The 57,671-nt window shown below is 63.1% G+C and carries 48 protein-coding genes and 2 tRNA genes (1 of these 50 running past the window's edge); 22 read left to right on the top strand and 28 right to left on the bottom strand.

Translation table 11 applies throughout. The annotated features are described in order from the left end of the window. The 14 genes from DFS21_RS25660 to DFS21_RS25595 all read left to right on the top strand — a co-directional run. Window positions 1-75: the end of a hypothetical protein gene (locus tag DFS21_RS25660; protein ID WP_003250005.1), read on the top strand. Its footprint begins 102 nt before the window's first position; only the last 75 of its 177 coding nucleotides appear in the window; its start codon lies beyond the left edge, outside the window; its stop codon occupies window positions 73-75. Next, window positions 59-3,034, top strand: coding sequence for a sensor histidine kinase (locus DFS21_RS25655; RefSeq protein WP_178082059.1), 2,976 nt, complete (start codon window positions 59-61; stop codon window positions 3,032-3,034). Before DFS21_RS25660 ends, DFS21_RS25655 begins: the two co-directional genes overlap by 17 nt. Window positions 3,035-3,038: 4 nt before the next feature. Then, the gene (locus tag DFS21_RS25650) at window positions 3,039-4,481 is read left to right on the top strand and encodes a sigma-54 dependent transcriptional regulator (protein WP_110701728.1); all 1,443 of its coding nucleotides are present in this window, start codon (window positions 3,039-3,041) and stop codon (window positions 4,479-4,481) included. A gap of 746 nt (window positions 4,482-5,227) precedes the next feature. Next, window positions 5,228-6,622, top strand: a complete 1,395-nt coding sequence (locus DFS21_RS25645) for a polynucleotide adenylyltransferase PcnB (protein ID WP_046854081.1) — start codon at window positions 5,228-5,230, stop codon at window positions 6,620-6,622. A gap of 2 nt (window positions 6,623-6,624) precedes the next feature. Next, window positions 6,625-7,104: a 2-amino-4-hydroxy-6-hydroxymethyldihydropteridine diphosphokinase gene (gene folK, locus DFS21_RS25640; protein WP_111533410.1), complete on the top strand. Its 480-nt coding sequence runs from the start codon at window positions 6,625-6,627 to the stop codon at window positions 7,102-7,104. A 250-nt stretch (window positions 7,105-7,354) separates the two neighbouring features. Beyond that, window positions 7,355-8,155: a 3-methyl-2-oxobutanoate hydroxymethyltransferase gene (gene panB / locus DFS21_RS25635; protein ID WP_102683204.1), complete on the top strand. Its 801-nt coding sequence runs from the start codon at window positions 7,355-7,357 to the stop codon at window positions 8,153-8,155. Further along, on the top strand, window positions 8,152-9,015 hold the full coding sequence (gene panC / locus DFS21_RS25630) for a pantoate--beta-alanine ligase (RefSeq protein ID WP_111533408.1): 864 nt from the start codon (window positions 8,152-8,154) through the stop codon (window positions 9,013-9,015). Before panB ends, panC begins: the two co-directional genes overlap by 4 nt. Window positions 9,016-9,205: 190 nt before the next feature. Next, the gene (gene pgi / locus DFS21_RS25625) at window positions 9,206-10,870 is read left to right on the top strand and encodes a glucose-6-phosphate isomerase (protein WP_038706862.1); all 1,665 of its coding nucleotides are present in this window, start codon (window positions 9,206-9,208) and stop codon (window positions 10,868-10,870) included. A 156-nt stretch (window positions 10,871-11,026) separates the two neighbouring features. Next, the gene (acs, locus tag DFS21_RS25620; protein WP_111533407.1) at window positions 11,027-12,961 is read left to right on the top strand and encodes an acetate--CoA ligase; all 1,935 of its coding nucleotides are present in this window, start codon (window positions 11,027-11,029) and stop codon (window positions 12,959-12,961) included. 79 nt (window positions 12,962-13,040) lie between these two features. Then, complete coding sequence (locus DFS21_RS25615) at window positions 13,041-13,343, top strand: helix-turn-helix transcriptional regulator (RefSeq protein ID WP_023631021.1); 303 nt, start codon at window positions 13,041-13,043, stop codon at window positions 13,341-13,343. A 171-nt stretch (window positions 13,344-13,514) separates the two neighbouring features. Continuing rightward, window positions 13,515-14,498 (top strand): zinc-dependent alcohol dehydrogenase family protein, encoded by a 984-nt coding sequence (locus DFS21_RS25610; RefSeq protein ID WP_110701738.1) that lies wholly within the window; start codon window positions 13,515-13,517, stop codon window positions 14,496-14,498. A gap of 35 nt (window positions 14,499-14,533) precedes the next feature. Further along, window positions 14,534-14,887, top strand: coding sequence for an antibiotic biosynthesis monooxygenase (locus tag DFS21_RS25605; protein WP_102683200.1), 354 nt, complete (start codon window positions 14,534-14,536; stop codon window positions 14,885-14,887). 31 nt (window positions 14,888-14,918) lie between these two features. Beyond that, the gene (locus DFS21_RS25600) at window positions 14,919-15,788 is read left to right on the top strand and encodes an oxygenase MpaB family protein (RefSeq protein ID WP_110701740.1); all 870 of its coding nucleotides are present in this window, start codon (window positions 14,919-14,921) and stop codon (window positions 15,786-15,788) included. 79 nt (window positions 15,789-15,867) lie between these two features. Next, entirely contained in the window at window positions 15,868-18,804 is a 2,937-nt protein-coding gene (locus tag DFS21_RS25595; RefSeq protein WP_110701742.1) for a DUF748 domain-containing protein, read from the top strand. Window positions 18,805-18,870: 66 nt separating this feature from the next. On the opposite strand, the gene DFS21_RS25590 is transcribed toward DFS21_RS25595, so the two are convergent. Then, entirely contained in the window at window positions 18,871-19,284 is a 414-nt protein-coding gene (locus tag DFS21_RS25590) for a VOC family protein (protein WP_046854071.1), read from the bottom strand. A gap of 60 nt (window positions 19,285-19,344) precedes the next feature. Between DFS21_RS25590 and DFS21_RS25585 the strand changes: the two genes are divergently transcribed. Then, window positions 19,345-19,647 (top strand): putative quinol monooxygenase, encoded by a 303-nt coding sequence (locus tag DFS21_RS25585; protein ID WP_111533405.1) that lies wholly within the window; start codon window positions 19,345-19,347, stop codon window positions 19,645-19,647. Window positions 19,648-19,742: 95 nt separating this feature from the next. Here the strand turns inward: DFS21_RS25585 and DFS21_RS25580 are convergent, their stop codons facing one another. The 16 genes from DFS21_RS25580 to rlmE all read right to left on the bottom strand — a co-directional run bounded on the left by DFS21_RS25580 (window position 19,743) and on the right by rlmE (window position 35,706). Further along, window positions 19,743-20,093: a BON domain-containing protein gene (locus tag DFS21_RS25580; RefSeq protein WP_102683196.1), complete on the bottom strand. Its 351-nt coding sequence runs from the start codon at window positions 20,091-20,093 to the stop codon at window positions 19,743-19,745. A gap of 260 nt (window positions 20,094-20,353) precedes the next feature. Next, on the bottom strand, window positions 20,354-22,459 hold the full coding sequence (gene pnp / locus DFS21_RS25575; protein WP_023629334.1) for a polyribonucleotide nucleotidyltransferase: 2,106 nt from the start codon (window positions 22,457-22,459) through the stop codon (window positions 20,354-20,356). Between the two features lie 248 nt (window positions 22,460-22,707). Further along, window positions 22,708-22,977, bottom strand: a complete 270-nt coding sequence (gene rpsO, locus DFS21_RS25570; RefSeq protein ID WP_023629335.1) for a 30S ribosomal protein S15 — start codon at window positions 22,975-22,977, stop codon at window positions 22,708-22,710. 150 nt (window positions 22,978-23,127) lie between these two features. Further along, window positions 23,128-24,045, bottom strand: a complete 918-nt coding sequence (gene truB, locus DFS21_RS25565) for a tRNA pseudouridine(55) synthase TruB (protein ID WP_110701746.1) — start codon at window positions 24,043-24,045, stop codon at window positions 23,128-23,130. A gap of 3 nt (window positions 24,046-24,048) precedes the next feature. Continuing rightward, window positions 24,049-24,447: a 30S ribosome-binding factor RbfA gene (rbfA, locus tag DFS21_RS25560; protein WP_023629337.1), complete on the bottom strand. Its 399-nt coding sequence runs from the start codon at window positions 24,445-24,447 to the stop codon at window positions 24,049-24,051. A gap of 117 nt (window positions 24,448-24,564) precedes the next feature. Beyond that, window positions 24,565-27,096: a translation initiation factor IF-2 gene (gene infB, locus DFS21_RS25555; RefSeq protein WP_102683195.1), complete on the bottom strand. Its 2,532-nt coding sequence runs from the start codon at window positions 27,094-27,096 to the stop codon at window positions 24,565-24,567. Between the two features lie 27 nt (window positions 27,097-27,123). After that, entirely contained in the window at window positions 27,124-28,605 is a 1,482-nt protein-coding gene (gene nusA, locus DFS21_RS25550) for a transcription termination factor NusA (RefSeq protein WP_038706865.1), read from the bottom strand. 59 nt (window positions 28,606-28,664) lie between these two features. After that, window positions 28,665-29,123 carry a ribosome maturation factor RimP gene (rimP, locus tag DFS21_RS25545; RefSeq protein WP_158539583.1) on the bottom strand — a complete coding sequence of 153 codons (459 nt, stop codon included), beginning with the start codon at window positions 29,121-29,123 and terminating at the stop codon, window positions 28,665-28,667. A gap of 129 nt (window positions 29,124-29,252) precedes the next feature. Then, window positions 29,253-29,329 (bottom strand) — tRNA-Met (locus tag DFS21_RS25540). A gap of 98 nt (window positions 29,330-29,427) precedes the next feature. Then, window positions 29,428-29,513 (bottom strand) — tRNA-Leu (locus tag DFS21_RS25535). A gap of 20 nt (window positions 29,514-29,533) precedes the next feature. Continuing rightward, window positions 29,534-29,926: a preprotein translocase subunit SecG gene (gene secG, locus DFS21_RS25530; RefSeq protein WP_046854066.1), complete on the bottom strand. Its 393-nt coding sequence runs from the start codon at window positions 29,924-29,926 to the stop codon at window positions 29,534-29,536. A gap of 3 nt (window positions 29,927-29,929) precedes the next feature. Then, entirely contained in the window at window positions 29,930-30,685 is a 756-nt protein-coding gene (gene tpiA, locus DFS21_RS25525; protein WP_110701748.1) for a triose-phosphate isomerase, read from the bottom strand. A 66-nt stretch (window positions 30,686-30,751) separates the two neighbouring features. Beyond that, window positions 30,752-32,092, bottom strand: coding sequence for a phosphoglucosamine mutase (gene glmM, locus DFS21_RS25520; protein ID WP_110701750.1), 1,341 nt, complete (start codon window positions 32,090-32,092; stop codon window positions 30,752-30,754). Window positions 32,093-32,108: 16 nt separating this feature from the next. After that, window positions 32,109-32,960, bottom strand: a complete 852-nt coding sequence (folP, locus tag DFS21_RS25515) for a dihydropteroate synthase (protein WP_110701752.1) — start codon at window positions 32,958-32,960, stop codon at window positions 32,109-32,111. Window positions 32,961-32,968: 8 nt separating this feature from the next. Beyond that, entirely contained in the window at window positions 32,969-34,876 is a 1,908-nt protein-coding gene (gene ftsH, locus DFS21_RS25510; protein WP_038706866.1) for an ATP-dependent zinc metalloprotease FtsH, read from the bottom strand. Window positions 34,877-35,079: 203 nt separating this feature from the next. Continuing rightward, window positions 35,080-35,706 carry a 23S rRNA (uridine(2552)-2'-O)-methyltransferase RlmE gene (gene rlmE, locus DFS21_RS25505; protein WP_011532133.1) on the bottom strand — a complete coding sequence of 209 codons (627 nt, stop codon included), beginning with the start codon at window positions 35,704-35,706 and terminating at the stop codon, window positions 35,080-35,082. A 102-nt stretch (window positions 35,707-35,808) separates the two neighbouring features. On the opposite strand from rlmE, the gene DFS21_RS25500 reads away from it, so the two are divergent. Continuing rightward, entirely contained in the window at window positions 35,809-36,117 is a 309-nt protein-coding gene (locus DFS21_RS25500; RefSeq protein WP_102683191.1) for a YhbY family RNA-binding protein, read from the top strand. A 24-nt stretch (window positions 36,118-36,141) separates the two neighbouring features. Here the strand turns inward: DFS21_RS25500 and DFS21_RS25495 are convergent, their stop codons facing one another. The 8 genes from DFS21_RS25495 to grpE form a co-directional block, all read right to left on the bottom strand. Continuing rightward, window positions 36,142-36,579: an MFS transporter gene (locus DFS21_RS25495; RefSeq protein WP_102683190.1), complete on the bottom strand. Its 438-nt coding sequence runs from the start codon at window positions 36,577-36,579 to the stop codon at window positions 36,142-36,144. Continuing rightward, window positions 36,557-37,039: a transcription elongation factor GreA gene (greA, locus tag DFS21_RS25490; protein WP_011532131.1), complete on the bottom strand. Its 483-nt coding sequence runs from the start codon at window positions 37,037-37,039 to the stop codon at window positions 36,557-36,559. Before greA ends, DFS21_RS25495 begins: the two co-directional genes overlap by 23 nt. Further along, window positions 37,036-40,257, bottom strand: coding sequence for a carbamoyl-phosphate synthase large subunit (gene carB / locus DFS21_RS25485; protein WP_031314636.1), 3,222 nt, complete (start codon window positions 40,255-40,257; stop codon window positions 37,036-37,038). Before carB ends, greA begins: the two co-directional genes overlap by 4 nt. Before the next feature lie 105 nt (window positions 40,258-40,362). Beyond that, window positions 40,363-41,499 carry a glutamine-hydrolyzing carbamoyl-phosphate synthase small subunit gene (gene carA, locus DFS21_RS25480; RefSeq protein WP_102683188.1) on the bottom strand — a complete coding sequence of 379 codons (1,137 nt, stop codon included), beginning with the start codon at window positions 41,497-41,499 and terminating at the stop codon, window positions 40,363-40,365. Between the two features lie 226 nt (window positions 41,500-41,725). Next, entirely contained in the window at window positions 41,726-42,532 is an 807-nt protein-coding gene (gene dapB, locus DFS21_RS25475; RefSeq protein WP_102683187.1) for a 4-hydroxy-tetrahydrodipicolinate reductase, read from the bottom strand. Between the two features lie 13 nt (window positions 42,533-42,545). Then, window positions 42,546-43,670, bottom strand: coding sequence for a molecular chaperone DnaJ (dnaJ, locus tag DFS21_RS25470; RefSeq protein ID WP_102683186.1), 1,125 nt, complete (start codon window positions 43,668-43,670; stop codon window positions 42,546-42,548). Between the two features lie 212 nt (window positions 43,671-43,882). Continuing rightward, window positions 43,883-45,808 (bottom strand): molecular chaperone DnaK, encoded by a 1,926-nt coding sequence (dnaK, locus tag DFS21_RS25465; RefSeq protein WP_102683185.1) that lies wholly within the window; start codon window positions 45,806-45,808, stop codon window positions 43,883-43,885. Between the two features lie 101 nt (window positions 45,809-45,909). Further along, complete coding sequence (grpE, locus tag DFS21_RS25460; RefSeq protein WP_050706997.1) at window positions 45,910-46,464, bottom strand: nucleotide exchange factor GrpE; 555 nt, start codon at window positions 46,462-46,464, stop codon at window positions 45,910-45,912. Window positions 46,465-46,646: 182 nt separating this feature from the next. Between grpE and recN the strand changes: the two genes are divergently transcribed. Further along, window positions 46,647-48,320 carry a DNA repair protein RecN gene (gene recN / locus DFS21_RS25455; protein WP_110701755.1) on the top strand — a complete coding sequence of 558 codons (1,674 nt, stop codon included), beginning with the start codon at window positions 46,647-46,649 and terminating at the stop codon, window positions 48,318-48,320. Between the two features lie 82 nt (window positions 48,321-48,402). On the opposite strand, the gene fur is transcribed toward recN, so the two are convergent. Further along, a complete protein-coding gene (gene fur, locus DFS21_RS25450) occupies window positions 48,403-48,807 on the bottom strand; it encodes a ferric iron uptake transcriptional regulator (RefSeq protein WP_110701757.1) in 405 nt (134 codons plus the stop codon). Window positions 48,808-48,904: 97 nt separating this feature from the next. Between fur and DFS21_RS25445 the strand changes: the two genes are divergently transcribed. After that, window positions 48,905-49,423 (top strand): outer membrane protein assembly factor BamE, encoded by a 519-nt coding sequence (locus DFS21_RS25445; RefSeq protein ID WP_110701759.1) that lies wholly within the window; start codon window positions 48,905-48,907, stop codon window positions 49,421-49,423. An 88-nt stretch (window positions 49,424-49,511) separates the two neighbouring features. On the opposite strand, the gene DFS21_RS25440 is transcribed toward DFS21_RS25445, so the two are convergent. Continuing rightward, entirely contained in the window at window positions 49,512-49,946 is a 435-nt protein-coding gene (locus DFS21_RS25440; RefSeq protein ID WP_046854056.1) for a type II toxin-antitoxin system RatA family toxin, read from the bottom strand. A 161-nt stretch (window positions 49,947-50,107) separates the two neighbouring features. Between DFS21_RS25440 and smpB the strand changes: the two genes are divergently transcribed. Next, window positions 50,108-50,590 carry an SsrA-binding protein SmpB gene (gene smpB / locus DFS21_RS25435; RefSeq protein ID WP_023629355.1) on the top strand — a complete coding sequence of 161 codons (483 nt, stop codon included), beginning with the start codon at window positions 50,108-50,110 and terminating at the stop codon, window positions 50,588-50,590. 118 nt (window positions 50,591-50,708) lie between these two features. Here the strand turns inward: smpB and DFS21_RS25430 are convergent, their stop codons facing one another. Next, complete coding sequence (locus DFS21_RS25430) at window positions 50,709-51,476, bottom strand: FCD domain-containing protein (protein ID WP_102683182.1); 768 nt, start codon at window positions 51,474-51,476, stop codon at window positions 50,709-50,711. 260 nt (window positions 51,477-51,736) lie between these two features. Here DFS21_RS25430 and DFS21_RS25425 point away from each other — a divergent pair, with 260 nt between their 5' ends. The 3 genes from DFS21_RS25425 (at window position 51,737) to DFS21_RS25415 (ending at window position 57,498) form a co-directional block, all read left to right on the top strand. Further along, window positions 51,737-53,407 carry a lactate permease LctP family transporter gene (locus DFS21_RS25425; protein ID WP_102683181.1) on the top strand — a complete coding sequence of 557 codons (1,671 nt, stop codon included), beginning with the start codon at window positions 51,737-51,739 and terminating at the stop codon, window positions 53,405-53,407. Window positions 53,408-53,470: 63 nt separating this feature from the next. After that, window positions 53,471-54,616: an FMN-dependent L-lactate dehydrogenase LldD gene (gene lldD / locus DFS21_RS25420; RefSeq protein WP_102683180.1), complete on the top strand. Its 1,146-nt coding sequence runs from the start codon at window positions 53,471-53,473 to the stop codon at window positions 54,614-54,616. 71 nt (window positions 54,617-54,687) lie between these two features. Then, a complete protein-coding gene (locus DFS21_RS25415) occupies window positions 54,688-57,498 on the top strand; it encodes an FAD-binding and (Fe-S)-binding domain-containing protein (protein WP_111533403.1) in 2,811 nt (936 codons plus the stop codon). Window positions 57,499-57,671 lie beyond the last annotated feature (173 nt).

The raw sequence follows: 57,671 nt of genomic DNA, 5'->3' as shown, positions 1-57,671 counted from the left end.
CCCTACCTGCTCTGGCTGATCCTCATCGTCGTCACCTTCATCCTGCAGAGCCAACGAGATGCCGATGAGCTTTAGCCTGACCCAGATGATCCTGATTAGCGCCGCCTACCTGCTGGTGCTGTTCAGCGTGGCCTGGATCAGCGAGCGCGGGCTGATCCCGCGGGCGATCATTCGCCACCCCCTGACCTACACCTTGTCGCTCGGCGTCTACGCCAGTGCCTGGGCCTTCTATGGCTCGGTCGGCCTGGCCTATCAATATGGCTATGGCTTTCTTGCCTGTTACCTGGGGGTGTCCGGGGCCTTCCTGCTGGCCCCGGTGCTGCTCTATCCGATCCTCAAGATCACCCGCACCTACCAGCTCTCCTCGCTGGCCGACCTGCTGGCGTTTCGCTTCCGCAGCACCTGGGCCGGTGCGCTGACCACCATCTTCATGCTGATCGGCGTGCTGCCCTTGCTGGCCCTGCAGATCCAGGCCGTGGCCGACTCGATCAGCATCCTCACCGGCGAGCCGGTCAAGGCGCGGGTGGCGTTTGCCTTCTGCGTGCTGATCATCCTGTTCACCATCTTCTTCGGCTCACGCCATATCGCCACCCGCGAAAAGCACGAAGGCCTGGTGTTCGCCATCGCCTTCGAATCGGTGATCAAGCTGCTGGCGCTGGGCGGTATCGGCCTTTATGCGCTGTACGGCGTGTTCGGTGGCCCGCATGGGCTGGAGGTCTGGCTGCTGCAGAACCAGACCGCCCTCGCCGCCCTGCACACCCCGCTGCAGGAAGGCCCCTGGCGCACCCTGCTGCTGGTGTTCTTCGCCTCGGCCATCGTCATGCCGCACATGTACCACATGGCCTTCACCGAGAACTTGAGCCCGCGCTCGCTGGTCAGCGCCAGCTGGGGCCTGCCGCTGTTCCTGCTGCTGATGAGCCTGGCCGTGCCGCTGGTGCTGTGGGCCGGCCTGCGCCTGGGCGCCAGCACCAACCCCGAGTACTTCACCCTGGGCCTGGGCATCGCCGCCAACAACGAAGCGCTGGCGCTACTGGCCTATGTCGGTGGGTTGTCGGCCGCCAGCGGGCTGATCATCGTCACCACCCTGGCGCTGTCAGGCATGGCCCTGAACCACCTGGTGCTGCCGCTGTACCAGCCGCCGGCCGAAGGCAATATCTACCGCTGGTTGAAATGGACGCGCCGAGCGCTGATCGTCGCCATCATCACCGCCGGCTTCGTCTTCTACCTGACCCAGAACACCCACCAGAGCCTGGCAAACCTGGGCATCGTTGCCTTCGTCGCCACCCTGCAGTTCCTGCCCGGCGTGCTCTCGGTGCTGTACTGGCCGACCGCCAACCGCCGCGGTTTCATCGCCGGGCTGCTGGCCGGCATGCTGGTGTGGATGGTGACCATGCTGCTGCCACTGCTGGGCAACCTGCAGGGCTTCTACATCCCGCTGCTGGACATGATCTACGTGCTGGACGACACCAGCTGGCACATGGCGGCCATCGCTTCACTTGCGGCCAACGTCCTGCTGTTCACCCTGATCTCGCTGTTCACCAACGCCAGCAGCGAGGAGGTCAGCGCCGCCGAGGCCTGCGCGGTGGACAACGTGCGTCGCCCGCAACGCCGCGAGCTGCACGCCGCCTCGCCCCAGGAGTTTGCCACCCAGCTGGCCAAGCCGCTAGGCGCCAAGGCTGCGCAAAAAGAGGTGGAACAGGCCCTGCGCGACCTCTACCTGCCCTTCGACGAGCGCCGCCCCTATGCCCTGCGGCGCCTGCGCGATCGTATCGAGGCCAACCTGTCCGGCCTGATGGGGCCGAGCGTGGCACAGGACATGGTCGAGACCTTCCTGCCTTACAAGTCCGGCAACGAGAACTACGTCACCGAGGACATCCACTTCATCGAGAGCCGCCTCGAGGACTATCACTCGCGCCTGACCGGCCTTGCCGCCGAGCTCGACGCCCTGCGCCGCTATCACCGCCAGACCCTGCAGGAACTGCCCATGGGCGTGTGCTCGCTGGCCAAGGACCAGGAGATCCTGATGTGGAACAAGGCGATGGAGGAGCTCACCGGCATCGCCGCCAAGCATGTGGTCGGCTCGCGCCTGGTGACCATCGCCGAACCCTGGCGCGGCCTGCTGCAAGGCTTCATCAACGTGCCCGACGAACACCTGCACAAGCAGCGCCTGGTCCTCGATGGCCAGCCGCGCTGGCTGAACCTGCACAAGGCGGCCATCGACGAGCCGCTGGCCCCGGGCAACAGCGGCCTGGTGTTACTGGTCGAGGACCTCACCGAGACCCAGGCGCTGGAGGACAAGCTGGTGCACTCCGAGCGCCTGGCCAGCATCGGCCGCCTCGCCGCGGGCGTGGCCCACGAGATCGGCAACCCGATCACCGGCATCGCCTGCCTGGCGCAGAACCTGCGCGAGGAGCGCGAGGGCGACGGCGAGATCATCGAGCTGTCCAGCCAGATCCTCGAGCAGACCAAGCGCGTGTCGCGCATCGTCCAGTCGCTGATGAGCTTCGCCCACGCCGGCGGCAGCCAGCAGAACAGCGAGGAGCCGGTGTGCCTGGCCGAGGTGGCGCAGGATGCCATTGGTCTGCTGGCGTTGAACCGGCGCAATTTCGAAGTACAGTTCTTCAACCTCTGCGACCCGCAACACTGGGTCGAGGGCGACCCGCAACGCCTGGCCCAGGTGCTGATCAACCTGCTCTCCAACGCCCGCGACGCCTCGCCGCCCGGCAGCGCCGTGCGCGTGCGCAGTGAAATCAACGAGCACACCGTCGACCTGGTGGTCGAGGACGAAGGCAGCGGTATTCCGAAAAGCATCATGGACCGCCTGTTCGAACCTTTCTTCACCACCAAGGACCCGGGCGAAGGAACCGGACTGGGGCTCGCTCTGGTCTATTCCATCGTGGAAGAGCATTATGGGCAAATCACCATCGACAGCCCGGCCGACATCGAGCGCCAACGTGGTACCCGGATCCGCGTGACCCTGCCCCGGCATGTCGTAGCGACGTCCCCTGAAATTCGAGACCGTCGAGAGAATTGAATCAATGCCGCATATTCTGATCGTCGAAGACGAAACCATCATCCGCTCGGCCCTGCGTCGCCTGCTCGAGCGGAACCAGTACCAGGTCAGCGAAGCCGGCTCGGTGCAGGAAGCCCAGGAACGCTTCAGCATTGCCACCTTCGACCTGATCGTCAGTGACCTACGCCTGCCGGGTGCCCCGGGTACCGAGCTGATCAAGCTCGGCCAGGGCACGCCGGTACTGATCATGACCAGCTACGCCAGCCTGCGCTCGGCGGTGGACTCGATGAAAATGGGCGCGGTGGACTACATCGCCAAGCCCTTCGACCACGACGAGATGCTCCAGGCCGTGGCGCGTATCCTGCGCGACCGGGTGAACGCCCCAGCCTCGGCGCCGGCCGGCGAGCCCCGGGCCGCCAACGGCAAGGCCAGCACGGACAAGGCCAGTCCCGCCGCCGCCAACGGCGAGATCGGCATCATCGGCTCCTGCCCGCCGATGCAGGACATGTTCGTGAAGATTCGCAAGGTCGCGCCAACCGACTCCAATGTGCTGATCCAGGGCGAATCCGGTACCGGCAAAGAGCTGGTCGCCCGCGCCCTGCACAACCTCTCGCGCCGGGCAAAGGCACCGATGATCTCGGTGAACTGCGCGGCGATCCCGGAAACCCTCATCGAGTCGGAACTGTTCGGCCACGAGAAGGGTGCCTTCACCGGCGCCAGCGCGGGTCGGGCGGGGCTGGTCGAAGCCGCCGATGGTGGCACCTTGTTCCTCGACGAAATCGGCGAGCTGCCACTGGAAGCCCAGGCCCGCCTGCTGCGAGTGCTGCAGGAAGGCGAGATCCGCCGGGTGGGCTCGGTGCAATCACAGAAGGTCGACGTGCGCCTGATCGCGGCCACCCACCGCGACCTGAAGAACCTGGCCAAGGCCGGGCAGTTCCGGGAAGACCTTTACTACCGCCTGCATGTGATCGCCCTGAAATTGCCGGCCCTGCGCGAGCGCGGCAGCGACGTCAACGAGATCGCCAATGCCTTCCTTGCCCGCCAGAGCGCACGGATCGGCCGCGACGACCTGCATTTTTCCCACGATGCCGAGCAAGCCATCCGCCATTACAGCTGGCCGGGCAACGTGCGCGAGCTGGAAAACGCGGTGGAGCGCGCAGTGATTCTCAGCGAAAGCGCGGAAATTTCCGCCGACCTGCTGGGCATCGACATCGAGCTGAGCGACCTGGAAGACGACGACATGCTGGACAACCTGCCGGCGCTGGCCAGCAGCAACAGCGCCAGCCATGAGCCGACCGAGGACCTGTCGCTGGAGGATTACTTCCAGCACTTCGTGCTCGAGCACCAGGACCACATGACCGAAACCGAACTGGCCCGCAAGCTGGGCGTCAGCCGCAAATGCCTGTGGGAACGGCGCCAGCGCCTGGGCATCCCGCGGCGCAAGAGCAACGCCACCAGCGACAACTGATTCTGTGTAATCTGATCGCGGGGCAAGCCCGCTCCCACAGCGCGTGGGGGCAGGCTTGCCCCGCGGTCGTTTGGGGGTAACACATCAGTTACCGCAAAAATCTGTTACCTACCCTGGCGGGCGTAACATCCCCCGAGGCGTAAGGTAACGAAATTTCTACATTTGCCCCGCGGCAAAACCTGCCTGAAACGCTGAAACCCCCGATTTTATTGGGTTTTCAAAAGTTGGCACGGCACCTGCTATATGTCTGGTACAAGAACAATAACAAGCACTGCAACTCAGAATAAGAACAAGACGAAACGGCTCACGCACAATAAAAACAAGACGGCGGAGGCGCAGCTAACTGATTCTTTTGGAGAGGCGTTGTGTTTGGGGCTTGCCCCACGATCAGGCAGAGAACAACAAAAACTGCACTCAAAAGCAGCACCTGAACTGATTGGATCGACAGATCAGCATCAACTCGGCGACCAAAGCAATCCGTTTGCTCTTCACCCCCGGTTTGGGGGTCGTCCACAAGCTTCGAGATTTGTGGACAGGGCATTCAACAAAAACAAGAAGCCCGGCAGAAGAACAATAAGAGCACGCAACGACTTGATGGGGAGCTTCGGCTCCCCATGTCGTTTCTCACTTCTGCATCACGCTTGGCACACCGCCTACACCATTCCCCCAGTAAATGCTAGAATCCCCGCCCATCATGCGGCCATTCTCCTATCCTTGGCCGATCATTCCTTCAAACAGTGCATCCCATGCTGAAGAAGCTGTTCCAGTCGTTCCGCCCGCCCGTTCGTGGCCAGCACCACAGGCGCACCACGCCTGAAGTGATCAACAAGAGCCAGCACTCGCTGCAGCGCAGCCAGTTCAGCCGCCATGCCGTGGGCATTGTCGAGCGCCTGCAGGCGGCCGGTTACCAGGCCTACTTGGTCGGTGGCTGCGTGCGCGACCTGCTGCTGGGCATCACGCCCAAGGACTTCGACGTGGCCACCAGCGCCACCCCCGAGCAGATCCGCGCGGAGTTCCGCAACGCCCGTATCATCGGCCGGCGCTTCAAGCTGGTTCACGTGCATTTCGGCCGTGACATCATCGAGGTCGCCACCTTCCGTGCGCCCCACTCCGATGACGACCAGTCCGATAGCCACCGTTCGTCGCACAATGCCAGCGGTCGCATCCTGCGCGACAACGTGTACGGCACTTTGGAAGAAGACGCGCAACGCCGCGACTTCACCATCAACGCCCTGTACTACGACCCGGTCAGCGAGCGCATCCTCGACTACGCCAACGGTGTCCACGACATCCGTAACCGGCTGCTGCGCCTGATCGGCGATCCGACCCACCGTTACCAGGAAGATCCGGTACGCATGCTGCGCGCCGTGCGCTTCGCCGCCAAGCTGGACTTCGGCATCGAGAAGCACACCGTGCAGCCGATCCGCGAGCTGGCGCCGATGCTGCGCGACATTCCGCCGGCGCGCCTGTTCGAGGAAAGCCTCAAGCTGTTCCTCAACGGCCAGGGGGCGATCACCTTCGAGATGCTGGTCGACCTGCAACTGTTCGAGCCATTGTTCCCGGCCAGCAGCCATGCCCTGGAAGAACGCCCTAGCTACACCCACAGCTTGATCAGCCAGGCATTGGCCAACACCGACCTGCGCGTCAAGCAGGGCAAGCCGGTGACACCCGCCTTCCTGTTCGCCGCGCTGCTCTGGCCAGCCCTGCCAAGCCGCGTACTGTACCTGCAGAGCCAAGGCGTGCCGCCGATCCCGGCCATGAACGGCGCGGCCCACGACCTGATCGCCGAACAGTGCGCACGCATCGCCATCCCCAAGCGCTTCACCCTGCCGATCCGCGAGATCTGGGACATGCAGGAGCGCCTGCCACGGCGCAGCGGCAAGCGCGCCGACATGCTGCTCGACAACCCGCGGTTCCGCGCCGGCTACGACTTCCTGCTGCTGCGTGAAAGCGCCGGCGAGGAAACCGATGGGCTGGGCCAATGGTGGACCGACTACCAGGACGCCAACGACAGCCAGCGCCGCGACATGATCCGCGAACTGGGCAACCGTGACGACGCCGCGGGCGCCGGTGCCGGCCCACGCAAGCGCAAACGCAGTGGCGGCAAGCGCAAGCGTGACGACGAGCAGGCGTGGGACTGAGCATGACCACCCGTGCGTACATCGGCCTGGGCAGCAACCTGGATGAGCCCGCCGAGCAGCTGCGCAGCGCCCTGCAGGCGCTGGACCTGATCGCCGAGACGCGCCTGACGGCGGCCTCGGCGCTCTACACCAGCGATTCGCTGCTGCCGGGCCAGCCACGCTACACCAACGCCGTGGCGGCCATCGACACGGCACTGACACCGCTGGACCTGCTGGACGCCCTGCAGGCCATCGAAAACGGCCAGGGCCGCGTACGCAAGGAGCGCTGGGGCCCACGCACCCTCGACCTGGACATGCTGCTGTTCGGCGACCAGGTCATCGATGCGCCGCGCCTGAAAGTGCCGCACTACCACATGCACGCCCGCCCCTTCGTGCTGTACCCACTCGCCGAGCTGGTGCCCGCCAGCTTCCGCCTTGCCGACGGCCGCCCCCTCGCGCAACTGCTCGAGGACTGCCCGTTCGTCGGCCTGGAACGCCTGTAAATCGGGCGTTTCAGACGACGGTAACGCCAGTAACACCCACGCCGTAACAATGCGGTAACACGGCTGGTTGACTTCCCCCACCTCGCTCACGACTATAGGCGTCCCGCGGCGCTACTGTGCCGCAATCACCCATTTAGGCTCGGACGGATCTGTGCCCGAACATCACGACCGATGATGTGCCGCTCCGGAAGATGAATACACGCGTTGTACGCAGTTGTTGTTCACAGCGCCTGAACGAGGACTCCCCTACATGCCTGAAGTAACCCTGACCACCCTGCACGGCCTGAAGGCCAAGGGTGAAAAAATCACCATGCTGACCTGCTACGACGCGACCTTCGCCAAGGCAGCCAGCCAGGCCGGCGTGGAAGTGCTGCTGGTGGGCGACTCCCTGGGCATGGTCCTGCAGGGCCATGACAGCACCCTGCCCGTCACCAACCGCGACATGGCCTACCACACCGCCTGCGTCAAACGCGGCAACGATGGGGCGTTGATCCTCGCCGACCTGCCGTTCATGGCCCACGCCACCCCCGAGCAGGCTTTCGCCAACGCCGCCGAACTGATGCGCGCCGGCGCCCACATGCTCAAGATCGAAGGCGCCGCCTGGCTGGGCGAGACCATCCGCCTGCTGGCCGAACGCGGCGTGCCGGTTTGCGCGCACATGGGCCTGACCCCGCAGACGGTCAACGTGCTGGGCGGCTACAAGGTCCAGGGGCGCCAGGAAGCCCAGGCACGGCAGATGCGCGCCGACGCCATCGCCCTGGAACAGTCCGGCGCGGCCATGCTGTTGCTCGAGTGCGTGCCCAGCGAGCTGGCCGCGGAGATCTCCCAGGCCGTAAGCATTCCGGTGATCGGCATCGGTGCCGGCAGTGCCACTGATGGCCAGGTGCTGGTGCTGCACGACATGCTCGGGCTGTCGCTGAGCGGCCGCGTGCCGAAGTTCGTGAAGAACTTCATGGCCGGCCAGCCGGACATCCAGAGTGCCCTGGCCGCCTATGTCCGCGCGGTCAAGGAAGTCAGCTTCCCCGGCAGCGAACATGGGTTCAGCGCATGAATACCGTCAAGACCGTCCGTGAGCTGCGCGCCGCCGTGGCCCGCGCCCGTGGCGAGGGCAAGCGCATCGCCTTCGTGCCGACCATGGGCAACCTGCACAGCGGCCACGCCGCCCTGGTGACCAAGGCCGCACAGCGCGCCGACTTCGTGGTCGCCAGCATCTTCGTCAACCCGTTGCAGTTCGGCGCCGGCGAAGACCTGGACAAGTACCCGCGCACCCTCGCCGCCGACCAGGAGAAACTGCTCCAGGCCGGCTGCCACCTGCTGTTCGCCCCGACCGTCGAGGAGATGTACCCCGATGGCATGACCGTGCAGACCCGCGTCAGCGTGCCGCAACTGTCCGAAGGGCTGTGCGGCGCCAGCCGTCCTGGCCACTTCGAAGGCGTGGCGACCGTGGTCAGCAAGCTGTTCAACATGGTCCAGCCGGACCTGGCCGTGTTCGGCGAGAAGGATTTCCAGCAACTGGCGGTGATCCGCGCCATGGTCCGCGACTTGAACATGCCGATCCAGATCATCGGCGAGCCGACCGTACGCGCCGAGGATGGCCTGGCGCTGTCGTCGCGCAATGGCTACCTGACGCCGGAACAGCGTGCCGCCGCGCCGGCGCTATACCGAGTGCTGAGCAGCATGGCCGAGGCCCTGCGCCGTGGCCAGCGCGACTACGCGGCGCTGATCGCCGAGGGCCAGGCGCAACTCGAAGCCGCTGGATTGCGTAAGGACTACCTGGAGGTACGCCACGCCGTCACCCTGCGCCCGGCGCAGGTCGATGACCGTGACCTGGTGGTGATCGCCGCAGCTTACCTGGGCAACACCCGGCTGATCGACAATCTCTATCTGCACCTGGAAGAGCAGACCGCCTGAGCTCGACGCGTGGGAGCGGCTCAACGTCGCCCCACGCGTGCCCTGGGTATCAGGCCGGTGACAATTTTTAATCCGCGCCGCCCGCCTCCCCCCATTCCCGCCTTGGCGCCAATGCCTATAATGTCCAGCTTGCAACCGGCAATGACTGCCGCTGTCCAAGCCTGACCATGCAACAAGGAAACCACCCGCAATGGCGTATTACCGTACCCCCCACGATGTGACGGCGCTGCCCGCCTGGCAGGCGCTCCAGCAACACCGCGACGCCATGCAGGGCTTCAGCATGCGCGAAGCCTTCGCCGCCGACGGCAAGCGCTTCGACCAGTTCTCCTTGAGCAGCTGCGGCCTGTTTCTCGACTACTCGAAGAACCTGATCACCGAGCAGACCCGAGACCTGCTGGTCAACCTGGCCAAGGAAGTCGACCTGGAAGCAGCCATCAAGTCGATGTTCAGCGGCGAGATCATCAACGCCTCCGAAGGCCGCCCGGTGCTGCACACCGCCCTGCGCCGCCCGGTCGGCGACAAGCTCAGCGTGAACGGCGTCAACGTGATGCCTGAAGTGCACAAGGTGCTCAACCAGATCACCGAACTGGTCGGGCGCATCCACGACGGCCTGTGGCGCGGCTACAGCGAGAAGCCGATCACCGACGTGGTCAACATCGGCATCGGCGGCTCGTTCCTTGGCCCCGAGCTGGTCTCCGAGGCTCTGCTGCCCTACGCCCAGCGCGGCGTGCGCTGCCACTACCTGGCGAACATCGACGGCAGCGAGTTCCATGAACTGTCGGCCAACCTGCGCGCCGAAACCACCCTGTTCATCGTGTCGTCGAAGTCGTTCAACACCCTCGAAACCCTGAAGAACGCCATGGCCGCGCGTACCTGGTACCTGGCCCAGGGCGGCTCGGAAGCCGAGCTGTACCGCCACTTCATCGCCGTGTCGAGCAACAAGGCCGCGGCCGTGGCCTTCGGCATCCGCGAAGAGAACATCTTCCCGATGTGGGACTGGGTCGGCGGGCGTTACTCGCTGTGGTCGGCCATCGGCCTGCCGATCGCCCTGGCCATCGGCACCGCCAACTTCAAGGAGCTGCTGTCCGGCGCCTACACCATGGACCAGCACTTCCAGACCGCGCCGTTCGAGAAGAACATGCCGGTGCTGCTGGCCTTGCTGGGCGTGTGGTACGGCAACTTCTGGGGCGCCCGCAGCCACGCGATCCTGCCGTACGACCACTACCTGCGCAACATCACCAAGCACCTGCAGCAGCTGGACATGGAGTCCAACGGCAAGAGCGTGCTGACCGATGGCACGCCGGTACAGACCGAAACCGGCCCGGTGATCTGGGGCGGCGTCGGCTGCAACGGCCAGCACGCCTACCACCAGCTGCTGCACCAGGGCACCCAGCTGATCCCGGCCGACTTCATCGTGCCGGTGGTGAGCTTCAACCCGGTGGCCGACCATCACCAGTGGCTGTACGCCAACTGCCTGTCGCAGAGCCAGGCGCTGATGCTCGGCAAGACCCGCGAGGAAGCCGAGGCCGAACTGCGCGCCAAGGGCCTGAACCAGGACGACATCGCCAAGCTGGCGCCGCACAAGGTGATCCCGGGCAACCGCCCGAGCAACACCTTGGTGGTCGAGCGCATCAGCCCGCGCCGCCTTGGCGCGCTGGTGGCAATGTACGAACACAAGGTGTTCGTGCAGAGCGTGGTCTGGGGCATCAACGCCTTCGACCAGTGGGGCGTGGAGCTGGGCAAGGAACTGGGCAAGGGCGTGTACCAGCGCCTGGTCGGCGCCCAGGAAGACAGCGCCGAGGATGGCTCGACCCAGGGCCTGATCAACTACTTCCGCGGCCGTCATCGCGGCTGATCGACCTGTAGCCGTCAATTGCGGGGCAAATCGCATCGGTGCGCCGATGCGGCTTGCCCCGCGATGCTTTCCGCCCGGGAACACCCCCACCTTCTACACTGTCCATCGAATAGCCGTTGCAGTCCCTCGCCCCTAACAAGAGCAGGACCACCCGCCATGTTCGATATCCGCGACTATCCCGAGGCCTTGGCCGTCAGCCAGGCCGCCACACTCTCCGTCGACGACTACCGCCGCCTCTATCGCCAGTCGGTGGACGACCCCGACACCTTCTGGGCCGAGCAGGCCAAGCGCCTGGACTGGATCAAGCCCTGGTCGAGCGTGCAGCAATGCGACCTGAAGACCGGCGCGGCGCGCTGGTTCGACGGCGCCCAGCTGAATGTCAGCCATAACTGCATCGATCGCCACCTGGCCAAGCGCGGCGAACAGACCGCCCTGCTCTGGGAGGGCGACGATCCCAAGGACAGCAAGGCCATCAGCTACCGCGAGCTGCACCGCCAGGTGTGCCGGCTGGCCAATGCCCTGAAAGCCCGGGGTGTGAACAAAGGCGACCGGGTGTGCATCTACATGCCGATGATCCCCGAGGCCGCCTACGCGATGCTCGCCTGTACACGTATCGGCGCCATTCACTCGGTGGTGTTTGGCGGCTTCTCCCCCGATGCCCTGCGCGACCGCATCCTCGACGCCGATTGCCGTACCGTGATCACTGCCGACGAAGGGGTGCGCGGCGGCAAGCGCATACCGCTCAAGCAGAATGTCGACAAGGCGCTGGCCAGCTGCCCGGCCGTCAGCAGCGTGCTCGTGGTCAAGCGCACCGGCGGTGACGTCGGCTGGAGCGAAGGCCGTGACCTCTGGTACCACGAGGCAACGGCAAAGGCCGACGACGACTGTCCGCCCGAACCGATGAGCGCCGAGGACCCGCTGTTCATCCTCTACACCTCCGGCAGCACCGGCAAACCCAAGGGCGTGCTGCACAGCACCGCCGGCTACTTGCTGCAGGCCACGATGACCTTCAAGCTGGTGTTCGATTACCGCGACGGCGAAGTGTTCTGGTGCACCGCCGACGTCGGCTGGGTCACCGGCCACAGCTATATCGTCTATGGCCCGCTGGCCAACGGCGCGATCTCGCTGATGTTCGAAGGCGTGCCCAACTACCCCGACACCTCGCGTTTCTGGCGAGTGGTGGACAAGCACCAGGTGAACATCTTCTACACCGCGCCCACCGCGTTGCGGGCCCTGATGCGTGAAGGCCCCGGCCCGCTGCAGGGCACATCGCGCCAGAGCCTGCGCCTGCTCGGCAGCGTCGGCGAGCCGATAAACCCGGAGGCCTGGGAATGGTACTTCGAGTCGGTCGGGCAGAAGCGCTGCCCCATCGTCGACACCTGGTGGCAGACCGAGACCGGCGGCATCATGCTCACGCCCCTTCCCGGCACACAGAGGCTCAAGCCCGGTTGCGCCACCCAACCGATGTTCGGCGTGCAGCCGGTGCTGCTGGATGAAAAAGGCAAGCTCATCGAGGGGCCAGGCGCCGGCCTGCTGGCGATCAAGGCCAGCTGGCCCGGGCAGATCCGCAGCGTCTACGGCGATCACCAGCGCATGGTCGACACCTACTTCAAGCCCATGCCCGGCTATTACTTCACCGGCGACGGCGCCCGCCGCGACGCCGATGGCGACTACTGGATCACCGGGCGCATCGACGATGTGATCAATGTCTCCGGCCACCGTATCGGTACCGCCGAGGTGGAGAGCGCGCTGGTGCTGCACGACAGCGTCGCCGAAGCGGCGGTGGTCGGTTATCCCCATGACCTCAAGGGCCAGGGCGTCTATGCCTTCGTCACCCCCATGAACGGTATCGAACCGGATGATGCGCTCAAGGCCGACCTGCTGGCCCTGGTCAGCAAGGAAATCGGCAGCTTCGCCAAGCCCGAGTTGATCCAGTGGGCGCCCGCCCTGCCCAAGACCCGCTCGGGCAAGATCATGCGGCGCATCCTGCGCAAGATCGCCTGCAACGAACTGGACAACCTGGGGGATACATCCACCCTCGCCGACCCCAGCGTGGTCCAGGGGCTGATAGACAAACGTCTCAACCAGTAGAACCCTCGGGGGCGGCCACCGCCGCCCCGATCATCGTTTACCGCATTGACATATCGGTAAATCTCGATATTATCGCGCCATGGAACTGCTCGACATATTCAAGGCACTCTCGAACCGTACCCGTCTCGAGATCCTCAAAGGCCTGAAAGACCCGGTGAAACACTTTCCTCCCCAGGACGAAGGTGACGTTCATACGGTGGGCGTCTGTGTGAGCAGCATCCAGGAAGGCGTGGGGTTATCGCAGTCGACGGTATCCGACTACCTGGCCACCCTGCAGCGCGCAGGCCTGGTCGAAGTCCGGCGCATTGGCCAGTGGACCTATTACAAGCGTAACGAAGCCGCCATCAGCGCGCTCGCCGAGCTGATCGGGAGTGAGTTGTAGGTTTTTACTTTTACCTCTATATATCGACTTTTCCCGATATCCCGTTTTACCGAACTCAAGGAGGCAACAACTGCGGCATCTGGCAGGTGCCGAGGCATAGAACAGCATCTTCATTCCACTTTATACATCGATATTTCCCGATATCCCTTTTTAACGAAGCGAGGAAACACCATGAAAGCGTTGATACTGGATTCCTTTGGCGGCACGGACGCATTCGCCTATCGCGATGTCGTCAAACCGGTGCCGCAGGCCGGACAGGTACTGGTCCGGGTGCATGCCACCTCCATCAACCCGCTGGATTACCAGGTCCGGCGTGGCGACTACCCCGACCTGGTGCCTCTCCCGGCCATTACCGGGCACGACGTGTCCGGCGTCGTCGAAGCCGTCGGGCCGGGTGTGACCGCGTTCAGGCCGGGCGACGAGGTTTGGTACACACCGCAGATCTTCGACGGGGCGGGCAGCTATGCCGAGTACCACGTCGCCGCCGAAGGCATTGTCGGCCTGAAGCCGCCTTCGCTAAGCCATCTGGAGGCGGCCAGCCTGAGCCTGGTCGGTGGTACGGCCTGGGAGGCCCTCGTGGTGCGCGCGGCACTCAGGGTGGGCGAGCGCATCCTGGTTCACGGCGGTGCCGGCGGTGTCGGCCACGTGGCGATCCAACTGGCCAAGGCCATGGGCGCCAGGGTGTTCACCACCGTGCGCGAGGCCAACGCCGAATTCGTGCGGCAAATGGGCGCGGACGTGGTCATCGATTATGAGCATCAGGATTATGTCGAGGTGGTCCTGCGGGAAACCGGGGGCCAAGGTGTCGACGTGGTCTTCGACACCATTGGTGGCGATACCCTGGCACGCAGCCCAGACGTCCTGGCGCAACTGGGGCGCGTGGTGTCGATCGTGGACATCGCGCAACCGCAGAACCTGATCCAGGCCTGGGGCCGCAACGCGAGTTACCACTTCGTCTTCACCCGGCAACACCGCGGCAAGCTCGACGAGTTGAGCGCGCTGGTCGAGCGCGGGCAACTGAAGCCACACGTGGGCGCCGTCTACACCCTCGCTGAGGTTCCCCTCGCCCATGCCCGGCTGCAAAGCGCCAACAATGGCCTGCAAGGGAAGATCGCCATTGCGGTCGCGCCCATGGCCGATCTCGCCAGCGTTTGAGGCGCCTGCCACCCTTCTCGACTTCAAGGACCGCCATGATCTACGAAATCGCCCTGCTTCCCGTACGCCCAACCCACGTCGACGACTTCCGGCACGCGTTCGCCGAGGTCGCCCCTTTGCTCAGCCGAGCCAAGGGTCACGTCAGCCATATGCTCGCGCAAGGGGTCGAGAGCCCCCATCAATTCAACCTGATCGTGCAATGGCAAACACTCGAGGACCACGCGCCGGGTTTCGAGGCCAGTGAAGACCATCAGGTCTTCATGGCCCGGCTGACACCATATTTTTCCGAGGAGCCTACGGTTTATCATGTGCAGGGCGGCGCGTTCGAAACGAATGCGCCCACCAGCCCGGGCAGTGCCCGACTGGACGACAATTGCCCAACCTCATAGACGGCCGCCATGGCGGCCAGCACAGGTCGCCATGGAAGCCTTGCGTCGCCGCATCGAAACCCAAGTCATGAGCCTCACCGGGCTGGCCCTAGGCCAGCTCGACCTGGAGTCGCCCAAGGGCGATCCCGGCCTGTTTGGCCCACAGAGCATCAGCTGGCAGGTGCATGGCGACTTTCCCAGCATGCTGGTGGGCGGCATCAGCGCGCTGATGCTGCAACTGCTGCATCCGCTGGCCCTGGCCGGGGTCTGGGACCATTCGAACTTTCGTCAGGACCTGCTCGGCCGCCTGCGGCGCACCAGCCAGTTCATCTCCGGCACCACCTTCGGTTCGACCCGTGATGCCGAGTGGCTGATCGACAAGGTCCGCACCATCCACCTCAAGGTGGTCGGCACCGCCGCCGATGGCCGCCCCTACGCCGCCAGCGACCCCGACCTGCTGACCTGGGTGCATGTGGCTGAAGTCAGCAGCTTCCTCGCCGCCCACCTGCGCTACCGCAATCCTGGCCTGGCGCGTAGCGCGCAGGACGCCTACTACAACGAGATAGCCCTGATCGCCGAACGCCTGGGCGCGCGCGACGTGCCCCGCTCCTGTGCCGAAGTGGATGCCTACCTGCAGCGCATGCGCCCGCAGTTGCGGTGCGATGCGCGCAGCCTCGAGGTAGTCGATATCCTGCTCAAGGCCCCGGCCCCCAGCCGTCTGGCCGAACCAGTAGGCAAGCTGATGCTCAAGGCCGGCATCGACCTGTTGCCGGACTGGGCCAGCGCAATGCTCGGCCTGCACCAGGGCGCGGTAGAGCGGCACATGATCCGCCTGGGCCTGAGCAACACCGCGCCAGTGCTGCGCTGGGCCATGCGCAATGGCTCGGCCCAGCGCGCCAGGCGGCGCATGGGCGTCGATTGAGGTATTTTGGTCCGTTCATCGGAACCGATTTAACGTGCCATACTCCAAGCACTCCAGCCTGATACAGACGAAGCGACACATGCCCAAAGGATTGACCCGCGCCCTCGGCGCACTCGTGGCCCTCGTGGCCCTGTACAGCCTGCTCGGCTTTTTCATTCTCCCCGGCATCGCCCTGCGCATCGCCAACCAGCAATTGGCGCAGTACGCCACGGTGCCAGCACACCTGCAGCGCATCGAGCTCAATCCGTTCAGCCTCGAGCTGACCCTGTGGGGCCTGCAGATCGGCGAGCCCGGCAAGGAGCAGGTCGGCTTCGAGCGCCTCTACGCCAACCTGTCCCTCGACAGCTTATGGACCAAGGCCGTGCGCCTTGACGCGGTGGAGCTGGACAAGCCGCGCACCGAGCTGCTGTTCGCCAAGGACGGCAGCCTCAACCTGGCCCAGCTGTTCAAGCTCCCGCCCAGCGAGCCCAAGGCCGAGGAACCGCCAAGCGACCCGTTCCCGCTGCGCATCGCCAGCATCAAGCTGAGCGAGGGCTACCTGCACTTCCAGGACCTGCGCCCGAGCGAGCCGATCGAGTTTCTCTACGACTCGATGAACCTGGAACTGAAGAACCTCAGCACCCTCCCCGACGACAACGCCGACATGACCCTGGTGGCCAACGGCCCGGCGGGTGGGCGCATCGACTGGAGCGGCACGCTCAGCCTGACGCCGATCGCTTCCGAGGGCACGCTGAAAGTCACCGACGGCAAGATGAAGCTGTTCTGGCCATATGTGCGCGACGCCGTGCCGCTGGTGCTGGAAGACGGCATGGTCAGTCTCGACACCCACTACAAGCTCAACCTTTCCAAGGAAACCGAACTGCTGCTGGACAACACTTCGGTGCGGGTCGCGCCCTTCGCCATCAAGGCCCCGGATGGTCGCCCACTGGCGCGCCTGGCCAGCCTGGAGGTGAGTGAAACCTCCATCGACCTGGCCAAGCAACTGGTCACCGTCGGTAAGATCCGCAGCGACAAGCTGGAAACCTGGGCGGCCCTGGAGAAGGACGGCCAGCTCGACTGGCAGAAGCTGTTCGCCAGCCAGCCGGCCAAGGCCACGCCAAAGGAGAAGGCCGAGCCCGCCGCCGCCGAGCCAACCCCGGAAGAACAGGCTGCCAAAGAGCCGAGCAAGCCCTGGCAGGTCCTGCTCAAGGACGTGCAGGCGCGCAACTACATGGTCCACCTGGCAGACCGTAGCCAGAAAGAGCCCGTGGCCCTGGATGTCGGCCCGCTCAACCTCGACCTGCAGAATTTCGACAGCCTCAACCAGTCGCCCTTCACCCTCAAGCTCGACACCGGCGTGGGCAAGCAGGGCAAGCTGCAGGCCGCAGGCCAGGTCAACCTGGCACCGGTCTCGGCCAAGCTCGACGTCGCCACCCGCGATATCGACCTGCGGGTGGCGCAGGCCTACATCAGCCCGTTCATCCGCCTGGAGCTGCGCAGCGGCATGCTTTCCAGCGACCTCAAGGTCGATCTGAAGAGTACCGAGCCCCTGGCCTTCAGCATTACCGGCAAGGCCCAGGCCAACCAGTTGCATACACTGGACACCATCAAGAACCGCGACTTCGTCAAATGGCAGCAGGTCAACGTCGATGGCCTGTCGTATGTGCACGGCGACGCCCTGTCCATCGACAAGGTGACACTGCTGCAGCCCTACGCACGCTTTATCATCAACGAAGACCGCACCACCAACGTCGACGACCTGCTGATCCCGCAACCCGCTGACAAGCCTGCCACGGCCCCGAGCAAGCCCGCCGCTGCCGGTAGCGGCAAGGAACTGGGCATCCGCATCGGCCAGATCAGCATCAACGACGGCTCGGCCAACTTCGCCGACCTGACCCTGACGCCTAACTTCGCCACCGCGGTACAGCAGCTCAACGGCCAGATCGGCACCATCGACAACCGCAAGCCACTCCCGGCCAAGGTCGACATCAAGGGCAAGGTGGACCGTTACGCGCCTGTGACCATCAAGGGCGCGCTCAACCCGTTCAACCCACTGGCCAGCCTCGACATCGCCACCAGCTTCAAGCGTGTCGAGCTGACAACCCTGACGCCCTACTCCGGCAAGTTCGCCGGTATGCGCATCCGCAAGGGCCGGTTGAACCTCGACCTGCATTACCTGATCACCAACGGCCAGCTCAAGGCCGAGAACAAGGTGGTGATCGAGCAACTGCAGCTGGGCGAGAAGGTCGACAGCCCGGATGCCGTGGACCTGCCGATCCGCCTGGCGGTGGCCTTGCTCAAGGATACCGAAGGCAGGATTTCCATCGAGCTGCCGGTGTCGGGCGACCTCAACAACCCACAGTTCAGCGTGATGCCGATCGTCTGGCAGACCCTGCGCAACCTGGTGCTGCGCGCGGCGCAGGCGCCGTTCAAGCTGCTTGGCGGGCTGGTCGCCGGTGGCGGCGCGGAAGATCTGGGCAATGTCTCGTTCGCGCCGGGCTCCAGCGACCTCACCCCCGACGTGCAAACATCCCTGGACAAGCTCGCCTCGGCCCTCAAGGAGCGCCCCGAGCTGCGCCTGGAAATCGAAGGCACGGCGGCCCAGAGCAGTGACGGCCCGCTGATTGCCCAGCAGCGCCTGGAGCGCGAGTACCAGGCGACCTGGTACAAGATCCTCCAGCGTCGGGGCGACAAGGTGCCGGCCAATGCTTCGTTGCTGGTGGTGGACGACAGCGACAAGCCGGCGATGCTCGAGGGCATCTACCGTACCCGCCTGAAACAGCAGCCCCCGGCTGAATGGCAGGACCTGGGCCGTGACGAGCGCAGCGCCAAGCTGCGCGAGGCGGTGATCAAGTCCTGGGCGGAAAGCGCCGTGTTGCTGCGCAACCTGGGCCAGGAGCGGGCCAGCAGCATCAAGGACTATCTGGTGGACAAGGGCCAGCTGGAAGATGACCGCGTGTACTTCATCGACACCAACCTCGGCCAGGCCGAGAGCGATGGCCGCGTGGTGACGCCGATGCACCTGGATGCCGAGTAACCCTCGACCGAGTCGCCCTCATCGCCGACAAGTCGGTGATGAGGGCAGCGCAGGCGATCAATACCATCAGGCCAGCCGTTGCCCCGATACCGCCGGGTGATACAGCGGCTGCACCTTGTTCCCCGCCGGGTCCAGCAAATGGAAGCTGCGCGCGCCATCGCCGTGATTGAACGGGCGATCCAGCAGCGTCACGCCATGGGCCTTGAAGTACTGATACCAGGCCTCCAACTCCTCCACGCTGTCGACGATGAACCCATAATGATCCAAGGTCTGCAGCCCGTTGGCCGCACCTGCGCCACGCCCGAGCGACAGGTTGTCGTTGCCGCAGGTGAGATAGACCAGGTCTTCATTGGCACGGTTGAGCACCTCCATGCCCAGCACATCCACGTAGAAACGCTCGCACTCCTCCAGGTTGGGGACCAGCAGGGCGATGTGCCGCAAGCCATTGAGACGGCCTGGGCGGGCAGGTAGATCGGACATGAGCGCGGCTCCTTTTTTGTATACAATTCATAATAGAATTTAAAACAAAAGGAACGTCATGTGTACTGCCTATTTATCAAGACGCGCGTGAAACCCGGCACCGCCGATGCCTTCCTGGCAGCCATCAATGCCAACGCCGCAGCGTCGGTCGCCACCGAGCCGGGTTGCCTGGTATTCGATGTCTCGCAGGATCGGGAGAATGCCGATGTCATCTACCTGTACGAGATCTACCAGGACGATGAGGCGTACGAGGCGCATACCCGGACCGCGCATTTTCGCGACAGCCGCCCCTTGGTGGAGCCGCTGATCGAAGAGCAGGTGTGTTTCGAGAGCGATGTGATCGCCCGGAACCCGGTGAACTGAAGCCGCTTTCCTGAATGCCAATAGAAAAGCCCCGGCGAATGCCGGGGCTTTTGCTTGAAGGGGTGGCCAAATCCTTTTGGCCGACGGGACAATCCTTATTCGGCTTTCAGGCCATCAGCCGAGACGGCCTGTACGCCCTTGATCTTCTTGGCGATGGCAACCGCCATTTCCTTCTGCGCATCGGTAATGGCCACGTCCGAGGACAGGGACACTACGCCTTTGTTGGTTTCAACCTTGATGTCACTGCCCGGCACGCCTTTCTCGGTCATCAGGTCAGCCTTCACCTTGGTGGTGATCCAGGTGTCGGAAGTGGCTTCCTTGGCTTTGGTCACCTCACCGGCCGCAAGCGTCATCGGGGCCTGGGTGGACTGGGCAGCAAAAGCCGCGTTAGCCATGGTCAGGGTCAGAGCGGTAGCAGTAGCGGCAGCAATGGCGAACTTCTTCATGTGAGTCACTCCTGTTTTTTCGAAAGGTCTGCGCCTTGGTTCCTGGCGTCAGGTAGTAAGGTAGTTGCAGGGGCTGTGCCAGTTTTTGCACGCCCTATAAAACCTTTAAAATCAATGAGTTAAACAAATCAACCAGAAGCCCGCACCGTGCATTTTGCAATCCCGGGGAAAAAGCCACGTGCAAGATGCATGCTCTCAACTATTTTGCGGCAGGCATAAAAAAAGGACCCCGAAGGGTCCTCCTTTCAGCCTCGAAAGGCTTAGACGCCCGATGCCTTGGCAGCGGCAACGTCCTTGATCGACAGCTTGATACGGCCGCGGTTGTCCACGTCCAGTACCAGTACTTCGACTTCCTGGCCTTCTTTCAGCACGTCGGTGACCTTCTCGACGCGAGCATCGCTCAGCATGGAGATGTGCACCAGGCCGTCCTTGCCCGGCAGGATGTTGACGAAGGCACCGAAGTCGACGATGCGCTCGACCTTGCCGACGTAGATCTTGCCGATCTCGGCTTCGGCGGTGATGCCCAGGATGCGCTGCTTGGCAGCGTCCGCGGCTTCCTTGGTTTCGCCGAAGATCTTGATCGAGCCGTCGTCTTCGATGTCGATCGAAGCCTTGGTCTCTTCGCAGATGGCGCGAATGGTGGCGCCGCCTTTGCCGATGACGTCACGGATCTTGTCGGTGTCGATCTTCATCGCGATCATGGTCGGCGCGTTGGCCGACAGCTCGGTACGCGACTCGCCGATGATCTGGTTCATCTGGCCGAGGATGTTCAGGCGCGCTTCCAGGGCCTGGCCCAGGGCGATTTCCATGATCTCTTCGGTGATGCCGTTGATCTTGATGTCCATCTGCAGCGCGGTGACGCCTTTGGCGGTACCGGCTACCTTGAAGTCCATGTCGCCGAGGTGGTCTTCGTCACCCAGGATGTCGGTCAGTACGGCGAACTTCTCGCCTTCCTTGACCAGGCCCATGGCGATACCGGCAACCGGCGCCTTCATCGGTACGCCCGCGTCCATCAGCGCCAGGGAGGCACCGCAGACCGAAGCCATGGAGCTGGAGCCGTTCGACTCGGTGATTTCCGATACCACGCGGATGGTGTACGGGAACACGTCGGCGGCCGGCAGCATGGCCTGCACCGAACGACGGGCCAGACGGCCGTGGCCGATTTCACGACGGCCAGCACCGCCCATGCGACCACACTCACCTACCGAGAACGGCGGGAAGTTGTAGTGCAGCATGAAGGGGTCTTTCTTCTCGCCTTCGAGGGTGTCCAGCAGCTGGGCGTCACGGGCGGTACCCAGGGTCGCGACGACCAGGGCCTGGGTTTCGCCACGGGTGAACAGGGCCGAACCGTGGGTCTTCGGCAGAACGCCGACTTCGATGTTCAGCGGGCGCACGGTCTTGGTGTCGCGACCGTCGATACGTGGCTTGCCGTTGACGATGTTTTCGCGAACGGTGCGGTATTCGATCTCGCCGAAGATGTCTTTCACTTCGCCAGCCGACGGCTGGCCTTCTTCACCGGAGAACTTGGCGATCGCCTGATCGCGCAGCTCGCCCAGGCGCGCGTAGCGGTCGGCCTTGACGGTGATGGTGTAGCCCTGCGACACCGCTTCGCCGAACTCGGCGCGGATGGCGTTGAACAGTTCGGTGTTGGCAACGGCAGGTTTCCAGTCCCAGGTCGGCTTGGCGGCTTCGGCGGCCAGCTCTTTGACAGCCTTGATCACAGCCTGGAATTCGTCGTGGGCGAACAGTACGGCGCCCAGCATCTGGTCTTCGGTCAGCTCTTTGGCTTCCGATTCAACCATCAGTACGGCCGACTCGGTACCGGCAACGACCATGTCCAGGCTCGAGGCGGCCTGCTGCTCGTAGGTCGGGTTCAGCAGGTAGCCGGTGCTTTCGTGGAAGGCAACGCGGGCGGCGCCGATCGGGCCTTCGAACGGAATGCCCGAGATGGCCAGGGCAGCCGAGGTACCGATCATCGCAGCGATGTCCGGATCGGTCTTCTTGCTGGTGGAAACCACGGTGCAGACAACCTGCACTTCGTTCATGAAACCTTCAGGGAACAGCGGGCGGATCGGGCGGTCGATCAGGCGCGAAGTCAGGGTTTCTTTTTCGGATGGGCGGCCTTCACGCTTGAAGAAACCACCTGGGATCTTGCCAGCGGCGTAGGTCTTTTCCTGGTAGTGCACGGACAGCGGGAAGAAGCCCTTGCTCGGATCGGCATGCTTGGCACCGACCACGGTCACCAGCACGGTGACATCGTTGTCGACGGTGACCAGCACGGCGCCGGTGGCCTGACGGGCAATGCGGCCCGTTTCGAGGGTAACGGTCGATTGACCGAACTGGAATTGCTTGATTACCGGGTTCACGGTTTCCTACCTTTTTCAGTGGCTCTTGGGGGAACTGGTTCTTGCGAATTCTTGGGCAGAACGGGGAATCGGCCCCATTGACCGTCCAGATACAACACGAGGCTGGGAGCCTGGCGCCGGGCGGATAAACCGCTCGGCACACCAGGCTGCCAACCTCGCAGATCGCGCGGCGTGTCCGACGGCGACGCTGGCAGGCAGCGTTGCCGAAGAATGCGACACACCATGCAACACCACTGGCCAGGCCGCTATTAGCGACGCAGGCCCAGGCGACCGATCAGGGCGCTGTAACGAGTGGTGTCTTTACCCTTCAGGTAATCCAGCAGCTTACGACGCTGGTTGACCATACGGATCAGACCACGACGGGAGTGATGGTCTTTTTCGTTGGCCTTGAAGTGGCCTTGCAGCTTGTTGATGTTGAAGGTCAGCAGGGCAACCTGTACTTCCGGGCTACCGGTGTCGCCGGCGGCTTGCTGATAGTCTGCAACGATCTGAGCTTTTTCTTCGACGCTGAGGGCCATTTGGCTTCTCCTGATAAACGGATCCCGCAAGCGGGGTCCAATAGGCCAGGGACTGGATCCCTGTATTAATAAAAAGAGTAATGACCGTGCCTACTGACAGCCATCCTCGAATCCGCAGGGCAAAGCGTTGACCTCGCCCTGTGGTATCGGTCATTCCGACCGAATCAGTCGACGCGGCGCAATGCGCCCGTCTTCGCTCACCTCACCGATACCGATGAAGCGGGCATTGTGATCCTGTACGCGGACCATGCCGAATTGCGGCGCGTCCGGCGCACGTACTGCCTGGCCATGTAGCCAATAGAACGCGCTGTGCTCGGACAATACCACCAATGGCCAGTCCTGCAAGCCGCTGTCCGAGGGCATCAGGAAGCGATCGAGCGCTTCGTTGCCACCTTCGGCGTGAGCCTGTTCCAGCTCTTCGAGCGTGACGGTCTGGGCCAGCTCGAAGGGGCCGGCCTGGGTGCGGCGTAGCTCGGCGACGTAGGCACCACAGCCCAACGCCTCGCCCATATCCTCCACCAGGGTGCGAATATAGGTTCCCTTGCTGCAGCCAACCGACAGGCGTGCCCGGGTGCCTTCGCACTCCAGCAGGTCCAGCCGGCCAATAGTAACAGAACGCGCCTCGCGCTCCACTACCTCTCCTGCGCGCGCCAGTTTGTACAGCGGCTGGCCGTCGCGCTTGAGGGCCGAGTACATCGGAGGCACCTGCTGGATTTCACCGCGAAAACGCGGGATGACCGCTTCGATGTCGACGCGACCAACGGTCACGTCGCGGGTCTTCAGCACTTCGCCTTCGGCGTCCCCGGTGGTGGTGGTCTGGCCCATCTGCATCACTGTCTCGTAGCCCTTGTCGGAATCGAGCAGGTACTGCGAGAACTTGGTGGCCTCGCCGAAGCACAGCGGCAGCACGCCGGTGGCCAGCGGGTCGAGGCTGCCGGTGTGGCCGGCCTTCTCGGCGTTGAGCAGCCAGCGGACCTTCTGCAGGGCAGCGTTGGAGGTGAACCCCAGCGGCTTGTCGAGCAGGATGATGCCGCTGACGTTGCGGCGGATACGTTTGACCTGGGCCACCGCTTACTCCTTGGTGTCCGGCGCGTCGGCATCCTGGTGCTGGCGGTCTTCGGCCACCGCACGTTCGATCAGCGCCGACAGATGCACACCGCGGCTCACGCTTTCATCGAAGTGGAAATGCAGCTGCGGCACGCTGCGCAGTTGCATCGAGCGCCCCAGGTGCAGACGCAGGAAGCTGGCGGCGCTGTTCAAGGCCTTGAGCGACTGCTTGACGGCGTCCGGGGTTTCTTCGCCCATGACGGTGATGAACACCTTGGCATGGCCGAGGTCACGGCTGACGTCGACGGCGGTGATGGTCACCAGGCCGACACGCGGATCTTTGACTTCACGGCGGATCAGCTCTGCAAGCTCGCGCTGCATCTGATCACCGATACGTTGGGTACGGCTGTATTCTTTTGCCATTCTTGCTACCTGTATCTTAAAGCGGCAAACGCCCGGTCAAGCTCGAAGCCTGACCGGGCGCTACCTTCAGAGGTTCAGGCAACCGCCCTGGGGCGGGGCCTGCACCACGCTCGGCCCTTACAGGGTACGAGCCACCTGGACTTTCTCGAACACTTCGATCTTGTCGCCGACCTTGACGTCGTTGTAGCTCTTGACGCCAATACCGCACTCCATGCCGTTGCGTACTTCGGACGCATCGTCCTTGAAGCGACGCAGCGATTCCAGCTCGCCTTCGAAGATCACCACGTCGTCGCGCAGAACGCGGATCGGACGGTTGCGGTACACGGTACCCTCGATGACCATACAGCCAGCGATGGCGCCGAACTTCGGCGAACGGAACACGTCACGGACTTCGGCGACACCCAGGATATTCTCGCGAACATCGCTGCCGAGCATGCCGGTCAGGGCTTTCTTGACGTCTTCGATGATGTCGTAGATCACGTTGTAGTAACGCATATCCAGACCTTCCTGCTCGACGATCTTGCGCGCGCCGGCATCGGCACGCACGTTGAAGCCGAACAGTACAGCGTTGGACGCCAGCGCCAGGTTGGCATCGCTTTCGGTGATACCACCGACGCCGCCACCGATGACGCGAACCTGAACTTCGTCGTTGCCCAGGCCGCCGAGCGAACCTTGCAGCGCCTCGAGGGAACCGCGCACGTCGGTCTTGAGGACGATGTTGAGGGTCTTCTTCTCTTCCTGACCCATGGTCTCGAAGATGTTTTCCAGCTTGCCGGCGTGAGCACGGGCCAGCTTGACCTCGCGGAACTTGCCTTGACGGAACAGCGCAACTTCACGCGCTTTCTTCTCGTCGGCAACCACCGACATCTCTTCGCCAGCGTCCGGTGTACCGTCCAGGCCGAGGATCTCGACCGGGATCGACGGGCCGGCTTCCTTCACAGGCTTGCCGTTCTCGTCGAGCATGGCACGCACGCGGCCATAGTTGGAGCCGACCAGGACCATGTCGCCCTGACGCAGGGTACCGTCCTGAACCAGGATGGTCGCCACCGGGCCACGGCCCTTGTCCAGACGCGACTCGACCACGACACCACGACCAGGTGCGGTCGGGGTGGCCTTGAGTTCGAGAATCTCGGCCTGCAACAGGACAGCTTCGAGCAACTCGTCGACGCCGGTACCCATCTTCGCCGAAACCTTGACGAACGGGGTATCACCACCCCACTCCTCGGAGGTCACGCCTTCGACGGACAGCTCGTTACGGATGCGGTCGAGGTCTGCGCCTGGCTTGTCGATCTTGTTCACTGCAACGACCAGCGGTACGCCAGCTGCCTTGGCATGCTGTACGGCTTCGCGGGTCTGTGGCATCACACCGTCGTCCGCCGCCACCACCAGGATGACGATGTCGGTCGCCTTGGCACCACGGGCGCGCATTTGCGTGAACGCAGCGTGGCCAGGGGTGTCGAGGAAGGTGACCATGCCACGGTCGGTTTCGACGTGGTAGGCACCGATGTGCTGGGTGATACCACCGGCCTCGCCAGCAGCAACCTTGGCACGACGGATGTAGTCGAGCAGCGAGGTCTTGCCGTGGTCGACGTGGCCCATGACGGTCACGACCGGCGCACGAGAGGTGGTCTCGCCTTCGAACTTCAGCGATTCGGCCAGGGAGTCTTCCAGGGCAGTGTCGCTGATCAGGGTTACCTTGTGGCCCAGCTCTTCTGCTACCAGCTGAGCGGTTTCCTGGTCGAGCACCTGGTTGATGGTGACCGGAGTCCCCATCTTGAACATGAACTTGACCACTTCAGCGCCCTTGACGGACATCTGGTTGGCCAGATCGGAGACAGTGATGGTCTCGCCGATCGCCACGTCACGGATAACCGGGCCAGTCGGGCTCTGGAAGCCATGCGCATTGCGCTTCTTGCCTTTGCCCTTGCCACCGCGACGACGGAAACCATCGCTTTCTTCATCGGTGGTACGCGGCGCGGCGCGCGGAGTCGGAGCCTTTTCCTTCTCCTTGACCTTGACCTTGACCGACATGCGCGGCGCTTCGCCACGGCCGGCGGTAGCTTGGCCACCACCGCGACGATCGTCATCACGGGTGCGGCTTTCGTTACGACGGGTCTCGTCCTTCTTGCGCTCGGCAGCACGCGCAGCAGCGTCTTCGGACACCGGTGCGTTGGCCACTACCGGGGCAGCAGCAGGTTCAGCCTTGGCCACTGGCGCAACGGCCGGAGTTTCAGCGGCCTGACGGCGTGCCTGCTCCTCGTTACGCTGGCGAACTTCGGCTTCAATTTTGTCGCGGGCTGCGTTTTCAGCCGCACGGCGCTCTTCCTGTTCGCGCTTCTGCTCAGCCTGGATCTCTTCCGGGCTGCGCTGCACGAATACCTTCTTCTTGCGTACTTCTACGCTGATGCTTTTGCTACCGGCGACACGCAGAGTGCTGGTGGTCTTGCGCTGCAAGGTAATCTTGCGCGGCTCTTCCGCCTTGCTCTTGTGGCTGCTCTTCAAATGAGTCAGCAGGGTCTGCTTCTCATTGTCGGTCACTACCTGACCGGCGTCGGTGTGCGGCAGACCTGCCTCACGCATCTGCTGCAGCAGGCGCTCTACCGGTGCCTCGACCTCTTGGGCCAGTTCTTTCACCGTGACTTGCGTCATGCACTTCTCTCCTCAGGCCGCGCCTAATTACTCGAACCAGTGGGCTCGGGCGGCCATGATCAACTTGCCGGCACGCTCTTCGTCGATGCCGTCGATGTCGAGCAGGTCGTCGATCGACTGCTCGGCCAGGTCTTCGCGGTTAACCACGCCGCGCACCGCCAGTTCCGCCGCCAGGTCCTTGTCCATGCCCTCAAGGGAGAGCAGGTCTTCGGCCGGATGGGCGTCTGCCAGTTTTTCTTCGGTAGCGATGGCCTTGGTCAACAAACGGTCCTTGGCTCGAGCGCGGAGCTCATTGACGATTTCCTCGTCAAAGCCATCGATGTTGAGCATTTCTTCCAACGGTACGTAGGCAATTTCTTCGAGGCTGGTAAAGCCTTCGTCGACCAGCACTTGTGCCAGCTCCTCGTCGACTTCCAGTTCCTCGACAAAATTACGCAGGATGTCGCCGGTTTCAGCTTGCTGCTTGGCCTGGATGTCCTTCTCGGTCATCACGTTCAGGGTCCATGCGGTCAGCTGGCTGGCCAGGCGGACGTTCTGGCCACCACGGCCAATCGCCTGGGCCAGGTTGTCCTCGGCAACGGCGATATCCATCGCATGGGCGTCCTCGTCAACGATGATCGCGGCAACCTCTGCCGGCGACATGGCGTTGATGACGAACTGCGCCGGGTTCTCGTCCCAGAGGACGATATCCACACGCTCGCCACCCAGCTCGCCGGATACGGCCTGGACGCGCGAACCACGCATGCCGATACAGGCACCCTGCGGGTCGATGCGCTTGTCCTTGGAGCGGACGGCGATCTTGGCACGCGAACCCGGATCACGGGAGGCGGCCATGACTTCGATGAGGCCTTCGGCGATTTCCGGCACTTCGATGCGGAACAGCTCGATCAGCATCTGCGGCGCGGTGCGCGACAGGATCAGCTGCGGGCCGCGGTTCTCGGTGCGGATTTCCTTGAGCAGCGCACGCAGACGCACGCCGACACGGAAGGTCTCACGGGGAATGATGTCTTCACGCGCCAGCAGCGCCTCGGCATTGTTGCCCAGGTCGACGATGACGTTGTCGCGGGTGACCTTCTTGACAGTACCGGAGATGATCTCGCCCACGCGCTCGCGGTAGGCATCGACCACCTGGGCGCGCTCGGCCTCGCGGACCTTCTGCACGATGACCTGTTTGGCGGTCTGCGCGGCGATGCGACCGAACTCGATCGACTCGATCTTCTCTTCGATCACGTCACCGATCTTGGCATCCGGGTGCGTGTCCTGGATCTTTTCCAGCCAGGTCTCGATCGCCGGATCGTCCAGGTCGTTTTCGTCGACCACGGTCCAGCGGCGGAAGGTCTCGTAGCTACCGGTGTGGCGGTTGATTTCCACACGCAGGTCGACTTCGTCCTCAAAACGTTTTTTGGTTGCAGTGGCCAGGGCCACTTCCAGCGCTTCGAAAATGACGCCTGGCGGTACACCTTTCTCGTTGGATACCGATTCAACAACCAGCAGTACTTCTTTGCTCATCGTACGCCTCGCCTTGCGCAAGCCATTGGCCCCGGAACATCCGCCGGGCCCGGCACGTCTCAGTCAAAACTGGGAATAATATTGGCCTTGTCGATCGAGTCGATCGGCAACAGGAACTCTTGATCGTCCACCTGGACCACCACATCCTGCTCCTCCACACCGCGGAGAAGGCCCTGGAAGTTACGACGGCCCTCGAAGGGCGTACGCAGCTTGATCTTCACCTGCTCGCCGGCATGCGCTGCAAACTGTTCTAAGGTGAACAGCGGGCGGTCCATGCCTGGAGAGGACACCTCGAGGGTATATTCAGAGCTGATCGGATCTTCCACATCGAGGATGGCGCTGGCCTGACGGCTGACGGCTTCGCAGTCTTCCACCAGGATGCCGCCTTCCTTGTCGATATAGATACGCAGTACCGAATGCTTGCCTTGGGAGACGTATTCGATCCCCCAGCATTGGTAGCCCAGGCCCTCGACAACCGGGGCCAACAAGGCCTGCAACTGTTCTAGCTTGCTCGACACCTGAACCCCCTCGTGCATGCTGTGCAAATAAAAAATGGGCGAAGCGCCCATCCCTGAAAGCGCCGTTGGACAACGACGCCAAAACTGTTCGGCTAGCAAAAAGCCCCTGAAAAGGGGCTCTGCTGAAGCTGGTTGCGGGGGCTGGATTTGAACCAACGACCTTCGGGTTATGAGCCCGACGAGCTACCAAGCTGCTCCACCCCGCGACAAAGCTGGGGCGAAAGTATAAGACTGAACCCTTTGCTGGGTCAATCCGACCTCCACCTGCAAGAAAGCCCGCTAAAGCGGGCTCTCATGCTTCAATTGGTACCGAGAAGGGGACTCGAACCCCTACACCCTATGGGCACAACCACCTCAAGGTTGCGTGTCTACCAATTCCACCACCTCGGCAATACTACATTTGAAACCCGTTACTGCTGCTCTTTGGCTGGAGGAGGTACATCACCAGAGTTGGTGGTTTCACTCTTCTGCTGCTGGAGCACCGGTACATCATCATTGACTGCCGGCTTTTGCTCTTTGACTTCCAGCACTGCTGGATCTGGCAGACCAGCTTGAGTCAGCTGGTGAGCCTGCTGCTTGGCGAAGTATCCTAACCCAAGTGCAGTCAAAAAGAAAGTGGCGGCAAGTATAGCAGTAACTTTACTCAAAAAGGTAGCGGAACCTTGGCTTCCGAACACAGTATTTGAAGCACCTGCGCCGAAAGATGCACCTGCTTCCGCACCTTTACCCTGCTGCAACAACACCATGACTACCAGTGACAGTGCTGCCAACAGATGAAAAACAACTACGACTGTTTCCAGCATTTTTCAGTTTCCTGCGGCGCGACAAATTGCACCGAATTCGTCTGCATTCAGGGACGCTCCACCAATGAGCCCCCCATCGATATCCGGCATGCCGAACAGTTCGGCCGCATTAGCCGCCTTCACGCTGCCGCCGTAGAGAAGCTGCACCTTGCGGGCAACTTCGGCGTCCTTTTCCGCCAACTGCTTGCGGATGGCTGCATGCACATCCTGCGCTTGCTGGGGCGAGGCCGTCAAACCTGTACCAATGGCCCATACAGGCTCATAGGCAATTACTGCATTGGCAAAAGCGGCGATACCGAACGCGTCGATTACACTGCTTAGTTGACGCCCTACAACTTCGAGCGTCTTGCCTGCATCACGCTCGGCGAGAGTTTCCCCTACACAGAGCACTGGCGTCAAACCACTTTTCTGTGCGGCTGCAAACTTTTGATTCAGCACTTCGTCACTTTCGCCGATAATCTGGCGACGCTCCGAATGGCCGATCAACACCAACTTGCAACCGACTTCTGACAACTGACTCGGTGCAACTTCACCGGTCAGTGCGCCCTGCTCGGGCTGTACCGCAGAATTCTGTGCTCCAACGATGATCCCCTTGCCTTTCAGCCCATCAACAACTTCATTGATGAACAGGGCCGGTGGAAACACCGCGACTTCGATACCGTCGGGAATGAGCATGTTGCCCAACCCCTGAGTCAGCTCAGCGACGCTGGCGCGGGTACCGTGCATCTTCCAGTTACCAGCTACCATGGGGCGACGCATGCTTTACCTCGTCGGTCAAAGTGGGCGCAGATCTTACCCAACCCGATCTGCGCTGGCAAGCCTCTTTCAGGCACAAACTTCTTCAACGAGCTTGGCCAGGGCTTCGGCATGGCCGCGCACCTGGGTTTCGTCGTCACCCTCTACCATCACCCGCACCAGAGGCTCGGTACCCGACTTGCGCAGCAGCACACGGCCGCGACCGGCCATGGCCTCGGTCGCCTTGGCGCTGGCCTCTTTGACCAACGGATTTTCCAGGGGATCGCTCTTGCCTGCGGCGAAACGCACGTTGATCAGCACCTGAGGGCATTTGCGCACCGCCTGGCGTGCCTGGGCAAGGTTCTCGCCTCGGCGCTTGAGCGCCATCAGCACCTGCAGCGCGGCGATGATCGCGTCTCCCGTGGTGGTGTGGCTACCGCAGACGACATGCCCGGAATTTTCGCCACCCAGCAGCCATTCGCGCTCGAGCAGCTCGGCCATCACGTAGCGATCACCCACCTTGGCGCGCACGAACGGAATATCAAGCTCCTTGAACGCCAACTCCAGGCCCAGGTTGCTCATCAACGTACCGACCACGCCGCCTTGCAGCTTGCCGCGCTCCTGCAAGTCGCGGCCAATGATGAACAGCAACTCGTCGCCGTCGACGATAGTGCCGGTGTGGTCGACCATCAACACACGGTCACCGTCGCCGTCGAAGGCGATGCCGATGTCCGCATGCCCGACCAGCACCGCGGCCTGCAGCGACTCGATATGGGTCGAACCACAGCCCTCGTTGATGTTCAGGCCATCTGGCGCTGCGTGCAGTACCGTGACTTCGGCACCGAGCTCACGGAACACGCTCGGCGCGACCTTGTAGGTGGCGCCGTGCGCGCAGTCCACCACGATCTTGAGGCCATCGAAGCTGGTGCTACTGGGCACGCTGCTCTTGCAGAACTCGATATAGCGCCCCGCCGCGTCGTTGATACGCGAAACCTTGCCCAGCTTGCTGGACTCGACAACGGTCATCGGCTGGTCGAGCAGTTCCTCGATCATCAGCTCGACTTCGTCCGGCAGCTTGGTACCGGCGCCGGAGAAAAACTTGATGCCGTTGTCATCATGCGGATTGTGCGAGGCGCTGATGACGATACCCGCTTCAGCATGGAAAGTGCGCGTCAGGTAAGCGATGGCAGGCGTCGGCATCGGCCCGAGCAGCATCACATCGGCGCCGGCCGCAGACAGGCCGGCCTCCAGCGCGGACTCGAACATGTAACCCGAGATACGCGTGTCCTTGCCGACCAGCACACGGCAATTTCCCTGCTTGCGGAACGCCATGCCAGCCGCCCAGCCGAGTTTCAGCATGAAGTCCGGGGTGATGGGGAACTGGCCAACGCGACCACGGATACCATCGGTACCAAAGTATTTTCTGCTCATAGTGACTCCAATGTTCTTATTCGGCGTACTGCACGGCCGCGATCATGCGCACCACGTCGACGGTTTCCGCCACGTCATGCACTCGCAGGATGCTCGCACCCTTGGTCATGGCCAATGCCGCCAGCGCCAGGCTACCGTACAGGCGCTCACCTACGGGGCGACCCAGCGCGAGGCCGATCATGCTCTTGCGCGAGACGCCCACCAGAAGCGGCCTCCCGAGGCGATAGAGCGCTTCCATGTGTTTGAAAAGGCTGAGGTTGTGCTCGAGGGTCTTGGCAAAGCCGAACCCCGGGTCGAGGAGGATGCGCTCAGCCCCGATGCCAGCCGCCGCGCAGGCGGCCATACGCTGTTCAAGATAGCGCGTAACATCGGCTGTCACATCTTCATACTGCGGATTGTCCTGCATGTTGCCCGGCTCGCCGCGCATGTGCATGAGACACACCGGCAAGCCGGTGTCCGCCGCGGCATCAAGCGCACCGTCGCGCTCCAGGGCGCGCACATCGTTGATCAAGCCAGCACCGAGGCGCGCGGATTCGCGCATGACCGCAGGCGTGGAGGTATCGACCGAGATGACCACGTCGAGCCGACTGTTGATCGCTTCGACGATCGGCGCGACGCGTTCCAACTCCTCGAGCGGGGATACCGCTCGCGCACCAGGCCGGGTGGACTCGCCTCCGACATCGATCAGCGTAGCACCCGCTGAAACCATGGCTTCAGCATGACGCAGGGCCTCGTCGCGCTGATTGAAGCGCCCACCATCGGAGAACGAGTCTGGGGTGACGTTGAGAATACCCATGACATGGGTACGGGACAAATCAAGAACCCGGTTGCCACAAGGCAACCGGGCCGGGTACTGCTTAGAGCTCATAGATGCCCTTAGTGTTGAGCCGCTGGACCGCCGATCGGCGACTCCGGACGATCATCCTGGGAAGCTTGCTTGCCAGAGGTCCCGGCATCGTTGTCCCAGTCACGTGGCTCACGCGGAGTGCGGCCAGCCATGATGTCGTCGATCTGGTCGGCATCGATGGTTTCGTACTTCATCAATGCCTCGGCCATGGCGTCGAGCTTGTCGCGATTGTCGGTGAGAATCTGCTTGGCCGTGGCATAGCACTGGTCGATGATGCTGCGCACTTCGGAGTCGATCATCTTCGCCGTCTCGCCGGAAACGCTGGCATGCTGGCTACCCGCGCTGCGGCCGAGGAACACCTCGCCCTCTTCTTCGGCGTACATCAGCGGCCCGAGTTTTTCGGACAGGCCCCACTTGGTGACCATGTTCCGGGCAATCTGGCTCGCACGCATGATGTCGTTGGAGGCGCCAGTGGTCACACCGTCGAAGCCCAGGGTCATCTCTTCAGCGATACGACCGCCGTAAAGCGAGCAGATCTGGCTGATCAGCGCACGCTTGGACAGGCTGTAACGGTCTTCTTCCGGCAGAAACATGGTCACACCCAGGGCACGACCACGCGGAATGATCGACACCTTGTACACCGGATCATGCTCGGGGACGACACGGCCGACGATGGCGTGACCAGCTTCGTGGTAAGCGGTGTTCTGCTTCTCTTTCTCGGACATGACCATGGTCTTGCGCTCGGCGCCCATCATGATCTTGTCCTTGGCCAGCTCGAACTCCTTCATCTCGACCACGCGCTTGCTGGAACGGGCAGCGAACAGCGACGCCTCGTTGACCAGGTTGGCCAGGTCGGCACCGGAGAAGCCAGGGGTACCGCGGGCGATGACCGCCGCGTTGACGTTCTCGCCGATTGGCACCTTGCGCATGTGCACTTTGAGGATCTGCTCACGACCACGGATGTCCGGCAGGCCGACCACCACCTGGCGGTCGAAGCGGCCCGGGCGCAGCAGCGCCGGGTCGAGCACATCGGGACGGTTGGTGGCGGCGATGACGATGATGCCATCGTTCATCTCGAAGCCATCCATTTCGACCAGCAACTGGTTCAGGGTCTGCTCTCGCTCGTCGTGACCGCCGCCCATGCCGGCGCCACGGTGGCGGCCGACGGCGTCGATCTCGTCGATGAAGATGATGCATGGCGCGTGCTTCTTGGCCTGCTCGAACATGTCGCGCACGCGGCTGGCACCCACGCCGACGAACATCTCGACGAAGTCGGAACCGGAAATGGTGAAGAACGGCACCTTGGCTTCGCCGGCGATGGCCTTGGCCAGCAGGGTCTTACCGGTACCGGGCGGGCCGACCATCAGCACACCGCGGGGGATGCGGCCACCCAGGCGCTGGAACTTGCCAGGGTCACGCAGGAACTCGACCAGCTCGCCAACTTCTTCCTTGGCCTCGTCGCAACCGGCAACGTCAGCCAGGGTAGTCTTGACCTGGTCTTCGGACAGCAGGCGCGCCTTGCTCTTGCCGAAGCTCATCGGGCCGCCTTTACCACCGGCACCGCCCTGCATCTGGCGCATGAAGAACATGAACACGGCGATGATCACCAGAATCGGGAAGCTGGCGACCAACAGTTGCGTCCAGATGCTCTGCTGCTCAGGCTGCTTGCCTTCGACGGTGACGTGGTTATCGACCAGGTCGCCGATCAGGCCGTTATCCGTGATGGCTGGGCGGACGGTCTTGAAGTTGTCGCCGTCGGTGCGCTTGCCGGTAATGATGTAGCCGTCGACGGTCACGCGCTCGACCTTGCCATCCTTGACCTGCTGGATGAAGTCGGAATAGTTGAGGGTCTGCGGCTCGTTAGGGCTCGAGAAGTTGTTCATCACCGTCACCAGGACGGCGGCGATGATCAACCAGAGGATCAGATTCTTTGCCATGTCGTTCAATTCGCTACCCTCTGAGGCCGGCGCACGACGCAGCCGTGCCTCGCATGATATTCATCGCCCTAACTTACTACATTACCCACGCATCCGCAGGCACCGTCTGTAACCCTTTGTGAAAGCTAGACTACACGAAGTTCGGACGATCCAGACGGAGCCGCCGATTGGAAATAACTATCGGCAACCCCGCAGCACGCCTTTCACGCTCCCTTGAAACCCTTGCCCAACAGGTACTGTTCGCGGGAACGATCCCGCGAGGACGACGGCTTGCGCATCTGCACCTTGTCGAACTTGCTGCGCACGTCCTTCAGGTACATGTCGAAACCCTCGCCCTGGAAGATCTTGATCAGGAAATCCCCGCCGGGCTTGAGCACGCGGGTCGCCAGATCCAGGGCCAGTTCGCAGAGGAACATGGCACGCGGCATGTCCACCGCGGGCGTACCACTCATATTGGGGGCCATATCGGAAATCACAAGGTCTACGTGCGAATCACCGACCGCCTGCAGGATCTGCTGCAGCACTTCGTCCTGGGTAAAGTCGCCCTGGATGAAGGTAACGTCCGGGATCGAGTCCATTTCCAGGATGTCCGAGGCGATCAACCGCCCTTGGCCGCCAATCAGACGACTGGTCACCTGCGACCAGCCACCTGGCGCTGCGCCGAGGTCGATCACGCTCATGCCGGGGCGGATCAGGCGGTCTTTTTCCTGGATCTCCAGCAGTTTGTAGCTCGCACGCGAGCGGTAGCCATCCTTCTGCGCCTGTTTCACAAAAGGATCGTTGAAATGCTCTCGCAGCCAGTTTGCGCTGCTTTTGGAACGTTGTACCACGGGGCACCTCGATGATATGCGTCGTGTTTGACTGGGCGGAGCCAGGGGCCCTCGGGTAAAATGCCCGTCAATTTTACAGAATCAGACGAAAAGGGTCAGATTATGCCGCTCAATAACGAGCAGAAGAAGCAATACAAGTCCATTGGTCATGACCTGAAGCCGGTCCTGATCGTTGCTGGCAACGGTGTGAACGAAGGCGTCGCCGCCGAACTGGAGCGCGCCCTGGCCGATCACGAGCTGATCAAGGTCGAAATCCGTTCGGAAGACCGTGAAGAGCGCGCCGCCGCGATTGCCGAACTGTGCAAGGTCGGCCGCGCCGAACTGGTGCAGACCATCGGCAAGAAAGCGCTGATCTACCGCAAGAACCCACAGCCGAACAAGCAGCTGTCCAACATCCACCGTTACAAGTAACAGTGGCGCCGATCAGTGGCGCGCCTAGCGCGCCCTGACCGGAACCGGCTGGGCCACCAGCACGATGCCGGAGAAGCCCAGCACCAAAAAGCAGAACATCTGCCAGCGCTCACCCACGGAGATCCCGTAGCGCAGGGTGTAGTAGCTGAGACAGGCAGCAAAGCCAAGCAGCAGCATCTGCCCACGGAACTGCCGCCACCAGGCCGCCAGGCCATCCACCCTGGCCAATACTGCCAGCTGGGTCAACAGCCCGAGCAGCGCCACGCCGATCAACCAACGGTCGATCTGCACGGCAATATCCTGCACCAGCAACGGCGCAAGGCCACTGACCTTGAGCGCCGGCACCAACCCCACGTGGAACACCCACAAGCCACCGACCCAGAAAACCTGGGCCAGCTGCCAGAGGATCCCCTCGAGGGATGGCGCCCGCAGGCGCCGGTCAGATGTGCTTGACTTCGACAATCTCGTACTCGACCGTGCCACTTGGCGTCTTGACGACGACAGTATCACCCTCTTCCTTGCCGATGATGGCACGGGCGATCGGCGCACCGCTGGAGAGCTTGCCCTGCTTCACGTCGGCTTCATCCTCGCCGACGATCTGGTAGGTCACCTCTTCATCGGTCTCGGTGTTCGCCAGCACCACGGTGGTGCCGAAAATCACCTTGCCGGTGTGGGCGATGGTGGTGACGTCGATCACCACCGAGTTCTGCAGGCGGCCTTCGATATCGCGGATACGCGCCTCGACCATGCCTTGCTCCTCACGGGCGGCATGGTATTCGGCGTTTTCCTTGAGGTCGCCCAGCTCGCGGGCCTCACCGATAGCCTGGCTCAGGCGCGGGCGCTCGGTCTTGCTCAGGAACAGATGCTCTTCTTCCAGGGCGCGAGCGCCCTGGACGGTCATCGGGTACTTGGTAATGCTCATGCTTTGAGTCCTGCATGCAGATCCTGCAGGCGACGAACGGTCTTTTCCGGACCGAATTTCAGCGCCTCGCAGATGGCTTCACCGGCCGCAATGGTGGTGGTGCAGTAAATCTTGTGCTGCAGCGCATTGCGACGAATCGAGTAGGAGTCGGCGATCGACTGGCGGCCTTCGGTGGTGTTGATGATCAGCGACACTTCGTCGTTCTTGATCATGTCGACCACGTGCGGGCGACCCTCGGTCACCTTGTTCACACGGCGCACTTTCAGGCCGGCCGCTTCGATAACCTTGGCGGTGCCTGCAGTTGCAACCACTTCGAAGCCCAGGGCGATCAGGTCGCGAGCAACGCCAGCCACTTGTGGCTTGTCGTCGTCGCGCACGCTGATGAACGCGGTACCGCCGGTCGGCAGTACTTCGCTGGCGCCCATCTGGGCCTTGGCGAAGGCTTCACCGAAGCTGTCGCCGACACCCATGACTTCACCGGTGGATTTCATCTCAGGGCCGAGGATCGGGTCAACCCCCGGGAACTTGGCGAACGGGAAGACGGCTTCCTTGACGCTGTAGAAGTTCGGGATGATTTCCTGGGTGAAGCCCAGTTCTTTCAGGGTTTTGCCAGCCATGACGCGCGCGGCGATCATCGCCAGCGAGGTGCCGATGCACTTGGACACGAACGGCACGGTACGCGAGGCGCGCGGGTTGACCTCGATCACGTAGATCTTGTCGCCCTGCAGGGCCAGCTGCACGTTCATCAGGCCGACCACGCCCAGCTCCAGGGCCATTTTCTTGACCTGTACGCGGACTTCGTCCTGCACTTCCTTGCTCAGCGAGTAAGGTGGCAGCGAGCACGCCGAGTCACCGGAGTGAACGCCGGCCTGCTCGATGTGCTGCATGATCGCGCCGATCACCACGTCGGTACCGTCGCAGACCGCATCCACGTCCATCTCGATGGCGCAGTTGAGGAAGTGGTCAAGCAGCACCGGGCTGTCGTTGGACACTTGCACCGCTTCACGCAGGTAGCGCTTGAGCTCGTCCAGTTCGTAGACGATCTCCATCGCGCGGCCGCCCAGTACGTAGGACGGGCGCACCACCAGCGGGTAGCCGATAGTGCCGGCCGCCTTGATGGCTTCATCTTCGCTGCGCACGGTGGCGTTTGGCGGCTGCAGCAGGTTCAGGCGCTGAACCATCTGCTGGAAACGCTCGCGGTCTTCGGCGCGGTCGATGGCGTCCGGACTGGTGCCGATGATTGGCACGCCGGCTTCTTCCAGGGCACGGGCCAGTTTCAGCGGGGTCTGGCCGCCGTAGTGGACGATGACGCCCTTCGGCTTCTCGACGCGGCAGACTTCAAGCACGTCTTCGAGGGTCAGCGGCTCGAAGTACAGACGGTCGGAGGTGTCGTAGTCGGTGGAGACGGTTTCCGGGTTGCAGTTGACCATGATGGTCTCGTAACCGTCTTCACGCAGTGCCAGCGCTGCGTGCACGCAGCAGTAGTCGAACTCGATGCCTTGGCCGATACGGTTCGGGCCACCGCCCAGGATCATGATCTTGTCGCGGGTCGACGGGTTAGCCTCGCACTCTTCCTCGTAGGTCGAGTACAGGTAGGCGGTGTCGGTGGCGAACTCGGCGGCGCAGGTGTCGACGCGCTTGTACACCGGGAACACTTCCAGCTTGTGGCGGTGACGGCGCAGGTTCTTGTCGGTGATGCCGAGCAGCTTGGCCAGGCGCTGGTCCGAGAAGCCCTTGCGCTTGAGGCGCAGCATGTAGTCCTTGTCGATTGCCGACAGGGCCAGGGTCTTGACCTTCTCTTCTTCCTTGATTAGATCTTCCATCTGCACCAGGAACCACAGGTCGATGCCGGTCAGCTGGAAGATTTCCTCGATGGTCATGCCCGAACGCATGGCGTCGGCCACGTACCAGATACGCTCAGCACCCGGCACGGTCAGTTCGCGCTTGAGGATGCTGGCGGCTTCCGGGCTGGCCAGGTCGACTTTCGGGTCGAGGCCGCAGGCGCCGACTTCCAGGCCACGCAGGGCTTTCTGCAGGGATTCCTGGAAGGTACGGCCGATGGCCATGACTTCACCGACAGACTTCATCTGGGTGGTCAGGCGGGCGTCGGCCTTGGGGAATTTCTCGAAGGCGAAGCGTGGCAGCTTGGTAACGACGTAGTCGATCGACGGCTCGAAGGACGCCGGGGTACGGCCACCGGTGATGTCGTTCTGCAGTTCGTCGAGGGTGTAGCCGATGGCCAGCTTGGCGGCGATCTTGGCGATCGGGAAGCCGGTGGCCTTGGAGGCCAGGGCGGACGAACGCGAAACACGCGGGTTCATCTCGATCACAACCATGCGGCCGGTGTTCGGGCAGATGCCGAACTGCACGTTGGAACCGCCGGTCTCGACACCGATTTCACGCAGCACCGCCAGCGAGGCGTTGCGCATGATCTGGTATTCCTTGTCGGTCAGGGTCTGTGCCGGAGCCACGGTGATCGAGTCACCGGTGTGCACGCCCATCGGGTCGAAGTTTTCGATGGAGCAGACGATGATGCAGTTGTCCTTCTTGTCGCGGACCACCTCCATCTCGTATTCCTTCCAGCCGATCAGCGATTCGTCGATCAGCAGTTCCTTGGTCGGCGACAGGTCCAGACCACGGGTGCAGATTTCTTCGAACTCTTCACGGTTGTAGGCAATACCGCCACCGGTGCCGCCCATGGTGAAGGACGGGCGGATGATGCATGGGAAGCCGAGCTTCTCGAGGACCGCATTGGCCTCTTCCATGCTGTGTGCGATACCCGAGCGCGGGCACTCAAGGCCGATGTCCTTCATGGCCTTGTCGAAGCGCGAGCGGTCTTCGGCCTTGTCGATGGTGTCGGCGTTGGCGCCGATCATTTCCACGCCGAACTTTTCCAGAACGCCATGGCGCTCCAGGTCCAGGGCGCAGTTCAGCGCGGTCTGGCCGCCCATGGTCGGCAGGACGGCGTCCGGGCGCTCTTTCTCGATGATCTTGGCCACCGATTGCCATTTGATCGGCTCGATGTAGGTGGCGTCGGCCATGGCCGGGTCGGTCATGATGGTGGCTGGGTTGGAGTTCACCAGGATGACGCGGAAACCTTCCTCGCGCAGGGCCTTGCAGGCCTGGGCGCCGGAATAGTCGAACTCACAGGCCTGGCCGATCACGATCGGGCCAGCGCCGAGAATCAGGATGCTTTTGATGTCTGTACGTTTTGGCATGGTGGTCACTCAAATCCGGGGTCAGTCGGCAAGCCGCTTTGAACAATCTGGGTCAGGCGCTTCCGGGCACGGCACAAGCCGGCCCGGGGCCTTGAAGCAGGATGCTCAGCGGCGCTTGGCCATGGCATCGGTGAAACGATCGAACAGTGGCGCGACGTCGGTCGGGCCCGGGCTCGCTTCAGGGTGGCCCTGGAAGCTGAACGCGCATTTGTCGGTGCGCTCGATACCCTGCAGGGTGCCGTCGAACAGCGACTTGTGGATGGCGCGAACATTGCCTGGCAGGGTGGCTTCGTCGACGGCAAAGCCGTGGTTCTGGCTGGTGATCATGACCACACCGGTATCCAGGTCCTGGACCGGGTGGTTGGCACCGTGGTGGCCGTGGCCCATCTTCACGGTCTTGGCGCCGGAGGCCAGGGCCAGCAGCTGGTGGCCGAGACAGATACCGAAGACCGGAATCTCGGTCTCGAGGATTTCCTTGATCGCCTGGATGGCGTAGTCGCATGGCTCCGGATCACCAGGGCCGTTGGACAGGAACACACCATCGGGGTTGAGCGCGAGCACTTCGCTGGCCGGGGTCTGGGCAGGCACCACGGTGACGCGGCAACCACGCGCGACCAACATGCGCAGGATGTTCAGCTTGACGCCGTAGTCGAAGGCAACCACGTGGTACGGCAGGTCGGCAGCATCGATGGTCGGGTGACTGTCGGTCTTCAGCTCCCACACGCTGGAACGCCACTCGTAGCGCTCCTTGGTGGAAACGACCTTGGCCAGGTCCATGCCCTTCAGGCCCGGGAAGGCACGGGCAGCGGCGATGGCCTGCTCTTCGGTGATGTTGTCACCGGCGAGGATGCAGCCGTTCTGGGCGCCCTTTTCACGCAGGATACGGGTCAGGCGGCGGGTATCGATGCCGGCGATGGCGACAACGTTGTTGGCCTTGAGGTACTCAGGCAGCGACTGGGTGTTGCGCCAGTTGCTGGCCAGCAGCGGCAGGTCGCGGATGACCAGGCCAGCGGACCAGACGCGGTTGGATTCGGCGTCTTCCGGGGTGGTGCCGGTATTGCCGATGTGCGGGTAGGTCAGGGTGACGATTTGCTGCGAGTAGGAAGGGTCTGTAAGGATTTCCTGGTAGCCGGTCATAGCGGTGTTGAATACCACCTCGCCAACGGTCTGACCGTCGGCACCAATGGCTTCACCGCGAAAAATACTGCCGTCGGCAAGGGCGAGTATGGCTGGCTTTGTCAAGAAGACCTCCCGTAAATCAAGCATGAAAGGGCGATCGCAGGTTGCAAAAAAGCGGAGTGACGTATGGACACGTCACCCCGCTTTTAAGTGCTGAATTCAATTCGCTGCGCGCTTTTAGTGGACACACTAAAGCTGTAGCTTACAGAAAAGTGCGTTTTCGGTCTACCGTAGATGTGCCTCTAAAACACACCAATGCGACAAGGGGCTGCCAGGCAGCCCCGCGGCATCAACGCAGCTCGAGCACGTCCTGCATGTCGTACAGGCCAGGCTCACGCCCTTCCAGCCACAGCGCAGCGCGCACGGCGCCCTTGGCGAACGTCATGCGGCTGGAGGCCTTGTGGGTGATCTCCAGGCGCTCGCCTTCGGCGGCGAACAGCACGGTGTGATCACCGACCACATCACCGGCACGCACGGTGGCGAAACCGATGGTCTTGCGATCACGAGCACCGGTCTGGCCTTCACGACCATAAACCGCCACTTCCTGCAGGTCGCGCCCCAACGCATTGGCAACCACTTCACCCATGCGCAGCGCGGTCCCCGACGGCGCGTCGACCTTGTGCCGGTGATGGGCCTCGATGATCTCGATATCCACATCATCGCCCAGCACCCGGGCCGCCATGTCCAACAGCTTGAGACTGAGGTTCACACCCACGCTGAAGTTCGCGGCGAAGACGATCGGGATCTCCTTGCCCGCCTCTGCCAGCAGCTCTTTCTCTTCCGGCGTGAAACCGGTGGTGCCGATAACCATGGCCTTGCCCGCCTTGCGGCAGAACGCCAGGTTCTTCAGGGTCACCGAAGGATGCGTGAAGTCGATCAGCACATCGAACTCGTCGGCAACCTTGGCCAGGTCATCACAGATCGGCACGCCGATACGCCCCAGGGCCGCCAGCTCACCGGCATCAGCCCCGACCAGCGAGCTGTCCGGGCGGTCGATCGCCGCCGTCAGGCCCGTCAGGGGCGCCTGCTGCTGCACGGCCTCGACGAGGGTCTTGCCCATCCGCCCCGCCGCGCCCATTACCGCAATACGTCGCATAGCCTGTTCCTTCTCAGAGATCGCCGAAGAAGCGCTTCATACCCTCGAACCAGCCACTGGCCTTGGGCGAATGGGAGCTGTCACCCTCGAGCGAGTCACGCAGCTCTTCGAGCAGTTCGCGCTGGCGACGGCTGAGGTTGACCGGCGTTTCCACCGCCACGCGGCACAGCAGGTCGCCTGCCGCACCACCGCGCACCGGCGCCACACCCTTGCCACGCAAGCGGAACTGCTTGCCGGTCTGGGTGCCTTCGGGAATTTTCAGCTTCACGCGACCATCGAGGGTCGGCACTTCCAGCTCGCCACCCAGGGCGGCGTCGGTGTAGCTGATCGGTACTTCGCAGTAGAGGTGCTTGCCGTCGCGCTGGAAGATCGGGTGCTCGCGCACATTGACGACCACATACAGGTCACCGGTCGGACCGCCATGGGCACCCGCCTCGCCTTCGCCGGACAGGCGGATGCGATCGCCGGTATCGACGCCAGCCGGCACCTTGACCGACAGGGTCTTGTATTCCTCGACACGACCTTCGCCGTGGCACGAGCCGCAAGGGTCGGTGATGATCTTGCCCTGGCCATGGCAGCGCGGGCACGTCTGCTGCACCGCGAAGAAGCCCTGCTGCATGCGCACCTGACCGATACCGCCACAGGTCGGGCAGGTCGACGGGGTCGAGCCCTTCTTGGCGCCGGAGCCGTCGCACGGCTTGCAGTTGACCAGCGTAGGGACGCGGATATTGACCGTGGTACCGCGCACCGCCTCCTCGAGATTGAGCTCGAGGGTGTAGCGCAGGTCACTGCCACGCTGGGCGCCGCCACGACCACCACCACGGCCACCGCCGAAGAAATCACTGAAGACATCACCGAAGATATCGGAGAAGTTGGCACCACCGAAACCGGCACCGCCGCCACCCATGCTCGGGTCGACGCCGGCGTGGCCGTACTGGTCGTACGCCGCACGCTTGCTGGCATCCGACAGCACTTCGTAGGCCTCGTTGGCTTCCTTGAACAGGTCTTCCGACTCTTTATCACCCGGGTTGCGGTCAGGGTGGTACTTCATCGCCAGACGGCGGTAGGCCTTCTTCAGATCACCTTCACTGGCGCCACGCTCGACACCCAGGACTTCATAAAAATCACGCTTTGCCATAGGTCATTTGCACTCTTGGGGGCGTTCGGCATACCTCTGCGCATCGGTGCGCCATGCCGTCAGCACCTGCCGCCATACGCGAATGCGCCCAGACAGATGCTGTAAATAATTCTCGTGTTCCAGACACGCCAACGCGGGAGCAAGCCCCCGCGCGGCGACATCCTACCAGCTCACCGGCAAACGACGGTGAACTGGGCGACAACATGCAGGACTTACTGCTTGTTGTTGTCTTTTACTTCTTCGAACTCGGCGTCAACCACGTCGTCGTGCTTGGCTTCCGGTTCGGCCTGCTGGGCGCCGCCCTGCGGTTGCTCGGCCTGTTGCTCGGCGTACATCTTCTGGGCAACAGGGGCCGAAACCTTGGACAGCTCCTCGACCTTGGCGTCGATGGCAGCCTTGTCGTCGCCCTTGACGGCGGCCTCCAGGGCAACCACGGCGGCCTCGATGGCAGTCTTCTCTTCGGCGGTGACCTTGTCACCCGCTTCAGTGACCATCTTGCGGGTCGAGTGGACCAGCGCATCACCCTGGTTACGGGCGGCGGCCAGCTCTTCGAACTTGCGGTCTTCCTCGGCGTTGGCCTCGGCGTCACGCACCATTTTCTCGATTTCTTCGTCGGACAGACCGGAGTTGGCCTTGATCACGATCGACTGCGCCTTGCCGGTAGCCTTGTCCTTCGCACCGACGTGCAGGATGCCGTTGGCGTCGATGTCGAAGGTCACTTCGATCTGCGGTACGCCGCGTGGAGCCGGCGGAATATCGGCCAGGTCGAACTTGCCCAGCGACTTGTTCTGCGAAGCTTGCTTGCGCTCGCCCTGCAGCACGTGGATGGTCACGGCGCCCTGGTTGTCGTCGGCGGTCGAGAACACCTGCGACTTCTTGGTCGGGATGGTGGTGTTCTTCTCGATCAGCGCGGTCATCACGCCACCCATGGTTTCGATACCCAGGGTCAGCGGGCTGACGTCCAGCAGCAGCACGTCCTTCACGTCACCGGCCAGAACGGCACCCTGGATGGCGGCACCCATGGCAACGGCTTCGTCCGGGTTGACGTCCTTGCGCGCTTCTTTACCAAAGAAGTCGGCAACGGCTTTCTGCACCATCGGCATACGGGTCTGACCACCGACCAGGATCACGTCGTCGATCTTGCTGGCATCAATGCCGGCGTCCTTCAGGGCGATGCGGCATGGCTCGATGGTACGGTTGACCAGGTCTTCGACCAGCGACTCCAGCTTGGCGCGGGAGATCTTCACGTTCAGGTGCTTCGGACCAGTTGCATCTGCAGTGATGTACGGCAGGTTGACGTCGGTCGACTGAGCCGAGGACAGCTCGATCTTGGCCTTTTCAGCGGCTTCTTTCAGGCGCTGCAGGGCCAGGGGATCGTTCTTCAGGTCCATGCCGGACTCTTTCTTGAACTCGTCGACGAGGTAGTCGATCAGGCGCATGTCGAAGTCTTCGCCACCCAGGAAGGTGTCACCGTTGGTGGCCAGCACTTCGAACTGGTGCTCACCGTCGACTTCGGCGATTTCGATGACCGATACGTCGAAGGTACCACCACCCAGGTCATAGACGATGACGGTATGGTCGCCCTTGCCCTTGTCCATGCCGTAGGCCAGCGCAGCGGCGGTCGGCTCGTTGATGATGCGTTTTACGTCCAGGCCAGCGATGCGGCCGGCGTCCTTGGTCGCCTGGCGCTGGCTGTCGTTGAAGTAGGCCGGCACGGTGATGACCGCTTCGGTGACCGGCTCGCCGAGGTAGTCTTCGGCGGTCTTCTTCATTTTCTTCAGGACTTCGGCGCTGATCTGCGGCGGAGCCATCTGCTTGTCGGCAGCCTCGACCCAGGCGTCACCATTGTTGGCCTTGACGATCTTGTAAGGCACCAGCTTGATGTCTTTCTGTACGACATCTTCTTCGAAGCGGCGGCCGATCAGACGTTTCACCGCGAACAGGGTGTTGTGCGGGTTGGTGACCGCCTGGCGCTTGGCCGACTGGCCAACCAGGATCTCGCCGTCGTTGGCGTAGGCGATGATCGAAGGCGTGGTGCGCGCGCCTTCGGCGTTCTCGATGACCTTGGCAGTGCCGTTTTCCAGCACGGAGACGCAGGAGTTGGTGGTCCCCAGGTCGATACCGATGATTTTACCCATGTTGATTCTCCCGAAACTTGAATTTGGTAGCAGCGACTGCTTTGGCCAACTGCGCTAATACTTGAAGGCTTGACACCTAGATGGGGGTGTCCGAAAAGATTTCAAGCCTTTTCGTTGATCGAAGGCTGCGGGGCACTCGGCGCCTTGCTGACCACCACCATGGCGGGGCGCAGCAGGCGGCCATTGAGCAGGTAGCCCTTCTGGAACACGTTCAGCACGCTGTTCGGCTCGACATCAGCACTTTCCTGCATGGCCATCGCCTGGTGGTGCTCGGCGTTGAATGGCTGGCCGTGCGGCTCGATGGTCTCGAGGTTGTAGCGCTTGAGGGTGTCCTGGAACATCTTCAGGGTCAGCTCGATGCCTTCGCGCATCGGCTTGATGGTCTCGTCGTCGGCGCTGGACAGCTCCAGACCACGCTCCAGGCTGTCGATGATCGGCAGCAAGTCGCCGGCGAACTTCTCCAGGGCGAACTTGTGGGCCTTCTCGACATCCTGCTCGGCACGGCGGCGGATGTTCTGCAGGTCGGCAGCGGCGCGCAGGGACTGGTCCTTGGCGGCGGCCAGCTGCTCCTCGAGCTCCAGGACACGGGCATCGGCATTCGCGGCGCCTGCTTCTTCGGAATTCAGGTTCTTCTCATCCAGCTGTTCGTCAGCCATTGGGTTTCTCCTCCACGATTTCTGTCGTGCGAGCCAGGCTCGCCATGTCTTGCCGGCTATATGGGGTCGGAAAAACCAGGTTCAAGGGGGAAGGTGCTTTTCCACATTCATCGACCGGCTATTGGCAGACTTGCGAAAAGCACTGTATAAATATCCAGACAAGACCCTTCGGGAGCCGCTCCATGCTGGTGCACCTGTCCATTCACAACTACGCCATCGTCGAACACCTCGACCTCGAGATCGCCCGCGGCATGTCCGTCATCACCGGCGAGACCGGGGCCGGCAAGTCGATCATGCTCGATGCCCTCGGCCTGGCCCTGGGCGACCGCGCCGACAGCGGCGTGGTGCGCCCGGGCACCGACAAAGCCGACATCCTCGCCACGTTTGACCTGGTCGACATCCCCGAGGCGCACGCCTGGCTCGCCGAGCGCGACCTGGAAAGCGACGGCCCCTGCATCCTGCGCCGGGTGATCACCGCCGAGGGCCGTAGCCGCGGCTACATCAATGGCACCCCTTGTCCGCTGGGCGACCTCAAGGCCCTGGGCGAGCTGCTGATCGATATCCACAGCCAGCACGAACACCAGTCACTGCTGAAAACCGACACCCACCGCCGCCTGGTGGACGAGTACGCCGGCGCCACCGATCTGGCCCGCCAGGTGCAGCTGGCCGCCAAGCGCTGGAACCAGACGCGCCAGGAGCTGGAGCGCCTGAGCAACTCCGGCGACGAGCAGCGGGCGCGCCACCAGTTGCTCAGCTACCAGCTGGAGGAACTCGACAACCTCGGACTGGGCGAAAACGAACTGGAGCAGCTTGAGCAGGAGCACAAGAACCTGACCAACGCCGAGGCACTCTTCGGCATTTGCCGCCAGGTCATCGAACAGTGCAGCGAAAGCGATTCAGGCAACGTGCTGAGCGCCCTGACCATGAGCCTCAACCGCCTCGGCGCGGTAGGCAATGCACCCAAGGCACTGGGCGAGGCGGTCAACCTGATTGCCAGCGCGCAGATCCAGGTGGAGGAGGCCGTCGGCGAACTCAACCGCTTCCTCGACAACTTCGACGCCGACCCGATGCGCCTGCAGAGCCTTGAAGAGCGCCTGGACACCATCTACACCCTCGCCCGCAAGCACCGCGTGCATCCCACTGAACTGCCGCACCTGCAACAGCGCCTGATGGAAGAGCTGGAAGGGCTGAACGCCAGCGACGAATCGATCGAGCGGCTGGGCGAGGAGCTCGCGGCCTTCGCACAGCATTATAAAGAGAAGGCCATCGAGCTCAGCACCCTGCGCCGGCAGGCGGCCAAACAGCTGGCCACCGCCGTGGAGCAGGAAATCCAACGCCTGGGCATGCCCGGCGGACGCTTCTGCATCGAACTCACCCCCTTCGAAAGCACGGACCTCTCACCCCATGGCCTGGAGCAGATCGAACTGCTGGTCAGTGCCAACCCGGGCCAGCCACTCAAGGGCCTGGCCAAAGTGGCCTCGGGCGGCGAACTGTCACGCATCAGCCTGGCGATCCAGGTGATCACCGCACAGACCTCACGCATTCCAACCTTGGTATTCGACGAAGTCGACGTTGGCATCGGCGGCCCGACTGCCGAGATCGTCGGCCAATTGCTTCGCCGTCTCGGCGAGCGCGGCCAGGTGCTGACCGTGACCCACCTGCCACAGGTCGCAGCCCAGGGGCATCACCACCTGTTCGTGCACAAGGTGCGCAACAGCGACACCACGCATACCGCCGTGGCCAGCCTGGGCAAGCGCGAGCGGGTCGAGGAAGTGGCGCGGATGCTGGGCGGTATCGACCTCACCAAGGAGTCGCTAGCCCATGCGCGCAAGATGGTGGTGACCAGCAAGACCTGAGCGGGCCCACCCCACGCACGCTCCCCAGAAAGCACAAAGGCGACCCGAAGGTCGCCTTTGTCGTCAATAACGAGATAAATCGTTACTTCTTTTTACGCACATACAGAACCAGATTGTGGTCCACCAGCTCGAAACCGTGCTCGGCAACGATTTCCTTCTGGCGCTTTTCGATCTCGACATCGAAGAACTCGATGACTTCACCGCTATCCACGTTGACCATGTGGTCGTGGTGGCCGCCGTCAGCCAGCTCGAATACCGCGTGGCCGCCATCGAAGTTATGGCGAACCACCAGACCCGCCGCTTCGAACTGGGTCAGTACGCGATACACGGTCGCCAGACCGACATCCTCGCCAGCCTCCATCAGCGCCTTGTACACATCCTCGGCACTCATGTGACGCTGCTCGGTGGAGTCGAGCATCTGAAGAATCTTTACTCGAGGCAGGGTTACCTTGAGGCCCGCTTTGCGCAATTCGCTATTTTCAACCATGGTCAGCTTTCTCGCCGATGCTGCTTCGCAGCTTCTCTTAATACGGGTATGATCGGGGTTTACGTTGTCCAGCCAAGATAGTGGAAGTCGCCCACCGATGCAAAACACCAAGCTCTTGCTAACCAGCCTCACCCTAGTGGGACTGCTCGCACTCGCCGGTTGCTCGTTTCCCGGGGTTTACAAAATCGACATCCAGCAGGGCAATGTCGTCACGCAGGACATGATAGACCAATTGCGTCCGGGAATGACCCGCCGACAAGTAAGGTTTATCATGGGCAACCCCCTGCTGCAGGACACCTTCCACACCAATCGCTGGGATTATCTCTACAGCCTGCAGCCTGGCGGCGGCCAGCGCCAGCAAGAGCGCATGAGCATCTTCTTCAACGAGAACGATCAACTGGTCAACCTCTCCGGCGACTTCATGCCAGGCGTCAGCCGCGACCAGGAAATCCTCGGTGGCAGCAGTGACACCACGGTCAACCCGGACAAGCAGCCGAGCCAACCCGAGAAGCCAGCCAAGCCAGGCTCGCTGGAAGACTCGCTGCAAAAGGAAATCGACAACGTCGAGACCACTCCGGTGCCGACACCAGCACCGCTGGAAACTTCGCCGCAGTAAATGCGCCGATACTAAAAAGCCCGGATCTTGTCCGGGCTTTTTATTGCCTGCATGAATGGTGGGGCTTGCTCACCCGCCACGCGCGCCCTCAACCATTGAGCTGCTTGGCCCGCTGGCAGAAGGCATCGACCATCGTGTTGGCCGCCTGATTGAACAGCGGCCCCAAGGTGGCCCGCACCAGGGCACCTGCGTAGTCGAACGACAGGTCGAGGCTGATCTTGCAGGCCTTCTCTCCCAACGGCTTGAACACCCACAGCCCGTGCAACTGGGTGAACGGCCCCTCCTCCAGGTTCATCTCGATCGACTGCCCCGGCACCAGCACATTGCGCGTGATGAACTGCTGGCTCATGCCACCCTTGGCCACTTCCAGCCTTGCCCGCATGTGCGTGTCACTGGTCTCGAGCACCGTGGACGCCGAGCACCAGGGCAGGAACTCCGGGTAGCTCGCCACATCGTTGACCAGGTCGTAGAGCGCCTGGGCAGGGTACGGCAGCAGAGCGGAGCGTTGAATATGGGTAGTCATCCAGGCGTCACTTCCAAACTGGGCGGCAGCGCTTGTCAGCGCCTTGAAAACGGCTCTGCGCGGCAGAGCGTGGGTTGCATTGTCCGGGATTCACACAACAGGCTCAAGCGCAGCTAAACCCCGTAGCCGAGGACGCGGCGACTGCCTATAATGCCGCCCCTATGGCTAAACAAAAGAAGCATCCGACCGGGACCATCGCGCAGAACAAGAAAGCGCGACACGATTACTTCATCGAACACAAGTTCGAGGCCGGGCTGGTCCTGTCCGGCTGGGAAGTAAAAAGCCTGCGGGCCGGCAAGGCGCACCTGACCGACAGCTACGTGCTGCTCAAGGATGGAGAAGCCTGGCTGTTCGGCAGCCACATCACCCCGCTGAACACCGCCAGCACCCACGTCATCGCCGACCCCATCCGCACCCGCAAGCTGCTGCTGAACAAGCGCGAGCTCGAGCGCCTGGAAGCGGCCGTGGCGCAGAAGGGCTACACCTGCGTGGCGATGTCGCTGTACTGGAGCAAGCACCTGATCAAGTGCGAGATCGCACTCGGCAAGGGCAAGAAGGAGTTCGACAAGCGCGATACCGTGCGCGAGCGCGACTCCAACCGCGAGCTGCAGCGCACGATGCGCAACAAGGGCAAGGAAGAGTAGGGCTCGGCCTGACCTTTCCCGTGGGAGCGGGCTTGCCCCGCGATAGCACCAGGCCAGGCAGTACCGCTGCCCCTGCTAGCGCGATCGCGGGGCAAGCCCGCTCCCACGAAGTCCAGAATCAGCGTCCGCTGCGCCGCTCCGCACGCGCCACCCGCTGCGCTTGCTGCTGCGCCTCCTGCAGCACCTCCTGCACATACAGGATGTGCCGGCTGGACACCTCCCGCGCGTCCTCCGCGCGCCCCTCGACAATCGCCAGATACAACTCGCGATGCTGGCTGATCAGCATGTCGCGGGTCTCCGTGCGTTGCTGGTACATGCCGCCAATGTTGGTCACCACATTGCGCTTGAGCAGGTCGAACAACCCGCGAATGGTGTGCAACAGCACGGCGTTGTGGCTGGCCTCGGCAATGGCCAGATGGAAGCGCGCATCCGCCGCGCCCTCCTCCGCCCGGTCCACTTCACCGACACGGTTGTAGCAGTCCTGCAAGGCGTCGAACGCAGTCTTCAGCCGCTCGCGATCCGGCTCGGTGGCGCGCTGCGCCGCGTAGTAGGCGCAGGACGCCTCCAGCGTATGACGAAACTCCAGCAGGTCACGCTGCGCCTCGGGACTGGATTCGAGAAGTTTCAGCAAGGGGTCGCTGAAGGTCGAGCCCAATGACTCGGCCACATAGTTGCCGCCGCCCTGGCGACTGACCAGCAAGCCCTTGGCCACCAACTTCTGGATCGCCTCGCGCAGCGACGGGCGCGACACGCCGAACTGCTCGGCCAGGGCGCGCTCGGCCGGCAGGCGCTGACCCGAGGTGAGGGTGCCTTCGAGAATCATCCCTTCCAACCGATCGACGATGTCGTCGGACAGGCGCCGCTGGCGGACCTGATCAAAAACCATCACATGCTCTCCACGAACCCCGGGGATGCGAATCCGGGGGCGCCTATTCTGCGCCTATCCGGCTTGCGCCGACACCCATCAGGCGGCGTTTTTCCCAGCCATTCAGATGCCCGCTCATCGGCGTCCGACCAAAGTTTCCCCCAGGACAAATTGACACACCCGCTGCTGCGCTTTTAACCTAGCGACCAGCCATTGTAAATTGGTCTTACCAATTATCCAATACCAGTGCCTTGACCAACAACAATTAGGGGCCACCCCATATGCAAACCTGGCAACAACTCTATACCCCGCTTGGTAGCCTTGGCCTGTCCGCGCTGGCGGCGGTCATCCCAATCGTGTTCTTCTTCCTTGCCCTCGCCGTGTTCCGCCTCAAGGGCCACGTCGCCGGCAGCATCACCCTGGCGCTGTCGATCCTGGTGGCGATCTTCGCCTTCCAGATGCCTGTCGACATGGCCCTGGCCGCTGCGGGTTACGGCTTCCTCTATGGCCTCTGGCCAATTGCCTGGATCATCGTTGCCGCGGTGTTCCTCTACAAACTCACGGTCAAGAGTGGCCAGTTCGAGGTCATCCGCAGCTCGGTGCTGTCGATCACCGACGACCAACGCCTGCAGGTGCTGCTGATTGGCTTCTGCTTCGGCGCCTTCCTCGAAGGCGCGGCCGGCTTCGGCGCACCGGTGGCCATCACCGCCGCGCTGCTGGTGGGCCTGGGCTTCAACCCGCTGTATGCCGCCGGCCTGTGCCTGATCGCCAACACCGCCCCGGTGGCCTTTGGCGCCCTGGGTATCCCGATCATCGTGGCCGGGCAGGTAACCGGCATCGACGCCTTCCACATCGGCGCCATGACCGGACGCCAGCTGCCGCTGCTGTCGCTGTTCGTGCCGTTCTGGCTGGTGTTCATGATGGACGGCGTGCGCGGCGTGAAAGAGACCTGGCCTGCCGCCCTGGTGGCCGGCCTGAGCTTCGCCGTCACCCAGTACTTCACCTCCAACTTCATCGGCCCGGAGCTGCCCGACATCACCTCGGCCCTGGCCAGCCTGATCGCCCTGACCCTGTTCCTCAAGGTCTGGCAACCCAAGCGCGCGTTCGCCGAGGCCAAGGGCAGCGTCGGCGCCGCCGTCGTGCAGTCGAGCGGCAGCCAACCGAGCCCGTACAGCTTTGGCGAGATCTTCAAGGCCTGGTCGCCCTTCCTGATCCTCACCGTGCTGGTCACCATCTGGACCCTGAAACCATTCAAGGCAGCCTTCGCCCCGGGCGGCGCGATGTACAACTTCGTGTTCAACTTCGCCATCCCGCACCTCGACCAACTGGTGGTGAAGACCGCACCAATCGTCACAGCGCCCACCGCCATGCCGGCGGTGTTCAAGCTCGACCCGATCTCCGCCACCGGCACCGCGATCTTCCTATCGGCACTGATCTCGATGTGGGTGTTGAAGATCAACTTCAAAACTGGTCTGACCACTTTCAAAGAAACCTTCTGGGAACTGCGCTGGCCGATCCTGTCGATCGGCATGGTGCTGGCCTTCGCCTTCGTCACCAACTACTCGGGCATGTCCTCGACCATGGCCCTGGTGCTGGCCGGCACAGGCGCGGCGTTCCCGTTCTTCTCGCCGTTCCTCGGCTGGCTGGGCGTGTTCCTGACCGGCTCGGACACCTCGTCCAACGCCCTGTTCAGCTCGCTGCAGGCCACCACCGCGCACCAGATCGGCGTCAGCGACACCCTGCTGGTGGCGGCCAACACCAGCGGCGGCGTGACCGGCAAGATGATCTCGCCGCAGTCGATCGCCGTGGCCTGCGCGGCCACCGGCCTGGTCGGCAAGGAATCCGACCTGTTCCGCTTCACCGTCAAGCACAGCCTGTTCTTCGCCACCATCGTCGGCCTGATCACCCTGGTGCAGGCTTACTGGCTGACCGGCATGCTGGTTCATCACTAAAGTGAAAGGGCCCGGGCGCCACTGCGCGCCCGGCATCTCCTTCAACCCACGCTGCGAGAATCCATGATCATTTCCGCCTCCACCGACTATCGCGCCGCGGCCCAACGCAAGCTGCCCCCCTTCCTGTTCCACTACGCCGACGGCGGCGCCTACGCCGAGCACACCCTGCGCCACAATGTCTCGGACCTTGCCGGCATCGCCTTGCGCCAGCGCGTACTGAAGAACATGTCCGAGCTGAGCTTGCAGACAAAACTGTTCGACGAGACCCTGAGCATGCCCGTGGCCCTGGCCCCGGTCGGCCTCACCGGCATGTACGCCCGTCGTGGCGAGGTGCAGGCGGCACGCGCAGCGGCGGCCCATGGCATTCCGTTCACGATGTCGACGGTATCGGTGTGCCCGATCGAAGAAGTGGCCCCGGCCATCGACCGGCCAATGTGGTTCCAGCTGTATGTCCTGAAAGACCGCGGCTTCATGCGCAACGCCTTGGAGCGTGCGAAAGCGGCCGGCGTGAAGACCTTGGTGTTCACCGTCGACATGCCCGTGCCCGGCGCCCGCTATCGCGACGCCCACTCCGGCATGAGCGGCGCCAACGGCCCGCTGCGCCGCGTGCTGCAAGCCATGACCCACCCGCAATGGGCCTGGGACGTCGGCGTGATGGGCCGCCCCCACGACCTGGGCAATATCTCCGCCTACCGCGGCAACCCCACGGGCCTTGCCGACTACATCGGCTGGCTGGGCAACAACTTCGACCCGTCCATCTCCTGGAAAGACCTGGAGTGGATCCGCGAATTCTGGGACGGCCCGATGATCATCAAGGGCATCCTCGACGCCGATGACGCCCGCGACGCGGTCAAGTTCGGCGCCGACGGCATCGTCGTCTCAAACCACGGCGGCCGCCAGCTCGACGGCGTGTTGTCCAGCGCCCGTGCGCTGCCGGCCATCGCCGACGCGGTGAAGGGCGATATCAAGATCCTCGCCGACTCCGGCATCCGCAGCGGCCTCGATGTGGTGCGCATGATCGCCCTGGGCGCCGACACCGTGCTGATCGGCCGCGCCTTCCTCTATGCCCTGGCGACCCACGGCGAGGCCGGGGTGAAGAACCTGCTGGAGCTGTTCGAGAAAGAAATGCGCGTGGCCATGGTGCTGACCGGCGCCAAGTCCATCGGCGAGATCAGCAAAGACTCGCTGGTCCGCGAACTGGGCGCCTGAGCGCGCCCGCCAACGCCTGATTACCCGGGGCACGCCGCGCACCAGACGCCGCGGCCCCGCGAGGAGACTGCATGAGCCTGCCCGCCGCGTTCCTGCGTGATGCCGAGCGCCTGATCCCCGCCGAGCGCCGCTTCGACGACCCGACTTCGACCCTGGCCTTCGGCACCGACGCCAGCTTCTACCGGCTGATCCCCAAGCTGGTGCTGCGCGTGGAGTCCGAGGACGAAGTGGTCGCGCTGATCCAGCTGGCCCAGCGTGACCGGGTAGCGGTGACTTTCCGCGCTGCCGGCACCAGCCTGTCCGGCCAGGCCATCAGCGACTCGGTGCTGATCGTGCTCGGCGACAACTGGAATGGCCGGGAGATTCGCAACCACGGCGAGCAGATCCGCCTGCAGCCCGGCGTGATCGGCGCCCAGGCCAATGCCTGGCTGGCCCCCTATGGGCGCAAGATCGGCCCGGACCCGGCGTCGATCAACGCCTGCAAGATCGGCGGCATCGTCGCCAACAATGCCAGCGGCATGTGCTGCGGCACCGCGCAGAACACCTACCACACCCTCGCCGGTCTGCGCCTGGTGCTGGCCGATGGCACCCGCCTGGACAGCGAAGACCCGGCCAGCGTCGCCGCATTCGAGCAAAGCCACGCCAGCCTGCTGGACGAACTGGCCCGCCTTGGCCGCGAGACCCGCGCCAACACCACGCTGGCTGAGCGCATCCGGCACAAGTACCGGCTGAAGAACACCACGGGGCTTTCGCTTAACGCACTGGTGGACTACGACCAGCCGCTCGATATTCTGCAACACTTGCTGGTCGGCTCCGAGGGGACCCTGGGTTTCATCAGCGCCGTCACCTACGACACCGTGCCCGACCACCCGCACAAGGCCAGCGCGCTGCTGGTGTTCCCCAGCGTCGAAAGCTGCTGCCGCGCCGTGACCGTGCTCAAGCGCCAGCCCGTCTCCGCCGTGGAGCTGCTCGACCGTCGCAGCCTGCGCTCGGTGCAGGAGATGCCGGGCATGCCGGCGTGGGTCAAGGACCTGTCGGCCAACGCCTGCGCCCTGCTGATCGAATGTCGCGCGGCCAGCCAGAGCCTGCTGCACGAGCAACTCGAGCAGGTAATGGCGTCCATCGACGACTACCCGCTGGAGCAGAAGGTCGCGTTCAGCGAAGACCCGGCGGTGTACAACCAGCTGTGGAAGATCCGCAAGGACACCTTCCCCGCCGTCGGCGCCGTGCGCCAGACCGGCACCACGGTGATCATCGAGGACGTGACCTTCCCCATCGAGCAACTGGCCGAAGGCGTCAACCGCCTGATCCAGCTGTTCGACAAGCACCGCTACGACGAGGCGATCATTTTCGGCCACGCCCTGGAAGGCAACCTGCACTTCGTCTTCACCCAGGGCTTCAACAGCGCCGAGGAAGTGGCGCGCTACCAGGCCTTCATGGACGACGTGGCGCAGCTGGTGGCAGTGGAATTCGGCGGCTCGCTCAAGGCCGAGCACGGCACCGGGCGCAACATGGCGCCCTTCGTCGAACTGGAATGGGGGCATGACGCCTACCAGCTGATGTGGAAGCTCAAGCGCCTGCTCGACCCCAACGGCATACTCAACCCCGATGTGGTGCTGAGCGAGGACCCCGACATCCACCTGAAGAACCTCAAGCCGCTGCCGGCCGCCGACGAGATCGTCGACAAGTGCATCGAGTGCGGTTTCTGCGAGCCGGTATGTCCGTCGAAAGGGCTTACCTTGAGCCCGCGCCAGCGCATCGTCATGTGGCGCGACATCCAGGCGAAGAAACGCGCCGGCGTTGATACCCGCGAACTGCTGCGCACCTACCAGTACCAGGGCATCGACACCTGCGCCGCCACAGGCCTGTGCGCCCAGCGCTGCCCGGTGGGCATCAACACTGGTGAGCTGGTGAAGAAGCTGCGCGGGCAGGCGGCCGAGCACGGCAAGGCCGCCGACTGGCTGGCCGAACATTTCCACGCCACCCTGCGCGGCGCGCGCTTCACGCTGGCCGCCGCCAATGGCGCGCGCAAGCTGCTCGGCGCCCCGCGCATGAGCCGGCTCAGCGCCCGCCTGAGCAAGGCCAGCAAAGGCCGCCTGCCGCAGTGGACTCCCGCCATGCCGCAGCCGCTGCGGGCCGTCGAACTCAGCGCCGCGAGCCACGACGCCCGCCCTCGCGTGGTCTACCTGGCCGCCTGTGTTTCGCGGGTGATGGGCCCGGCCTATGCCGACCGCGAGCAGAGTTCGTTGCTGGACAAGACCCGTGCTCTGCTAGAGAAGGCCGGCTACCAGGTAGTGTTCCCGGACAACGCCGACAGCCTGTGCTGTGGCCAGCCGTTCGCCTCCAAGGGCTACCCCGAGCAGGCCGAGCACAAGCGACAGGAACTGATCACCGCGCTGCTGCACGCCAGCCGTGGCGGCCTTGACCCGATCTACTGCGACACCAGCCCCTGCACCCTGCGCCTGGTCCAGGACCTGGGCGAATCGCGATTGGACCTGTACGATCCGGTACGCTTCATCCGCACCCACCTGGTCGACAAGCTGGAGTTCACCCCCCAGGACGAGCCCGTGGCGGTACACGTGACCTGCAGCACCCAGCACCTGGGCGAAAGCCAGGCGCTGATCGACCTGGCGCGGCGCTGCAGCAAGCAGGTGGTGATCCCCGAAGGCATTCATTGCTGCGGCTTCGCCGGCGACAAGGGCTTCACCACACCGGAGCTCAACGCCCATTCGCTGCGCACGCTCAAGGACGCGGTGCAGTACTGCAGCGAGGGGATCTCCACCAGCCGCACCTGCGAGATCGGCCTGTCGAGCCACAGTGGCATCGACTATCACGGGCTGGTCTACCTGGTAGACCGGGTGACGCGGGCGCGCAGTCTCTGAGGGCAGGGCTTTCTCGCACCGGCCTCTCGCCGGCAAGCCGGCTCCCACCCCGACCGCGCTAGCCCAAAGCAATGTGCCATCCTGTGGGAGCAACTGTCTTGAGGGGATTTTTTTAGAAAGATCCTTTCAGACATAGCTTCGCCAGCGACTCCCTCCAGATGGAGTCGCTGGCG

The sequence above is a fragment of the Pseudomonas sp. 2848 genome, assembly GCF_003253945.1.
Taxonomy (GTDB): Bacteria; Pseudomonadota; Gammaproteobacteria; order Pseudomonadales; family Pseudomonadaceae; genus Aquipseudomonas.
Note: the sequence above shows the minus strand (reverse complement) of the source record. Positions and strands in the feature narration are given on the sequence as shown.

Bases quoted from the DNA above. Each gene is read 5' to 3' on its own strand.
- DFS21_RS25425 (WP_102683181.1), top strand. From the start codon at position 51,737: ATGCAAACCTGGCAACAACTCTATACCCCGCTTGGTAGCCTTGGCCTG.
- dnaJ (WP_102683186.1), bottom strand. From the start codon at position 43,670: ATGGCAAAGCGTGATTTTTATGAAGTCCTGGGTGTCGAGCGTGGCGCC.
- infB (WP_102683195.1), bottom strand. From the start codon at position 27,096: ATGACGCAAGTCACGGTGAAAGAACTGGCCCAAGAGGTCGAGGCACCG.
- grpE (WP_050706997.1), bottom strand. From the start codon at position 46,464: ATGGCTGACGAACAGCTGGATGAGAAGAACCTGAATTCCGAAGAAGCA.
- DFS21_RS25580 (WP_102683196.1), bottom strand. From the start codon at position 20,093: ATGAAGAAGTTCGCCATTGCTGCCGCTACTGCTACCGCTCTGACCCTG.
- DFS21_RS25430 (WP_102683182.1), bottom strand. From the start codon at position 51,476: ATGGTTTTTGATCAGGTCCGCCAGCGGCGCCTGTCCGACGACATCGTC.
- DFS21_RS25600 (WP_110701740.1), top strand. From the start codon at position 14,919: ATGGAAGCCTTGCGTCGCCGCATCGAAACCCAAGTCATGAGCCTCACC.
- lldD (WP_102683180.1), top strand. From the start codon at position 53,471: ATGATCATTTCCGCCTCCACCGACTATCGCGCCGCGGCCCAACGCAAG.
- glmM (WP_110701750.1), bottom strand. From the start codon at position 32,092: ATGAGCAGAAAATACTTTGGTACCGATGGTATCCGTGGTCGCGTTGGC.
- panC (WP_111533408.1), top strand. From the start codon at position 8,152: ATGAATACCGTCAAGACCGTCCGTGAGCTGCGCGCCGCCGTGGCCCGC.
- DFS21_RS25650 (WP_110701728.1), top strand. From the start codon at position 3,039: ATGCCGCATATTCTGATCGTCGAAGACGAAACCATCATCCGCTCGGCC.
- acs (WP_111533407.1), top strand. From the start codon at position 11,027: ATGTTCGATATCCGCGACTATCCCGAGGCCTTGGCCGTCAGCCAGGCC.
- DFS21_RS25445 (WP_110701759.1), top strand. From the start codon at position 48,905: ATGCAAAACACCAAGCTCTTGCTAACCAGCCTCACCCTAGTGGGACTG.
- folK (WP_111533410.1), top strand. From the start codon at position 6,625: ATGACCACCCGTGCGTACATCGGCCTGGGCAGCAACCTGGATGAGCCC.
- fur (WP_110701757.1), bottom strand. From the start codon at position 48,807: ATGGTTGAAAATAGCGAATTGCGCAAAGCGGGCCTCAAGGTAACCCTG.
- nusA (WP_038706865.1), bottom strand. From the start codon at position 28,605: ATGAGCAAAGAAGTACTGCTGGTTGTTGAATCGGTATCCAACGAGAAA.
- ftsH (WP_038706866.1), bottom strand. From the start codon at position 34,876: ATGGCAAAGAATCTGATCCTCTGGTTGATCATCGCCGCCGTCCTGGTG.
- secG (WP_046854066.1), bottom strand. From the start codon at position 29,926: ATGCTGGAAACAGTCGTAGTTGTTTTTCATCTGTTGGCAGCACTGTCA.
- DFS21_RS25415 (WP_111533403.1), top strand. From the start codon at position 54,688: ATGAGCCTGCCCGCCGCGTTCCTGCGTGATGCCGAGCGCCTGATCCCC.
- dnaK (WP_102683185.1), bottom strand. From the start codon at position 45,808: ATGGGTAAAATCATCGGTATCGACCTGGGGACCACCAACTCCTGCGTC.
- pgi (WP_038706862.1), top strand. From the start codon at position 9,206: ATGGCGTATTACCGTACCCCCCACGATGTGACGGCGCTGCCCGCCTGG.
- DFS21_RS25440 (WP_046854056.1), bottom strand. From the start codon at position 49,946: ATGACTACCCATATTCAACGCTCCGCTCTGCTGCCGTACCCTGCCCAG.
- dapB (WP_102683187.1), bottom strand. From the start codon at position 42,532: ATGCGACGTATTGCGGTAATGGGCGCGGCGGGGCGGATGGGCAAGACC.
- carB (WP_031314636.1), bottom strand. From the start codon at position 40,257: ATGCCAAAACGTACAGACATCAAAAGCATCCTGATTCTCGGCGCTGGC.
- panB (WP_102683204.1), top strand. From the start codon at position 7,355: ATGCCTGAAGTAACCCTGACCACCCTGCACGGCCTGAAGGCCAAGGGT.
- DFS21_RS25605 (WP_102683200.1), top strand. From the start codon at position 14,534: ATGATCTACGAAATCGCCCTGCTTCCCGTACGCCCAACCCACGTCGAC.
- tpiA (WP_110701748.1), bottom strand. From the start codon at position 30,685: ATGCGTCGCCCCATGGTAGCTGGTAACTGGAAGATGCACGGTACCCGC.
- DFS21_RS25595 (WP_110701742.1), top strand. From the start codon at position 15,868: ATGCCCAAAGGATTGACCCGCGCCCTCGGCGCACTCGTGGCCCTCGTG.
- rpsO (WP_023629335.1), bottom strand. From the start codon at position 22,977: ATGGCCCTCAGCGTCGAAGAAAAAGCTCAGATCGTTGCAGACTATCAG.
- DFS21_RS25500 (WP_102683191.1), top strand. From the start codon at position 35,809: ATGCCGCTCAATAACGAGCAGAAGAAGCAATACAAGTCCATTGGTCAT.
- folP (WP_110701752.1), bottom strand. From the start codon at position 32,960: ATGAGCTCTAAGCAGTACCCGGCCCGGTTGCCTTGTGGCAACCGGGTT.
- DFS21_RS25645 (WP_046854081.1), top strand. From the start codon at position 5,228: ATGCTGAAGAAGCTGTTCCAGTCGTTCCGCCCGCCCGTTCGTGGCCAG.
- DFS21_RS25610 (WP_110701738.1), top strand. From the start codon at position 13,515: ATGAAAGCGTTGATACTGGATTCCTTTGGCGGCACGGACGCATTCGCC.
- DFS21_RS25590 (WP_046854071.1), bottom strand. From the start codon at position 19,284: ATGTCCGATCTACCTGCCCGCCCAGGCCGTCTCAATGGCTTGCGGCAC.
- recN (WP_110701755.1), top strand. From the start codon at position 46,647: ATGCTGGTGCACCTGTCCATTCACAACTACGCCATCGTCGAACACCTC.
- DFS21_RS25655 (WP_178082059.1), top strand. From the start codon at position 59: ATGCCGATGAGCTTTAGCCTGACCCAGATGATCCTGATTAGCGCCGCC.
- smpB (WP_023629355.1), top strand. From the start codon at position 50,108: ATGGCTAAACAAAAGAAGCATCCGACCGGGACCATCGCGCAGAACAAG.
- rbfA (WP_023629337.1), bottom strand. From the start codon at position 24,447: ATGGCAAAAGAATACAGCCGTACCCAACGTATCGGTGATCAGATGCAG.
- greA (WP_011532131.1), bottom strand. From the start codon at position 37,039: ATGAGCATTACCAAGTACCCGATGACCGTCCAGGGCGCTCGCGCCCTG.
- DFS21_RS25615 (WP_023631021.1), top strand. From the start codon at position 13,041: ATGGAACTGCTCGACATATTCAAGGCACTCTCGAACCGTACCCGTCTC.